Below are 57,671 nucleotides of genomic sequence, written 5' to 3'. Positions count from 1 at the left end.
CCCTGGTTGCGACCCTGATTCCGCCCTTTGCATTCCTTGCGGTTGCCTTTTGGGTATTGAAGCGGGCCGGGTAGCGGCAATTGCGACTTCGGCAGCGGTGGGGGAGAGAACAGAGCGGACGCTTTCAGCTACCAGTTGCTGGAAGCCGGTGACTGGTAGCCGGTAGCTGGCAGCTGGCAGCTGGCGACTGATAAGCCGCAAAGGTTTCCTGTCCTGAAACTGTCTGAACCGGTTGGTTTTCACCGACGCGCTACTTATGCTGTCGAGATGATGGACGAGTGTAACAAATCCGCAATTGCACGGCGGTTTCGTGGATTCCTGCCGGTGGTGGTGGATGTGGAAACGGGGGGGTTCGACCCCCAGCAACATGCCTTGCTGGAGATAGCGGCCAGTATCATTCACATGGACGACGATGGCCTGCTGGTACCTGCCCCGACCCTGTCCTGTCACGTGCTGCCGTTCATCGGTGCCGAGATAGATCCACGGGCGCTGGCCTTCAACGGTATCGACCCGGATCATCCGTTCCGCGACGCGGTTCCGGAGCGGGAGGCACTCACCCATATCCTCACCCCCATCCGCAATGCGGTGAAGGCATCCGGGTGTAATCGCGCTATCCTGGTCGGACACAATGCTGCCTTTGATCTGGGATTCATCAAGGCCGCCGTAGAGCGCACCAACTTCAAGCGCAGCCCGTTCCACGCCTTCAGCGTCTTCGATACCGTGTCCCTGGCAGGGCTTGCCTATGGGCAGACGGTCCTGGCCCAAGCCGCTCAGGCGGCGGGCCTGGGCTGGAAGAGCAGCGAGGCACACACGGCCATCTATGACGTGGAGCAGACGGCCAGGCTGTTCTGCGGGATCGTCAACCGGTGGCGGGAGCTGGCTCCGAATCGCCCGTGGGAGACGGCCCAGTCTCCCTGATTGACTGTAGGGTCCGCTGTGCGGACCGCTGGGATGTTGCGGCCATCCAGCCTGTGAAAACCGTTGGTCAGTGCAGATAACAACCAGAAAGAGAACCACGGATGAACACGGATCAACACGGATGGAGACCAATCCGTGTTGATCCGTGTCCATCCGTGGTTCGAGATAGCGAGGATCAGATAGTTTGTTTTCTCGGATTGTGCCGTGTGGCAGTATAATTTTCCTCGGCTCTTCGATGGATTCCGGACGCTTCCATTTACGCCCCGATGATGCACAAGCATGCGTCCCCGGCGTTTTTCGCCGTCTGGCCGCCCTGCTCTACGACCTGGTGCTCCTGCTCGGCGTGCTCATGATCGCGGTCACCTTCCTGATCGTCCCCTATTACTTCGCCGCGGGCGTGCCCTTCCCCCACGATGAGTACTTCCACCGTTTCGGGTTGCGCCTTTACCTGGTTACAATGATCGCCCTGTTTTTCATGTTCTTCTGGATCCGCGGCGGTCAGACGCTCGGTATGCGCACCTGGCACTTGCGACTCGTACGCGCAGACGGTTCCCCCCTTAAGCCCCGCGACGCCCTCATGCGACTGGTATGGGCAACGCTCTGCCTCGCGCCGGCCGGTGCCGGCCTGCTGTGGATGCTGTTCGATCGGGACCGCTTGACCTGTTACGACCGGCTCTCCCGTACCAGACCGATCAGGGTGCAGGACTGATCGGCCACGAGCCCGGCGGTTTGCTAGGGCCTGTTGATATATTCGAGATGCCCTTGAATCAGCTAGGGAAAAGCCTAATATGGCCCATATTACGACTCGATACTATTTTCAAGGTATATCCCAATGAGTGCAGAAACTGCTGTTGAGACTCCCCTGGAATTCACGTCTGCGGCGGCAGCTAAGGTCGCCCAGCTGGTCAAGGACGAGGGAAATCCCAATCTGATGTTGCGGGTTTACATCCAAGGAGGCGGTTGTTCCGGGTTCCAATACGGCTTCACCTTCGAAGAGCAGGTCCAGGATGGGGATACCGAAGTGACCACAGACGGCGTCAAGCTGCTGGTCGATCCCATGAGCATGCAGTACCTCACCGGTGCGGAGATCGACTATACGGAGGGTCTACAGGGCGCCCAGTTCGTCATTCGCAATCCAAACGCAACCACCACCTGCGGTTGTGGGTCTTCCTTCTCCGCTTGAACGCTCAAGCCCGAAAATCCATCAGCGCGTGGCTGCTGCCGGTGCTCGACCGCTGCCACGGATAGGTTACTGTAACCTTGGGCTTGCGATCTCGCTGGTGCAGCTGGCTCGCATCCTCCTTCTGGGATGGGGCCTGGTGGCGCTCGGGCCGGCATCCGCCCAGGGGCACGCCCCCCGGGAACCCGCCCAGGCCGCGCCGTCCTTCGAACAGTCCCTGACCCAGCTCCTCGACCCTTCCTTCAAGGTCAAATCCGCCGCCGTCGATGCCATCGCCGCTGGCGGTGATGAGCGGGCACCGCAAGCACTCGCGGCCCTGCTGAGCGGCAGGCTCTTCTACCGCAAATCCGACCGACGCGTCGTCTACGCCGAGCGGCGAACCAACGGCTATCGAATCACCGACGTGCTCAGCGGCGAGCCGCTGGGAGACGTCGGACGGCACCACATAAAGAAAACCGGCATCAACAACAAGCTGCGCCGGCAACTACGGGCCGCCATCGCGGGTCTGGCGCTGGACCATGTAGAGCCCAAAGTTCGCCTGGATGCGGTGCGGAGAATGATGTCCGATCCGGACCCGAACCTCGCGCCCCGGCTCCAAGCGCGTCTGGACCTGGAGCAGGACGCGGCAGTGCGCGAGGCCCTGGAACAGACGCTTGCCGTCACGGATCTCGCAAGCCCGGACGCGAAGGTGCGCCTGGCCGCGGTAGGGGCGCTTAGGGGCAACCTGGAGCCGGTCGTCCGCAACCGCCTCTCCACCCTGCGGGAACAGGACGAGTACCCGGAGATAAAATCGGCAGCGACCCAAGCCCTGGCGGACATCGAGCGCAAGCTCACGCTCTACGCTAGGGCCGAGACCCTGTTCTTCGGCCTGAGCCTGGGGTCCGTCCTGGTGCTGGCCGCCATCGGACTCGCCATCACCTTCGGGGTCATGGGCGTCATCAACATGGCCCACGGGGAGCTCATCATGCTTGGCGCCTATACCACCTATCTGGTGCAGCAGGCCATGCCTAACGCCGGCGAGTATTCCCTGCTCGTTGCCATTCCCGCGGCCTTTCTGGTCGCCGGGGCCTTCGGCGTAGTCATCGAGCAGCTAGTGATCCGGTTCCTCTACGGTCGGCCGCTGGAGACCCTGCTGGCCACCTTCGGCGTCAGCCTGATCCTGCAGCAACTGGTGCGTACCACCATCTCGGCCCAGAACGTGGCAGTGGAGAATCCGGTCTGGATGAGCGGGTCCCTCCAGATCAATCCCGCCCTGAGCCTGACCTACAATCGGATCTACGTCATCCTGTTTACCCTCCTGGTCTTCCTGGGTCTGCTGCTGATCCTGAAGCGCACGACCCTGGGGCTACAGGTGCGGGCGGTATCCCAGAACCGGGCCATGGCCCGCGCCATGGGGGTCCGCTCCGCGCGGGTGGACGCCTTGACCTTCGGATTAGGGGCCGGTGTCGCCGGGGTTGCCGGCGTCGCCCTGTCCCAGCTCACCAATGTGGGCCCCAATATGGGGCAGGCCTACATCATCGACGCCTTCATGGTCGTGGTGTTCGGTGGGGTCGGAAACCTGTGGGGAACCCTGATCGGCGGCCTGACCCTGGGGGTCGCCAACAAGCTCCTGGAGCCCTGGGCCGGCGCCGTGCTGGCCAAGATCCTGGTGCTGGTATTCATCATCCTGTTCATCCAGAAACGCCCGCGGGGGCTGTTCCCGCAGCGCGGTCGGGCAGCGGAGGCTTGATGAACTGTAAAGGCGCGATGGAGTAATCGCACATGAAGCCCCGCAGACGAGGCAGGACCATTTTTTTGACTGTCACCGGCACCCTTCTGGTAATGCTCGCCGCATTCTGGTGGTTCATCACCCTCATTTTCGACGAATCACGCGACATCCAACGCTGCTCACTTGCGTACTAGATCCTGGTACCGGACAGCATCCACCGCCTGCCGCTGGACTATTGCATCGGACCCGCCCGCTACCACTATAGTGCTGGCGATGGGCTCCAGTTCCCGAGGTTTGAGCGTTTCTGCCATACGTCCGATTCGGCTGCTGCCATTGCCCATTACCAGACTCTATTCCTGGCGTGGGGCTATCGGGGGCCAAAGCGACGAACTGGTTTTCATAATTGGGAATACCTCCTTTTCGATCAGGACGACCATGCACTCGAGCTTTCGACTAGGGCACCGGATCAATTCGAAATCATCTATCTGTGGTAGGAGTAACCGATGTCGAATCGTGATGATATAAAAAATGACCGCCTCATCTACACCTGCAACTGTGGTTGGATCGATCTGGGCCATCGGAGTAATCACACATGAAGCCCCGCAAACGAGGTAGAATCATTTTTCTAACCGCCGGTATCCTGGTAACTATCGTTGCAGCCGGGTGGCTCTTTCTGCTCGGTTTTGGCGATTCAGACAACATCCACCGTTACTCGCTAAGATACTGGCTCCTGGTGCCGGATAGCATGCGTCACCTACCGTTGGACCATTGCACCGCCCCCCCTCGCTACTACTATAGTATGGCCGAGGGGAATGCACCCCTTAGGGTGAGGCGTTACTGCCGTACGTCCGATCCAGCCACCGCCATCGCCCATTACCAAGCTTTGCTTCTGGAGCGAGGCTATCGGGGACCGGAGCGAGAAATCGGACCTTATGGTAGAGAACACCTTTATTTCCATCAGGACGATCATGTGCTCAAGCTTTTGACCAGAGCACCGGACGAATTCGCACTCATCTATGTGTGGTGGCCACCTTGAAAAATAGGTGTTTTCACCGATCAAATGACTTTAACCCATTGATTATTCATATGTGCCATTTACGAAAACCGTATTTTTCAATGTGCCCTGGTGGGAGTAACCGATGTCGAATCGTGATGACATTAAAGATGAACGCCTCATCTACACCTGCAACTGTGGTTGGATCGATCTGGATCACATGGAGGACAGCGCTAAATATGAATTCGTCGGTGCCAAGAATCTCTGGAAGCAGATCCGGGGCGGCGATCTTCCACCGGGGGTCGATCCCCGCAGGCTCTATGACCGCCCTGGTCCGGGCTGTTTCCCCTATGTGGACCCGCGGGAAAGGTGCGCCCGTTTTCACGACGGCGACCCGGGATACAAGGTCACCTACAGACAGGGCATGAGTCACAAACGTATCAAGCCCGTCAGGGCTGGTATTGAGCGCAGCTATCTGGTCCGCTACGGACTCACCCCGCAGGAAAAGCGCGTGGTAGCCTTGGCCATCTTCATGGAGGTTTCGGTAATGTTCGAGGGGTTCCAGGGCAGCTTTCCCTGGAGGGTCGCTACCAACAGCGGATTCAGCCAAGAGGACCTGGTCTCCAATCTGCTTAGCTTCTATATCGCAGTCGACGGCTACGACCTGGACCAGGTGGAGACTATCTGTAAGAAGGTCTCGACAGAGGTGGCCCTCGCTATCTGGGATCGGGAAGGCAGTGTGGAAGAGAACAAAAACCCGACCTTCGAGCCCGCCTTCGCCAAGGAGCCCGGCGCCGAGTGCACCGACAGCGAGCAGATCTTCCCCAAAGCATTCACCAAGATTCGGCCCGCCATCAAGGGCGGAAACTTCATCGATTTTCCGAGCCTGTTGAGCGTCCCTGGTTCGTGGTCCATCTGGCGGGACTGAGGCTTCCTTTACCGATCGTTTATCTCGCCTCGACCCGGCAGCCGGATGCCATCACCGCGTCCCGACAAGCATCCGAATTCGGAACCCAAGCCTCGTAGGGTCCGCTGTGCGGACCATGGGCAACCTCGGTGGCATTGAAGTCGAAGTGCGGACATCTCGTCCGCAGGGAATAGATGATTTGCTTTTCAAAATGAGCTTTTCGTTGAGTGAAGGTTGAAAAATGGGGTTTATCAGGGCATTGAAAGGCGACACCGGCGGGCAGATCATGCTGTTCCTGCTGGGTCTGGTCGCTATTGTGGTACCCATCCTGAACCTGGGGGTGCCGGCGTCGAGTCCCTGGTATCTGTCCACCTATACGGTCACTCTGCTAGGCAAGTACCTGACCTATGCCCTGCTGGCGGTGGCAGTGGATCTGGTCTGGGGCTATCTCGGGATCCTGAGCCTGGGCCATGGGGCCTTCTTCGCCCTCGGCGGCTATATGATGGGCATGTATTTGATGCGGCAGATCGGAGAGCGGGGCGTCTACGGCAATCCGGAGCTGCCGGACTTTATGGTCTTTCTCGACTGGTCGGAGCTGCCCTGGTTCTGGTACGGCTTCGACCAATTCTGGTTTGCCGCCCTGATGGTGGTGCTGGTGCCGGGGCTACTGGCCTTCGTCTTCGGTTGGCTGGCCTTTCGCTCCCGGGTCACAGGAGTCTATCTGTCCATTATCACCCAGGCCCTCACCTATGCCCTGATGCTGGCCTTCTTTCGCAACGAGATGGGTTTCGGCGGCAATAACGGCTTGACCGACTTCAAGGATATTCTAGGCTTCGACCTGCGTAGCGACGGCACCCGGATCGGTCTCTTCCTCGCCTCCGCCGCCGCCCTCGCCCTGGGCTACCTGGCCTGCCGCTTTGTCGTCAGCTCCCGCTTGGGCCGGGTGGCGGTCGCCATCCGCGACGCCGAGGCGCGCGTCCGCTTCCTCGGCTACCGGGTCGAACGAGTCAAGCTCTGGATCTTCGGCTTCTCCGCCGCATTGGCCGGCGTGGCTGGTGCCCTCTATGTGCCCCAGGTCGGCATCATCAATCCGGGGGAGTTCGCGCCGCTCAATTCCATCGAGCTGGTGATCTGGGTCGCCATCGGTGGGCGCTTCACCCTCTATGGCGCCGTGCTGGGGGCCATCCTGGTCAACTACGCCAAGACCTATTTCACCGGCGTCATGCCCGAGGCCTGGCTGTTTGCGCTGGGCGGCCTGTTCGTACTGGTGACCCTGCTCCTGCCTAAGGGGATCGTGGGCCTGTTCGCGCGCCGCAAGCGCTCCACCGCACAACCGGCGGATGTCACCCCATGAAGGCCCTGCGGCAAATTCAAAAGGCCATGCGCCGGGATCGCCAATTCGGCCTCATGCATTCGGCGCGGGACATGGCGCCGGACGTCAGCCATGGTGAGCTCCTGTATCTGGAAGACCTCAACCTCAGCTTCGATGGCTTCAAGGCCATCGACGACCTGAGCTTCTACCTGGAGGCCGGCGAGCTGCGCTGCGTTATCGGCCCCAACGGCGCCGGCAAGACCACCATGATGGACATCATCACCGGCAAGACCCGCCCGGACTCCGGCAGCGCCTCCTTCGGCCTCAACATCGACTTACTGGAGCTGTCCGAGTCCGAGATCGCCGAGATCGGCATCGGACGCAAGTTCCAAAAACCCACCGTATTCGAGTGCCACCGGGTGATCGAAAACCTGGAGCTGGCCATGGCCGGCGACAAGCGCGTGTTCCCCACTCTGTTCGCCAAGCTGACCGGCGAGCAGCGAGATCGTATCGACGACGTGCTTGGTATCATTGGGCTCACGGAGCATGCCTACCGGGACGCCGGCGCCCTCTCCCACGGCCAGAAACAGTGGTTAGAGATCGGCATGCTACTGATGCAGGACCCCCTCCTGCTGTTGGTGGACGAGCCCGTGGCCGGGATGACCCACCAGGAGATGGACCGTACCGCGGAGCTACTCCGGTCCTTGGCGGGCAACCACTCGGTGGTCGTCGTCGAGCACGACATGGAATTCGTCCGTGCCATCGCCAAGCGGGTGACCGTCCTGCACCGGGGCCGTGTGCTGGCGGAAGGGACCATGGACCAGATACAGAATGACCCCAAGGTGATCGAGGTCTACCTGGGCGAGTGAACGCCTTTTCCTGCACCAGTAGATTGAGTATGGGAAAAATGATCCGGGCTTCGATTTCTAACGCCGACCGCGGAGAGAGATGTGGAATTTGACACGGAATGTCAGGTCCCAGATAATTATACTTGTTAATCTGAGGTTAAACTCGCTAGATATCTATTCAGATATCTACTTACGGCAGTAGAGCTATCTATTGCATGTTGCGCAACAAAGACAATGTAGAGGTATATGATGAAAGACTCCAAGAAAGACAATATCGAGTCCAAGCACACATCTACGCTTGATACGGCGAATAGAATAGCAATGTGGGTGATCATACTTTCCTTTGGTTCTATCTTAATGTTAGGATTAGTGTTAGGATTGGCACCATTATATATAATGAGAAATACACGTATATTTCTTACATCAGATGTAAAAAATATAAAAGATTTAATGAGTACCTTTTTTGACTTCAGCTATTCCCTTTTACCAGTTATTGGTGCATGGATGGGGGCTGTTATAGCATATTATTTCTCCAGAGATAACTTCGAATCTGCTGCCAAAAGCACAGGAGAATTGGTTAGACAGCTAAAGCCTGAGGAAATATTACGAAAAACAGGGGTAACAGAAGCAATGGTGCCAATGGATCAGATCAAATTAACCGAGCAAAAGACTGATAGTAAGATTCAGGATGTAATTAAAGAAATGGATGAGAAAAATGCTAACAGGCTTCCGATATTCGGAAAGAATCGAGAGGCCAAATATATCCTCCACAAAAGCATACTTCATCAATTTATGATCGAATGCGATTCGCCGGAAAACCCCATGAAAGACTTGACTCTTCAAAGTCTTTTGGACAATCCAAAATATAAGCCAATTGCTGAGGCCTTTTGTGTGCTTCCTGAAAGTGCAACGCTGGCTGACGCAAAGCGTGTGATAGATCAGACCGAAAATTGCTCTGATGTATTTATCACAAAGACAGGCCAGAAAACCGATCCAGTCACTGGTTGGCTCACAAACGTTGGTGTGCTATCACATCTGCCTGCATCGTAATGCATAATCCCGCTTATTCAGCCGACGCAAAAAGTCGCGCGGCTGATTAGCGCGTCAGGTATACCCATCACCCATGGGTAGGGGTTAAGCTTTAAGTTGTGTGTTGGGCATGCCGCCGTCTAAAGATGCGGTTCGCCGCCGGGCGCGTCCCACGCCCGGCGGCTCACCACATCCTACCGGCTTTGTCCAACCTACGAGCTTCGCCCCGCTCCCACCGGAAGAGAGCCTGCGCCGAGCGCGGAATCAAAATGAGCCAAGTAGATACATCGATAACCCATATTACCGAAGCTAAGGGTAATGTTTTCGCACAAACTCGGACCCCATAAAGCGGCGCTCCTTTGTCGCACCGCTTTATGAGTACGGATCATGCCGGCAATACCTCAAGACACGCAGATCGGCGCCGAACCGGCGGATTTCTTCTTTGACGTGGAGGAGCTCCATGCCCTAGCCGACGGCGCCCTCATCAAGAAGGCCCTGCGTCATGCCCGCGACAACCGCGTGACTCAGGTCGCCTTTGTCAGTGGCGAGCTGGTCGCTACTGTGGAGGACGCGGATCGGGAAGAACAGTTGGACCTACGCCTGGGCTACGACGCCGACGGCAATCTGTGGTCGAGCTGCGATTGCGACGACTCCGGCATCTGCCTCCATGCGCTGGCGGCGCTCCTGGCCTATGGTACCGCCGGTGACCTGGACGGCCAGCTCAACGATGCCCTGACGGCAGCCATCGAGGAGCGCGCCAAGCGCGGCCGTACCGAGGTACGGGTCGAGCCCCTGTCTGGGGAGCCCTGGTTCGGTATCTGGCGGGCCCGCTCCATCGCCGCCGCCGGCAGTCATTTCCAGACTACCTACCAGGTTCAGATCCGCTCCTTGACCAAGCGTGCCAATCACTGTACCTGCCCCGACTTTGCGACCAATCAGCTGGGTACCTGCAAGCACATCGAGGCGGTCATCCACCGGATCGGCAAGCGCAAGGATTGCGCGGCCATCCGGCACCAGCCGCCGCCGCTGCCCTATATCTACCTGGATTGGGACAGTGAGGACGCGCCACGCATCCGACTCCACCGTGGCAATGAGCTCGCCGCCCACTTGAGTCCCCTGCTCGCCCGCCACTTCGATACCGGTGGTGCCTTCACCGGCCGCCTGCCCGACGACTTTCTGCGCTTCGCGGAACAGGCGGGCGGTGACGAGAACCTGCTGATCGGCGACGATGCGCTCGGCTTCGCCCGCCGCATCGCCGATGATGCCGCCCGCGAGCTGCGCGCCCGGGAGATCGGCCAGCGCATCCGCGAGAGTGGCGGCCGGTTGCCCGACATTCGGGCCCGCCTCTATCCGTATCAGGTCGACGGGGTCGCCTTCCTCGCCGGGCGCGGGCGGGCGCTGCTGGCGGACGATATGGGTCTAGGCAAGACCTTGCAGGCCATTGCCGCGGCCTACTGGCTGCACCGCCAGGATGCGGTCGAGAAGGTGTTGATCGTGTGTCCGGCGTCGCTCAAGTTTCAATGGGCACGGGAGATCGAGCGTTTCACCGGCGCGCAGGCCCATTTGGTCCAGGGACCCGTGGCTGCGCGGTCGGTTCAGTACCGCAAGGGCTCCGGGTTCTATGTCATCAACTACGAGTTGGTATTGCGGGATCTGAGCCCGATCAACGAAACCCTGGCCCCGGACCTGCTGATCCTGGACGAGGCACAACGGATCAAGAACTGGCGCACCAAGATCGCCGCCGCCATCAAGCGTATCCCATCGCGTTACGCCTTCGTACTCAGCGGCACACCGCTGGAGAACCGCCTCGAAGACCTCTACAGCCTGATGCAGGTAGTCGATGCGCGGGTGTTGGGGCCCTTGTGGCGCTATCTGGTGGACTTCCATATCACTGACGAGCGCGGCAAGGTGCTCGGCTACCGCAACCTCTCGGAGCTGCGCCGGCGCCTACAGCCGGTGATGCTGCGCCGAGATCGTGCCCTGGTAAGAGATCAGCTGCCGGACCGTATCGAGCAACGCCGGGACGTGGCCATGTCACCGCCCCAGATCGAGCTCCACGACGAGGCCCTGGCCACTGCGGCACGCCTGGCCCAAATCCTCAAACGTCGCCCCCTGACCCCGGTCGAGCAGAACCGCATGATGGCCGCCCTGCAGCGGGCACGCATGGCCTGCAACGCCGCCGGGCTGGTCGACAAGACCACGCCGGGATCGCCCAAGCTCGACGAGCTGGCCAGTATCTTGGAAGAGACCTGCCAACTGGCCGGGCTCAAGGCCGTGGTCTTCTCCCAGTGGGCCCAGATGGGGGAGCTAGTCGAGCTCCGGGTTAAGCGTATGGGCCTGGGCTGTGTGCGGCTGCACGGCGGTGTGCCCAGCGCCAAGCGCGGCGACCTGATGGACCGCTTCTGCGATGACGAGGCGTGCCAGGTCTTCATCTCTACCGACGCCGGCGGCACGGGTTTGAACCTGCAGAGCGCCTCGGTGCTGATCAACCTGGATATCCCCTGGAACCCGGCAATACTGGACCAGCGCGTCGCCCGCGTCCACCGCCTGGGACAATCAAGCAAGGTCCAGGTACTCCACCTGGTGGCACCGGATTCCTATGAGGAGCAGGTGCTGGGATTGATCCAAGGGAAACGCAATCTGTTCGACAATGTAATGGACTCGGACGCCACCGAAGACGTGGTAGGCGTCTCCAAGCGCCTCGCGGAGGTCCTGGCGGAGGACCTGGCCGGAACCCTGGAGGAACCTGAGGCGCTGCCACCCGCAGACCGGATACCAATCGTCGCGGAGGACACCGCGCCAACCCCGGCGGATCACCCACCACTGACTGCGAGCGGGCAATCGGCCTTATCCGGCGCAGCCGACGCTGGTACCGCCGAAGAGGTCAGGCGCTGTGTCCTCGAGCTTCAGCACGCGCTGGGCCCGGGTATCGAGCGCATCCTCGGCGCGCAGGGTGGCCTGCTGGTGGTCATGGATGCGGTCGACGATGATGCCGACGCGCGCGCGGCCGCTATCTCGCAACAGGTCCCCATCGCGCTCATCGACCGGCGCACCTTGCAGGGATTGCAGCGCCTGGGTATCGCATCGCCTGCGAACGGTGCGCAGAGCCTCTACCAGGCCCCGCAGCAGCCCGCCGCGGCCCAACCCGCGCTGGTGCGCCGGGCCCGCCAGAAGTTGGAAGCCGCCGAGGTGCTGCTACGCCAGGACTGCCCCGCCCCCGCTGGTGAGCTGCTGCTCGGCGCGTTACTCTGCGCCGCCGCCCTACGCTGTGAGGCCAAGGCACCGCCCGAGCCCCACACGGCCGGAGTCTGGCTGTATGCGAACGCCCTGCCCTCCGGTAAGCTCCAACCGGACGACGCGGCCCTGATCATGCGCGCCGTCGCCCTTGCCCAAGCCGAGGACCAGGCCCCGCCGGACCTGCTTGCGGCACTCGCTTCCGATGCGGCCCGGTTCGTTGAGGATACGGCCGATAACCAGACAGCTTCTGAATCCGGGGCCATTACAGGTTGCCGGAGCCAGCAGACATCAGGACAATATTCGCTTCGATGATCGGATCAGCAGCGTTTCGTATATGGAATATGCCTCACTGAGCAGACTGCTGGCCTCGGCGTCCTGGGTGGTGCCGTTGCGGATTTCGAACCTGTTTGTCAGCTCGGTCTGCGGTGGAATATCCAATAGCTTGCAAATGCCGCTCCAGACTTCGGACGACTGCTCGCATAAGCGTTCGTAGCATACAAAGACACAGTGTTTGTCATTCTCGGATACTTGTTCCATTAAAAATCGATATACGCCAACCCACTGTGCCAGCCAGTATTCCAATGCAGTTGGAACATGTTTTGTACCGCTTGCCGCGCCCCATTCGAACGGCCGGTGATCACGACCAAACTCATGGTGCACGAGCCATGTCATATACCTCTGTGCAAACCTGTCATAGCGGTTCCGATCGATGAATCTACGATGCTGCGTCAGCAAAGACCGTGCTTGCTTGATAGGGTCACGAAAGGGTACAAGTATTATCGCGTTGGGAAATATGCTCGGTAATCCAGCCAAGCGCAACACATTGTTGTTGTTCTTCGAGAGATAGCGCGTTTTGTTGTACCTTTGATTTATCAGATCGACATAAACACGAAAGGCTGCAACGGATTCATCCGCCAGTTGGACACTTACGAGCCTGTCCTCGCGTATGTAATCTCCCCCGAATACGCGCCAAAAAACCTCCTCCAAGGCTTCGGGACTGTCAAAGCCGATTTGAATTCCATCACCGTGGGCCCTCTCGATATCATCTCCGTGACGTTGAGAGCTCCTGGTAACCTTAGCCCAGGTATTGGGAGCCAGTACAAACGGCATATCCCGATAGGTCAAGGAGCTGAATTCCTTAGAATCGTAAAGTGCCTGCATGAGCATCGTTGTACCGGACCTTGCAAGGCCACTCACAAACACATGCTTCGCTTGGATGGACTCGATTGGTTTCTTGGAGAAGAGTTTTCGTTCTATATCAAAACTGGTTTCAAGGATTGCCGCATTACTCAGCGCCAACCGATGGAGGACCCGTGATGGAAAATCATACATTGAACCGACCAACTGTCCATTAGTTACATTGTGAATTCCAGTCTTCAACTTTGCGTGGAGAGAGTCGGGTAATGTTTATCAACCCGAGGTTTTTTCCCGGTCCAACCCTGTTCTCAAAGATAAACATCGGTTTGCCTGATAGATGGCCTACCACGACACGCCCATTGTCCTCATCTGCGAACACCAACAGGTTGTTATCGTCATCAAACTCAAAGTTTCCTTTCGCGCGCATTGTTACGCCCCAGGTTTTCAGATCGAACAAAACCGATCGAGAGTGATCCTTCACCCCGAGTGTGACGATCCGCGGGTTAGGCCCTGAGTTCGCAAATGGATTGTTATCAAAGACGGCAATATAGCCCCGCTGAAAGGTCGCATCATGTTGGCTTGACGTGAGGCCATAGCGATACCACAGGATCTTGGATGTTTTGGGTCTGAATACGAAAACCAGGTTCAGACGTCGCAAGCTGATCAACAGATCTCCTGCCTCGAAGTCATCGAAGCTATCCGCAAGGTCCCGGGACAAGACATCAACCTTATTAGGGTGAAATAACTCGGCCCGGGTAATGTGCAACGGATATTCACCCGCGGAGACAGGGGGCGCTTTAAATGCATCGAAAATAGCCAGGTCCTGGTCTCTTGCCCACCGAATAAGTTCCGCTAAGTGTATTCGCTCCATGATCTCTCCCGTGTTCCCGTCTACGGACACGATTTCCGGACCATAGAAGGTGTAAAATTTCCCTTCGTTATAGGTAATTTCATGGTGGTAATTACGATAGAAACTGGAAGGGAGCTTGCTCAGATCTAATGCTGATGGTTTTATCGGATCGGCCTCCCACTTCTTTTCACCGCACCAGCTGTAACTCGTCAGTACGCCATAGGTATTGGTTGCCAAATCTCCGGTCTTCGACAGTGCCAAACCGATACCACCATATATCTTTCTATATTGCCGGGGCTTTATGGACCAACCTCGTACTATTCGGCCTTCCGTAGAGATCAGAATGGCCCCCCAATGGGTATCCTCGAAGGTAAAGCTCCCGTAGATGAGAAAATACTCCTTCCGGCCGGCATCTGAATAATACCGAGCCTGATCGAGGGACTCTATGCTCGGTCCTCGGTAGGAAGAGGTATCTACAGATCTAAACTGGAGTTGCATGGGAAAGGGTGACGGACTCACGGCAAAGGCGAGAGGATCGAACATCAGCCCGTCCTTGAATCGCTGGGCAACTGACCTCTTATCGGCCGGGTGTCCCTTCCAGAACGCAATGATTTGCCTGAAGGAGGGCTTGAGAAGGCGAGATGGGAATATGTCGTAATAAACCATGGCAGCGCCCCAGATAAAGCAGACCAGGGCAACCAGCCAGATAATTCCAAAAACGGGAAGATACCTTTTCATGTGCAAGGTGGGTTGGATCGCAATGCCATTAAGTTAGCTGCTGACCGCTTGTCGTGGTCGATCAGGATGCGGAAAAGAAAACCACGAAGCGCGCGCATCGGCGCGAACAAGATCCCTCCCTTCGGTTCGGGATGACAATTTCGCGCGGATTCGCGTGATGCGTCGTTTCTCCTCTTGTTTGGCGACCGGTAATGCTTAACTTAATAGCATTGGTCTGCACCTCAATGCCATTAGTTAAGCGTCACCGGCCCGTTTGTGATTGGTTGATCCCTGTTTCGTTCGCCCTCTCCAACCCTCTCCGCCGGGAGGCATGCTTAACTTAATAGCATTGGTCTGCACCTAACCCGGGGCCGACATAGGTAAGGCCGATCGTCGGATAGACGATTAATGAGACAATAAGAACCCATTTCCGGATAACTAATTGCATCGTGAGCTCCACTCTTCAACTTTCCGTGGAGATATGCGGGTAATGTTTTTCAACCGGAGGTTCTTTCCCCGTCCAACCCTGTTCTCAAAGATAAACGCCGGTTTACCTGATAGATAGCCTACCACGGCACGCCCATTGTCGTCATCTGATACCATCAATAAACTACTACCATCATCAAGCTCGAAGTTTCCCCCCATACGTATCGTTATACCCCAGGTTCTCAGATCAAACAAAGTCGATCGCGTGTGATCCTTCACTCCGAGTGTGACGATCCGTGGACTAGGCCCTGAATTCGCAAACGGATTGTTATCAAAGACAGTGATATAGCCCCGCTGAAAGGTCGGATCGTGTTGAAGCGATGTGAGGCCACAGCGATACCATAGGATTTTGGAGGTCTTGGGTCTGAATACGAAAACCAAATTCATGTTTCGCATGCTGATCAACAGATCCCCTTCTTCAAAACCATCGAAGCTATCCGCGAGGTCCCGGGATAGAATGTCAACCTTATTGGGATGACCAGAATTAGCTAGTTTAACCTTTAACGAGTTGAAATTTCTCTTGTTCAGATCCTTATCTTTGAAGACGATACGCCTTGAGAAATGTACATCAAAAATAGCCAGGTCCTGGTCTCTTGCCCACCGAATAAGCTCCACGAGATCTATTCGCTCCATGACATCTCCCGTGTTTTCGTCCACAGATACGATTTCCGACCCGAAGAAGGTATAAAACCTCCCCGCGTGATAGGTGATATCATGGTGGTACACATTATAGTCGTAAGGGATCTCGCGCCCGGCCAACGCGAGTGATTTTGTCTGCTTGGCCTCCCACTTCTTTTCACCGCACCAGCTATAACTCGTCAATACACCATAGGTATTGGTTGCCAAGTCTCCGGTCTTTGACAGTGCCAACCCGATACCACCATCCAGCCATCTGGATTCCTGGGGCTTTATGGACCAACCCCGTACTATTCGGCCCTCCGTGGAGATCAAAATGGCCCCCCAATGTGTATCCTTGAAGGCAAAGCTCCCGTAGATGAGAAAATACTCCTTCCGGCTGGGATCCGAATAATACCGGGCCTGATCGAGGGACTCTATGCTTGGTCCTCGGTAGGAAGAGGTAGCGACAGGTTTAAACTGGAGTTGCATGGGAAAGGGTGACGGACTCACGGCGAAGGCGAAAGGATTGAACACCAGCCCGTCTTGGAGTCGTTGTACAAATGACCTATTATCGGCCGGGTGTCCCTTCCAAAACGCAATCACTTGTCTGAAAGGGGGCATAAATAGGTGGTGTGGAAATATATCATAATAAACCATGGCAGCGCCCCAGATAAAACAGGCCAGTGCAACCAGCCAGATAATTCCAAAAATGGGAAGGTACTTTTTCATGTATGAGGCGGGCTTGCATGGGTCTGTCCCGACCACGACAGGGTGGTGGAGCCGGGTTGCGGCTCAAGGCCATTAAGAAGCTGTCTGGTTAAAATGGATCCGAGCGTCGGGTTGCGTTACGCCAGGTTCGGCGCCGTGCCGGTCCGGGCGCGGTCCGGGGTTATTTGGCGTTGGTTGTAGGAAAAGATCCCTCCTGCGTCGGGACCAGTCCGGCGTGTTGGGTTACGGCGCGTTCAACCCTGTCACTGGGCTTCGGGATCGAACCGCGCGCCTAACCCAACCTACAACTTAACGCGAGGCCGCGCGGGCCGGCAGCGCGGGGGTAATCCGGGTATAGGTTGCGTTGAGACGCCGGTACGGGCCCGACCGTCGCTCAACGAGCTGTTGGGCGTCGCAACGCAACCCGTCAAACCCTGTCCCGACGCAGGAGGGATCTTTCTTGTCCCGACGCAGGAGGGATCTTTCTTGTCCCGACGCAGGAGGGATCTTTCTTGTCCCGACGCAGGAGGGATCTTTTCCCCCAAACCGCGCCGAATCATTCAGGATTGCTTTTAACCAGACAGCTTCTAAGTTAGCTGCTGACCGCTTGTCGTGATAGATCAGGATGCGGAATCGCCTTAGTGTCCATCGAGCCACTTGTGCAAGGCGCCGATCAATACCTGCGCTTGTGCCTTACCGGAGATGTTGAACGCGCGCATAAGTGCACGAAAATGAGTATTCAGAGACCAGGCTCCGCGATCGCCAGATTTAAGAAATCTCGGAGAAGAGATTTCTCAAGGTCCCCTCAACTCGCTGCTTCATTTCGTGTCGGCATCTTCTCCGGTCCGTTTTTGCTTCCAACGTTGCAACATACGTTTGAGCGGGTACCAGAAGATGGTGAATAAGGCCAGCAATACAGACCCGAGTATACCCAGTATCAACGCAAGGGCACCTACGCCCAACCCGGGGCCGACATAGGTAAGGCCGACCGTCGGATAGACGATTAATGAGGCAATAAGAACCCATTTCCAGATGATTAATTGCATCGTGCGCTCCATTCTTCAACTTGGTGTGGAGATACTCGGGTAATGTTTTTCAGCCGAAGGTTCTTTCCCGACTCAAGCCTGTTTTCGAAGATAAATATCGGCTTACCTGATAGATAGCCTACCACAGCACGCCCATTGTTGTCATCTGATACCACCAATAAGCTGCTATCATCATCAAACTCAAAGTTTCCATGTATGCGCATGCTTATACCCCAGATTCTCAGATCAAACAAAGTCGATCGCGTATGATCCTTCACTCCCAGTGTGACGATTCGTGAGCTAGGCCCTGAGTTTGCAAGTGGGTTGTTATCAAAGACGGCGATATAGCCCCGCTGAAAGGTCGGATCGTGTTGGTACGAGGTGAGGCCATAGCGATACCACAGGATCTTGGATGTCTTGGGTCTGAATACGAAAACCAAATTCAGATTTCGCAAGCTGATCAACAGATCTCCTGCTTCAAAGTCATCGAAGCTATCCGCAAGGTCCCGGGATAGAACATCAATCTTATTGGGATGAAAGGGATCCGGAACCACTATTTTATGCCAGTTGCTTTTGTTCATCCTATGAACATCATAGAAGAGTACCACATCCCTGAATCTCGGATCAAAGAGAGCCAGGTTCTGATCTCTTGCCGATCGAATAAGTTCCAATATGTGTATTCGCTCTATGATCTCTCCCGTGTTCTCGTCTACGGACACGATTTCCTGCCCATAGAAGGTGTAAAACCTTCCCTCGTGATAGGTGATATCATGATGGTATATCGTATCGGAGTAAGGGATCTCGCGCCCAGCTAACGCGGGTGATTTTGTCTGCTTGGCTTCCCACTTCTTTTCACCGCACCAGCTATGACTCATCAGTACACCATAGGTATTGGTTGCCAAATCTCCGGTCTTCGAAATTGCCAGACCGATACCACCATCTATCAGTCTATATTCCTGGGGCTTCATGGACCAACCTCGTAGTACTCGGCCTTCCGTAGAGATCAGAATGGCCCCCCAATGTGTATCCTCGGAGATAAAGCCTCCATAAATGAGAAAATACTCCTTCCGGCTGGTATCCGAATAATACCGAGCCTGATCGAGGTATCCTATGCTCGGCCCTCGATAGGAAGAGGTATCTACAGGTCTAAACTGGAGTTGCATGGGAAAGGGTAACGGGTTCATGGCGAAGGCGAAAGGATTCAATATCAGCTCATCCTGGAGTCGTTGTACCAATGACCTATTATCGGCCGGGTGTCCCTTCCAAAATTCAATTACTTGTCTAAAAGGAGGCATAAGTAGGCGGTATGGAAATATGTCATAGTAAACCATGGCAGCGCCCCAGATAAAACAGGCCAGTGCAACCAGCCAGATAATTCCAAAAACGGGAAGGTACTTTTTCATGTACGAGGTGGGCCTGCATGGGTCTGTCCCGACCACGACAGGGTGGTGGAGCCGGGTTGCGGCTCAAGGCCATCAAGAAGCTGTCTGGTTAAAATGGATCCGAGCGTCGGGTTGCGTTACGCCACGTTCGGCGCCGTGCCGGTCTCGGGCGCGGTCCTGGATTATTTGGCGTTGGGGTAGTGGTTAATGTCTAAGTTGGAACATGACCAACGGCACTGGCCGCCATGCCCCCTCTCCCCCCGGGAGAGGGTTGGGGAGAGGGGATCAAAAAGATGAATCGCTCTACTTTAACACTTATGAATTTACCACTACCGGCGTTGGTTGTGGGATCCGGCTGACCGCTTGTCGTGATAGATCAGGATGCGGAATCGCCTTAGTGCCCATCGAGCCACTTCTGCAAAGCTTCGATCAACGCCTGCGCCTGTGCCTTGCCGGAGATGTTGAACTTGGACTGCTGGCGGAACTCGCCGCCGCGCTTTTGATAGCGGCGGATGCTGTACTTCTCCGGGCCATAGACCTCCTTGGTGCGATCCCACTCCCGATAGCGGAAGAGCACCGTGGCCCAGCTACCTTTGGACAGGATCGCTTTGTCGAGCTCCTGGACGATCTCGGTTTCTCCTTCGCTGTAGCTGACTGTGAGCTCGTCTACCGTTTCCGCCATTCGGATATCCCCCTTGTCTTTCTCGTGTCCGGATTAGATGTCAGCGCGTGGATGTTGCCGGTTCGGCCCGGGCGCCGAAGCGCTCGAGCAGCTCGATGATCGGTTGGTTGCCGTCTTCGATCGCAACGGAGAGGGGCGTCCTTCCGTCGCCATCCGGGGCGTCTACATTTGCACCGAGATCGATCAGGCGTTTAGTCAACAACCGCTGCCCGTCGCCGACGGCGATGTGCAAAGGCGTGGCACCCGACTGGTCCTTGGCATCGACATCCGCGCCGCGCCGCGTCAAGAACGCCAGGGAGTCCCGGTCGTCTACGCCGTCTCGGACGAGGATGAACAACAGCGCCTGGGGGTCATCCGTTGCGTCTGCCTCGATGAGTATGGCGGCCAATTGGGTCCTACCCGCGACCAGGGCAACTTGCAGCGGGGTCTCTCCCGCCTGGTTCGTCGCGTTCGGGTCCGCGCCGTTCTTCAGCAGCTCGCGGACGATGATGAGACGCCCCCGCCGGACCGCCGCGTGCAGGGGCAGCTCACCCCGAGGATCGGCCCGGTCGATGTCCGTACCCCAGTAAATGTGGCGTTTGATCTGATCCAGATCGCCGCCTTGGATGGCGCGGTAGAGGTTGATGGTCGGTGGTGGAGGCTCGCCGCAGGCCGCGAGCAACAGGGCCACGAGCGCGAGGGCGGCGGGGACACGGACAGGGGACATTTGGTCTTGATTTCGGAGCTTGGGTTGGAACGCAGGCCTTGCATGGTAAGTCTTGGGGCAAGGCCGCCGCAACCATTCGACCCGAACAGCAAGGCGAGCGCGTATAAAGCTTGCCGAAAACACAACTACAGGGCCATGTTTTCAGGGATTCATACAGGTTCGCCCTCAATGCCATTAAGTTAAGCGTTACCGGTCGCCAAACAAGAGGAGAAACGACGAGTCACGCAAATCCGCGCGAAATTGTCATCCCGAACCGCAGGGAGGGATCTTGTTCGCGCCGATGCGCGCGCTCCGTCGTTTTCCCTTCCGCATCCTGATCGACCACCACACGCAGTCAGCAGCTAACTCAATGGCATTGGGTTCGCTCCGGGTCACGGGCCGGCCGCAACCCCATCATCGGGCTTGCGAAATATTGCGAATATGTTACATAGGGATACGGACTTCATCACCGGCCAACCTTTGGTTGCCCTTTTTGCATCGCTCCGAGCCCTCTTCCCATATGCCCCGCGAGCTCTTAATCCTTCGTCATGCCAAATCGGACTGGAGCGCGGGCGACGCCGGTGACTTCAAACGCCCTCTCGCCAAGCGGGGAAAGAAGGACGCGCCGCGCGTCGGCGCATGGCTCTACCGGGAGGGGCTAGTCCCCGACCTAGTGATCAGCTCACCGGCGCAACGGGCCCGTCAAACCGCAGAGAAGGTCTGCAAGTCGATGGACTATAAAAAAAAGAAGATCCAGTGGCACGATGAGGTGTACGGGGCGGATGTCCAGGACCTGGTGCACCTGCTGGGACGCTGCTCCCCCGCTGCGCGGATCGTCCTGCTGGTCGGGCATAACCCCGGGCTGGAGGAGCTGGTGCTCTATCTTGCCGGCGACGAGCTGGACCGGCAGGCAGACAGTAAGCTGCTCCCCACCGCCACCCTGGCGCGGCTGGAGATGCCGGACGACTGGAGCACCCTGACCTGGGGCTGCGCCCAGCTCCTCACCATTACCCGCCCGCGCAACCTCGTGGATTGACCCCAGGCATCCCGTCCGTTTGCTGATACCTGGTAGCCGTGAGTAAACCAAAAGGCTCTTTATGGATTCCGGACTGCTTTGGAGTGCGCCGGCAAAGCGGCGCGGCCACATCGAACCTCAGCCACGGGGGATACCAGCGGCGTTGGCCGGGAATCCGGGTACTTAGGTTCCACCCGCGCCGCGGCGACGGCGCTTTCCCCTGGCCGCAACACCTGTGTTGGGAACGGATACATCGCTAAATCCAAAGCGGCGGCAGGATCGTGCCACCTAGCCGATCCCCCGCTTATGCCGAGCGCTGTAGGTTCCGGTAAGCATCGGGGTGAGGTTGCCGCCGCACTCCAAAACGTCCGGTGGTACCCTTCCATGATCGTTGGCAGTCCGGAATCCATAAAGAGCCAACCAAAATTACCGCGGGTCTTAACCCGTGAAGATTTCGACAGTGACGAAGAGTTCGCGCGGTACCAATCGAGCGAGGCGGGAGAATGGGTTTCTACCCAAAACCGGGAAGAACAACGGCAAGGGTGGGAGGAATCGGCGTTACAGACGATTCATGAGAATCGATTACCTATCCGGAAGAACGGGCGGCGTCGGTTCCATCTCCTATTGATCAAGCCCTCCCACTATGATGACGCGGGTTACGTCATCCAGTGGTTGCGCTCTTCCCTGCCGTCGAACAGTCTGGCCGCCGTTTATGGCATCGCCAGGGACGCGGCCGCGAGAAAGGTCCTCGGCGAAGACATAGAGATCCGCATCCGGACTCTGGATGAGACTAACTCGCGCGTCGATGTAAAGAGGCTGGCACGCGCGGTCCGAAGGGATGGTGGTAAGGCCCTGGTCGGCTTGGTCGGAGTGCAATCGAACCAGTATCCGCGTGCCCTGGATCTGGGCCGGCGCTTTCGCGCCGCCGCGCTGCCCGTGGTGATCGGCGGCTTCCATGTCAGCGGCTGTTTGGCCATGCTCGAAGCCATGCCGGTGGAGCTCAGGGAGGCCCTGGACTTAGGGATCAGCCTGTTCGCCGGCGAGTTGGAGGGCCGGTTGGACGACCTGTTGCGCGACGCCGCACGGGGCCAGCTCCGGCCCGTCTACGATTTTCTGAGCGACCTTCCCGACCTGCGCGGCACGCCCGCGCCCTATCTGCCTCCGGATCGGGTGCGTTTGACCATGGGCAAGCGCGCGAGCTTCGATGCCGGTCGCGGTTGCCCGTATCTTTGCAGCTTCTGTACCATCATCAATGTCCAAGGCCGCAAGTCCCGGCACCGTACAGCGGACGATGTGGAGCGGCTGGTGCGTACCGGCGCGCAGGACGGGATCACCAACTTCTTCATCACCGACGACAACTTCGCCCGCAACCGCAATTGGGAGGCGATCTTCGACCGGCTGATCGCACTGCGCGCGTCAGGTATGGAGCTCCGGCTCGTGACCCAGGTGGATACTCAATCTCATCGGATACCGGGCTTCATCGAGAAGGCAGGGAAGGCAGGGGTCACCCGTACCTTCATCGGCATGGAGAGCATCAACCCGGATGCCCTGAAGGGCGCCCGCAAAGGCCAGAACAAGATCACCGACTACCGGGCCCTGCTGCAGGCCTGGCATCGCGCGGGCGTGCTGACATACGCAGGCTATATCCTCGGCTTCCCGAACGATACCCCACAGTCCATTCGCCGGGATATCGAGATCATCAAGCGCGAGCTGCCCGTTGACATCCTGGAATTCTTCGTTCTGACACCCCTTCCGGGCTCCCAGGACCATCAGCGCCTGGTAGAGCAGGGGGTTCCTTTAGATCCCGACCTGAACAACTACGATACCCAGCACGTGACCATGGACCACCCACGGATGTCCAAGGCGGAGTGGGAGGGTATCTACCGCGAGGCCTGGGATCTGTATTACACCGAAGCGCATGTCGCCACGGTGCTGCGGCGCGCACGCGCCTGGGGCTATGATCCCGAGAACATGATGGCCAAGCTGTTCGCCTTCCACGCCCCGGTGGTCCATGAGGGTATGCACCCTTTGGAGGGCGGACTGATCCGGCGCAAGGTGCGGCGGGACCGCCGCCCGGGATTCCCGATCGAAAACCCGCTGGTCTTCTATCCCAAGCTTGCCTGGGAACACCTGAATAAATTCACCGGCGCCTTCCGTATGCATCGGCGTTATCGGCGGATCCTGGCCAGGGTCTTAGCGGACCCCGACCCGGAGGCCTATACGGATATCGCCATGGCGCCCGTCGGGCAGAGCGGGGAAGACAGGTTGGCGCTCTTCACGGCCACTGACTCGGCCCAGGAATTCGTGAACAAGCAGCGCGCGTTTGCAGCCAAGCGTGTTAAGACGGGGGCCTGAGTTGGTATATAATCACACGGAATGTGACATGCAGCGAAGATCAGGTAATTACTTTTCAACTGAGGGGTCTGATGATGGCAATCGGTAATGGAAATGGGAATGGGAACAGTGTCGTAAATACCGACCCGAACGGTCGTCCCATATCGCCCGGTGCTCAGCTGATCGCTGATAAATTGACACGGGGATTCGATCGGCTGAAGAATGAGATGGACGATCACGAGAAATTAATCCAAAGGAAAATGGAGCGGAGAGAGAAGGCATTGATGGGGGCGATTTTTATTTTGGTTATCTTCTCCGCTGTTGCCTTACCCTTCATAGCCAAATTCATGTATGATTTAAATCAGGCAATGAAAGAAATGACCTCTTACATGAAGACAATGAACGATAGCATGTGGGTCATGAAGGACAGCATGACAGGGATGGGTGACGACATGGCCAGCATGCGCAAGAATATGTTCACTATGGATAAAAGCATGACGGTGATGAGTAATAACATAGATGGTATGCGGGAGAATATGTCCAATATGGATGGCAGCATGACTACTATGAACCAGACCATGCAAGCGATGACTAGTCATGTGTCCATGATGGATCTCGGCATGCGCAACATGAACTACTCGGTGCACGAAATGGACCACACCATGAGGCATCCCATGCAAAGCATCAGCAACATGGTCATTCCCTGGCGCTGGTGATCCCGGTAAAAAAAGTGTTCGGATAAAGAACAGAGATTGGAAAGGTGGGCAATATTGGGACGCGCACAAAAGAGATAAAGGATACCCCCCGGGATCCGATCCCTTGGTTAGCGGTCGCCTTGGCTGTTTTGGCCTACTTCCCATTTCTCTTCTCCACTCAATGCCTCTATCCGCTCAGCATCCACGGGTGGGAATTCATAAGTAAGTGGCATGGAAAGATTCCCGATATGGGGTATTGGGAGCTTCAGGCCTACTGGTATAAAACACACACGGGGCGTTACACTGCCGTGGCTTTGGAAACCGCCTGGCCGTATTGGCATAATCTGACGCTTTTTCGGCTCCTTGCCCTGATCGATCTGCTACTGATTCCCGTCAGCACCTGGTGGTTATTTCGGGGCATGATGCCCGGCCGATCCGCCACCCTGATCACCGCACTGGTACTCGTGCTCTATCTGCACCAACTGAGCAATACGTACGACAGCCTATTAAGGTTCGACGCCATAATCCCCTATCATACAGGTCTGATTGCCACACTGCTATTTACGGGCCTTCTGATCAGGCAACTGAAATTACCCAAGCCTAATTGGTTCGCATGGTTTGGAACCGTCGTTCTCGGCGTCTTCACTATCGGAACCAACGAGATCAGCATGATACAATTGCTGGGGATTACTACCGCAGCCATACTGATTTATCATCTTTACTCCAGGCGCCCGTCTATCTATCTTTGGATACTATTCGCCTGCTTACTCGCCTCTTTCATTATCGAGGTGCTTGCCCCTGGCAACTTCGTACGTATGGGTGCATATGGAACCGAAGGGAGGATTCTGCCTGCGCTATGGCAATCACTGGGGGTCAGCGTCTACCTTTGGACCAGCTGGCTGGCGGACAGCCTGCTCCTTCCCGCCGGGCTGCTATGGGTGCTCTTACTGGCAAGTAAACGGCAAGTACTCGGGAACGTCTTTACCTTTGGTGCGCCGCTTTACTGGCTTGCAGGTCTTTTATTGATCACTCCCGTCTCATTATTTCCTCTCCTATATGGTACCGGAGGCCATAGTTTAGCGGAAAGGGTCGTGGATCTGATATTCTTCACGGTGACCATCCTTTGGTTCGGTACGATCGCCGCGTTATTCGAATCATACGGGCAACGACTGCAATTGCAGGCCAACACTTATAGATTGATTGCGATTCCATTGAGTGCTTTTCTCGTACTCCATCTTTTTGCTGACGGCCTGGGAGTAAACCGGCAGACCCCAAGGGCGAAGACCGACTTTTGGGACTTAATACAGGTAGATTCCAATATCGGAAAAGGGTGGTTGCAGGTCATAGAGGGTACAGCCCTAAGGTATGCCAGGGAAATGGAGAGAACCGGAGAGATGGTCAAGCAATGCAGTACGGATACCTGTGTGGTGACTCCCCCTACTGCCGTGAATTTTATCGGCTATGACCCACTCTATGACCAGCTATGGAACCGGGGAGACATCTGGATGGGCAAGGCCTTGGGAAACCCCCGCGTCAAGCGGGTTGTCTATGAGAAATAATGCAAAGAGGCATGATCGGGGTGGCTCTTTATGGATTCCGGACTGCTTTGGAGTCAATGCCATTAAGTTAAGCCTCAAAGCCCCTCTCCCCGCGGGAGAGGGGTTGGGGAGAGGGCGAAAAAAACAGCGCACGATCAATCGCAAACCGCGTCGGTGACGCTTAACTTAATGGCATTGGCTTTGGAGTGCGCCGGCAAAGCGGCGCGGCCGCATCGAACCCCAGCCACGGGGGATACCAGCGGCGTTGGCCGGGAATCCGGGCCCTTAGGTTCCACCCGCGCCGCGGCGACGGCGCTTTCCCCTGGCCGCAACACCTGTGTTGGGAACGGATACATCGCTAAATCCAAAGCGGCGGCAGGATCGTGCCACTTGCCGACCCCCTGCTCATGCCTGGCGCTGTCGATTCCGGTAAGCATCGGGGTGAGGTTGCCGCCGCACTCCAAAACGTCCGGTGGAACCCTTCTTATGATCGTTGGCAGTCCGGAATCCATAAAGGGCCATCGGGGCTTTGCCTTGATCGAGGCCCTGGTGACGGCCTTTGTGTTGGCGCTCGGCCTCATGGGACTGGCGGCACTGCAGATGACCGGCACTAAAAGCACATACAGCGCGGAAAAAGGCTCCCAGGCCAGCATGCTCGCCGACGAAATGATTGAGCGCATGCGCGCGAACCGTACCGTCGCCCACAATGGGGGCTATGACATTGGCCTCGATTCCACGCCCCGAACCTGTGACCAAGCACCGTGTCCATCCACCCCGATCGAGAACAGCGACCTGTGTCAGTGGAAGCAACGCCTGCGCTGCTCGCTGCCGTCCGGGGATGGAGCGATCGGCAGCAGCGGAAATAGCGTCACCGTCACCATCCAATGGGACGACAGCCTTGGGCTTTCCGAGCGCTCGAGTCAGCAATTCGTATCCGCAACCAGATTGTGAGCCCTTCGCTCCAGCGCAGCGCCGGCTTCACGCTGGTCGAGCTGCTCGTAGGGATCGCGCTCGGGGTGCTGACGGTATCCGCGGTGCTGCTCTTCTTCGTCTCCAACAAGCAGCATTTCCTGGTTCAACTCGAAGCCAGCCGTTTGCAGGAGAACCAACGCTTTGTGGTGCAATTCCTCACCCGTGACATCCGGGGTGCCGGCTACCGCGGCTGCGCCGGAGGCGACGGACTCTTCTTCAACACCTTGAACAACCCGAGTGCCCCGGAGAATAATTTCCAGACCGGTCTCGAGGGCTTCGACGAAGTGTCGGAGATACTGCCGGAACCCTTGGCGAGTACCTTTGCAGGTTCGCGCCGGGTTCCGATCGCGGGCACCGACGTGCTGCTGGTGCGGGGACCTGAAGGCGATGCCTCCGGCGTGCGCAGGGAAAACTCCGGCCAGCAGGTCTTCGCGGTTGTAAGGTCTCGGGAGACCAAGGCCTGTACCGGCGGCACCAACCGCATCAACGGGATCTGCCCCGGCGATTATCTGTTGATCAGCGATTGTCAAAAGGCCCGGATCTTTCAGGTCGGTTCGATCGACGATTCCGGTGCCATCACCCACCCCACCGGCGGCCTCGTTCCGGGCAACTCCGACGGGACATGGGGTGGTACCGCCGCGCCGCCGGACGAGCGGTTCGGCATCGACTCGGAAATTATCCGCTACGGCACCTTCATCTACTACATCGCGCACAACCCCGGTGGGGAACCGGCGCTTTATCGGAAGGCGAGCAGGGGCCGCACGGAGGAGCTCGTCGAAGGCGTGGAGGATATGCAGATCCTCTACGGAGAGAACACCGATGCGGATGCCGATGGAACACCGGACCGTTTCGTTGCCGCGGCGGGTGTAACCGACTGGAACGACGTGACCGCGGTAAGGATCTGGGCATTGCTACGGGGTTTCCGGGACCACATGGCGGAGGCGGAACAGCATTACCCGGCGCTCGACGGAACCCTGGTCACCGCCCCCGACAAGCGGCTGCGCAGGACCCTCTTGTTGACCATCGGCCTACGTAATCGGCTGCCCTAGGGTGGGCTGTGCCCCAATGCCATTAAGTTAAGTTTTGTAGGTCGGGTTAGGCGCGCCTTGCGATGCAGGCGTGGACAACCGAGGCTGAACGCGCCGTAACCCGACATCCTAGGCTGGCTCCCATCATCGTCTGTCGGGTTACGGCGCGCCCCAATCCTGTGATCCAACCGAACACCGAAGCTCGCGTCGGGCGGGAAAGCGCAGCGCATCCCGCCAAAAGCCTCCGCGGCGCGTGGGAACCAGGGAAAAGCCTGCCGGCGGGATGCGACCGTCCCTGGTCTTTCCCGCCCTACGGTCCTTCCACGTCCCCGCGCGGCGCGGCGGACGGTCATTGGTTTTTCTCAAGCACCTCGGCCAGCTCGGGACACTCCCCGGATTCGGCCCTGGCCCGGAGTGCCTGTTTCAATGCCTGATCACCCTCGTCCAATGCCAACGCCGGATCACCATCGAGCGGTTGTGGATTACCCTCGGCCTGCCGCCGCATCCCTTCAGCGATGTAGCGGTCGTTGCAGGCGAGTCCGGCGCGGTAGTCCGCGCGCGCTGGCTCGAATTCGGCCGCATCCGGCGGCGCCGGCCAGTCCGCGAACAGGCCCCGCCAATCGTGCATCACCTCGAATCCCTGGAGCGGTGAGATCGCCGTCGGTTGCACAGGCAGGTCGAAGGCGACGGACCAGAAGCGATCGATGGCCCGCTCGACCCGTTCCCGCCCATCCTGGGACCAGTGTTCACTTGCCTGCTCCAGCTTGGCCTCCAGTTTCTCGATCTCCGAGAACACGGAGCGCAGCCCTTCCCATTCGTCGCGCGGCCAGCGCAGCTCCCGTAGATCGGCGAGCGAGAGCTCCGCGTCTTGGAACCTGGTCCCGTAGACCACCACCTTTCGGAGCTTCGCGCCCTGGAGCTGCGCCCCCCAGAGCTTCGCGCCTTCGAGCTGCGCCCAGGAGAGATCCGCGCCCTCGAGCTGCGCCTCCCTGAGATCCGCGCCCTGGAGCTGCGCCTCCCTGAGATCCGTGCCCTGGAGCTGCGCCTCTATGAGAACCGCGCCCTGAAGCTGCGCCTCCCGGAGATCCGCGCCCTGGAGCTGCGCCCAGGAGAGATCCGCGCCCTCGAGCTGCGCCTCCCTGAGATCCGCGATCTGGAGCTGCGCCCAGGAGAGATCCGCGATCTGGAGCTGCGCCCGGGAGAGATCCGCGCCCTGGAGCTGCGCCCCTATGAGATCCGCGCCCTGGAGCTGCGCCCAGGAGAGATCCGCGCCCTGGAGCTGCGCCCAGGAGAGATCCGCGATCTGGAGCTGCGCCCACCGGAGATCCGCGCCCTGGAGCTGCGCCCACCGGAGATCCGCGCCCTGGAGCTGCGCCCACCGGAGATCCACGCCCTGGAGCTGAGCCCTTGTGAGATCCGCGATCTGGAGGTCTGCGCCGCGGAGATCCGCATCCCACAGCCTGCTTTTAGTGAAATCGGCATAGCGCAGATCCCGTCCGCGCAGCTCCAGTGCCTCACCGGCCTCTTGCCGGACCCACTTCTCCGCTTCGGCATTCCCACGGGCCTTGAACAAGAGCTCGGCCGGGGGCTCCTTGCGCATCAGAGTCCGTTCGGGCAGCTCCAGATTGCGATGAATCATCCTGTTTAACCACTCCTGGTAACCGACCAGCCGTTCGATGCAACCATCGGGTGGAACCAACAGGATCCAGGCATAGAACAGCAAGACCGTGGATGCCAGCACACCCCACTTGGGCCGGCGCACGTGCCAGCGCCCGGAGCGGGAAGACAAGAGCGGCCAGAAGACCCAGAGCAGCACCAGATCGAGGGTGAGCACCAGTTGGTGCTCGAAGCCGATCCATTCGCTGTGATAGGGCAGGAACTTCCATTGGATAACCAGCAGCAGAACAATGGGGGTCAGCAGGACAGTGACGATAACCGCTATCCTGAATGCCCAGCGGATCAGCCGCGGATGGTGCCTACCGACAATCAGGTGGCTGAAGACCAGAGGAAAAGGCAGCTCCCGTTGGGTGGATTGCAGCTCCGGCGGGAGGGATCCCAGCTTACGGTCGAGGTTGAACAGCTTGCGGGACAGCAGGAAGAACTGATTGAGCAGATGGGCATGGAAGATCAGCACCAGCAAGGGAGAAATCACATAAAACTCGACCAGGGGCAGATCGATATCGAGCAACGGCAGCTTGGTACCGGTTCCCTTCAGGAGCTGTTCGTCGGTAGTCGAAAGGGCGATGACCGCCACATAGAAGGCGAACAGGAGAAAGGTGAAATAGAGCACGCGCACATGACGCGCGGCTTCGTCCGCCGCGGTGCGCAGGACCGCGAGCTCGGCGAGGCGATCCGTCTCTTCGAGCGCCCAGAGATCTTTGTCCCGGCTAGTATCCATCCCGATCTATCCCTCCGGAAATCCGATACGACCCGTAACCCGCGTCGGGCAGGAAAGCGCAGCGCATCCCGCCTTCGGGATCTGCCAATCTGCGAAGTTTAAACCACAGAGGACACCGAGAACGCAGAGAATTGGCCGGTGCCTTTCTCTGTGTCCTCTGTGTCCTCTGGGGCGGGATGCGACCGTCCCTGGTCTACGGGCTCTGTGGTTCGAAAGGACGTTTGCGACATCTTCCTACGGGGAGGAACCGATTTTCCTATAGGAAAACCCGGCTCAAACAAGGAACCGGGTGGCGGAAAGCTCCACCCCTGCATCTATCTTCCCCGTCGCATTGCCGACCCGCGCGGCCCTCGTCTTGAGTGTAGGATGTGGTGAGCCGCCAGGCGCGTCCCGCGCCCGGCGGCGAACCGCATCAGCCCGTAGGATGCGGTGAGCGCGGTATACCGCTTCATGGATGGCATTGACAGCCGGCGCGAACCGCATCGCCGGATGGCCCGGGCCCGACATCGCGCACGCGCTTTCGGGATTCGATTACGGGCACCTTTTTCGTCAACGGTATGCTTGAATAAGCAACGGGTTAGAATCGCCTGATCGTCGAAAATACCTATTTTTCAAGGTGCCTTTATGGGGGTTGATGCGGTTCGCGACGGGCATCCATCGATGCGGTTCGCGCCTCCTGGTGGTGCCATCCTGTAAGACCTACCGCGCTCACCGCATCCTACGGCCCTCTGTGGTTCGAAAGGACGTTTGCGACATCTTCCTACGGGGAGGGACCGATTTTCCTATAGGAAAACTCGGCTCAAACAAGGAACCGGGTGGCGGAAAGCTCTACCCCTGCGCCTATCTTCCCCGCCGCACTGCCGACCCGCGCGGCCCTCGTCTTGAGTGTAGGATGTGGTGAGCCGCCGGGCGTGGGACGCGCCCGGCGGCGAACCGTATCAGCCCGTAGGATGCGGTGAGCGCGGTATACCGCTTCATGGATGGCATTGACGGCCGGCGCGAACCGCATCAGTGGCGTAGTGAGCGCAGCAAACCGCATCCTCTAATCAGGTGGTAAGCGTGCATTGCCGGTTTCCAGCCACCAGCCACCGGAAGCCGGCGGCTGGTCAGACCCAGGCGAGGCGCCGCAGATTGCGTTCCACTTCGTCCTGATCGCTGTAGTAGGTCTTGCAGCCGTCGCGGTCGATGTAGCGTTCGTGGCCCTTGCCGGCGATCAGCCCCACCCAGGGCTCGTCGGCTGGGCGCTCGGCCAGCAGGTCGAACAGACGGGCGACGGCCTGCGGGCGCTCGACCACGACCTCTCGGCCCGTGCCGGGCAGGCCCGTGAGGATGTCGCCGATGATCCGCTCCGGGTCCTCGCTGCGGGGGTTGTCCGAGGTCAGGATCACATAATCGGAGTGACGCGCCGCCGCGGCGCCCATGAGGGGGCGTTTCCCGCGATCGCGATCGCCGCCGCAGCCGAACAGGGTCAGGACACCGGCGTCCGGGAAGGCATGCCGGATGGCGGTCAGGAGGGTCTCCAGGGCGGCCGGAGTATGGGCGAAATCCACGATCAGGGTGCGGTTACCAATGACTCGGCACTCGAAGCGTCCGTCTACCACCTCCAGATACCGCCAGTATGGGCGTTCCCCTGGGCCGAGCAGGGTGTCAGCCAGGGCCGCGGCCAGGGCATAGTTCTCCCGGTTGTGCATCAGGGCCAGAAAGGGCTTGGCCGCGACTGCCTCCGGCCCCAAATTCGCCGCGTTCAAAGGCTGTATCGGGACCGGCGGTGTTCCCGGTTCCAACAGGCGCGAAATAACCTCCGGGCTGGTGCAGAAGAGCCGACCACCGTCCCGGATCAGATCCAGGATACGGGCCTTGGCGGCGAAGTAGGCGGCCTCGTCCCGGTGATAGTCCAGGTGATCTTGGGAGAAGTTGGTCCAACCCGCGTTTCGGAGCGGAATGCCGTGGAGCCGTCCCTGGTCCAGGGCGTGGCTGCTGGTCTCCAGCACGACCACATCGTAGCGGCCTCGGTGGACGTGCAACAGGCGGCGTAGCTCGATCTGGGGCGGGGAGGTGAAGCCGGTCCGGGCCAGCGGCTCGCCGTTGAGCGAGACGCCGAGCGTCCCGACCGTGAGGACCCGCTGCTCATAGGCGCGGAGTATGGATTCCAGATACTTGACGGTGGTGGTCTTGCCGTTGGTCCCGGTGATGCCCATGAAACCGCCGGCGATCTCCGGGAGGGGGTAGCGGAGGTCGCAAAAGCGCCCCACCGTCCGCGGCCAGTCAGCGGGACGGGTCACGAAGATCCCCTTGCCGGGCAGGGCCTCGAAACAATCGAGCATGCGGTTGGTGACCAGCACGGAAAAGCTGCCGTCGGCCAGGTAGCGCCGGTAGAGCTCCGCATCGTCGCGACCGTCGTCGAGGCGCTGGAAGAACAGGATCGAACCCGGCCCGCAGGCGTCGGCGCGCCACTGGATATCGGTGAGCGGGACAGGGGATACCGGCTCCCGCCGCCAGGCAAATGCCGTGGTCGCGAGCAGCTTGGTGAGCGGGTCGGAAGGCATGGGTTCTTTGGTTCTCCACCGAGGGGATTCCGGTGGCACTCTACCAGCTGCCAACTACCAGCTGCTAGGGCGTGTTGATATTTAAAAGGTCCGCACAGCGGACCCTACAGTCAATCAGATGGTTAGCGTAGGGTCCGCTGTGCGGACCGCCGGAATGTTGCAGTCATTCAACAGGTGAAAACAGTCGATTAGCGTTAAATGTCAATAGGATCTGGGGGGCGTTCTCAATTGAGCTGAATCCTCATGAAAATCAAGCACATCAGACCCATGCAGCAGTGGCTACGAATTTCCGAGACACTCCGCGGCGCGGAGCTTCCGCGTTCCCACGCGGCGCGTGGGAACGAGAGAAAATGATGAGTTAGCTCAATTGAGAACGCCCCCTAGTACCCCGTTTCAGCAAAATTTTTCGGTAAAACCAGTCTCTGTCATCTCGACCGCAGGGAGAGATCTTGGGTGATGAGACAATCACAAGGTCACAAGATCCCTCCTTCGTCGGGACAAGGATTTCTCGCTACGCTCGAAATGACAACCAGCAAAATTGGATGAAACTGGGTACTAGTACAGCTGCGTACAAAAACCGGAAACAAGAACCACGAATGGACACGAATTAACCCGAATGCTTCCGGACCGGCACAACAAGCCCCTCTCCCACCGGGAGAGAGCCTGCCCCGAGCGCAGCGAAGGGGCCGGGGAGAGGGGATCGAATGGTTACAGGCAATGTTTCCGTTAATTACGCGCAGGTGTACCAGCTACCAGTTACCAGTCAGGTAGGCGGCGCGCCCAACCCACTTGTCCTTGCCCGGTTTATGGTTTGAGCCGGATTTTCCGATAGGAAAAAATCGGCTCATCACCCTGGGCAAGGAGATAGGTTTGAACCGCAAAGGCGCAAAGGGATTGTTAGGGTGGGCTGTGCCCACCGCTCTGGCTGGTAGCTGGTAGCTGGTAGCTGGTAGCTGGTGACTGGTAGCTGGTAGCTCTCCCCCTATCGCGCACCGCTTGGCGGTTGATTTTCAACGGTCGAAAAGCTATGGTTACGCCCTTTTTAGAGGAGGTGATTATGCGTCAGCCTTTGGTCGCAGGTAACTGGAAGATGAACGGGTCTGTGGGGAGCGTGCGTGAGCTGCTCGCCGGGATCAAGGCCGGGATCGGCGCTATCGATAAGTGTGAGGTCGCGGTCTGTCCTCCTTACATCTTTATTCCCCAGGCGCAGACCGAGCTGGCGGGTACGCCGATTCCCTGGGGCGGTCAGAACCTATCCACAGAGACGTCCGGCGCCTTCACCGGCGAGGTGGCCGCCTCCATGCTGCTCGATTTCGGCTGTACCTATGTGATCGTGGGTCACTCGGAGCGCCGGACTCTGTATGGTGAGGACGATGCCCTGGTGGCGAAGAAGTTCGCCGTGGCGCGGGCCGCCGGTCTCAAGCCCATTTTGTGTGTGGGCGAGACCCTGGATGAGCGTGAGAAGGGCGTGACGGAGGAGGTCGTCGCCCGCCAGCTGGATGCGGTGATCAAGCTGGAGGGCATCAAGGCGCTCGCCGACGGCGTCATCGCCTACGAGCCGGTGTGGGCCATCGGGACCGGTAAGACCGCCACGCCGGAACAGGCCCAGGAGGTGCACGCCTTCATCCGCGGTCGGATCAAGACGCGGGACGCGGGGGTCGCCGAAAAGCTGCGGATTCAATACGGCGGCAGCATGAAGCCCGACAATGCCGCCGAGCTGATGGCCAAGCCGGACATCGACGGTGGCCTGATCGGGGGCGCCTCTCTGAAGGCCAAGGATTTTCTGGGTATCTGCAAGGCCGCCAACGACAGCGTCTGATGCCGCTGGCACACCTGAGCACAACAGCCGGGAACAAGAACCACGAATGCACACGAATGGACACGAATCGTTGCATCGGCCCCTAAAACCCCTCTCCCCAGGGAGGGTGTCGCAAAAGCCCCTCTCCCGCCGGGAGAGGGGTTGAGGAGAGGGGATCAAATTAGGCGAGAGAGGGTTAAAACAGGGGTAGCGGTAAAGCCTTAGAGACTGTTCGGCTGGCTCCCCAGGCTCCAGCGTGGGAGCAGACCTGGTCCCGACGGAGGAGGGATCTGACGCTCCAGCGTCGATTAAGTGCCTCGGTAGGCTAACCGCCAACGCCGATCAGTACAGAGGAGCTAAGTCCGCTGGAGCGGACAAGACAGCGTTCCCACGCTGGAGCCTGGGAACGAGCGCAAATTTACAGATTTTATGACCTAAAATCAGTATCTTAATTTTTAGACAGCCTCTTACAGAGACTATGCAAATCGTCCTCAATATCTTTCATCTCTTTTTAGCCATTGGCCTGGTGGGGTTGGTCCTGATTCAGCACGGCAAGGGGGCCGACGCCGGGGCAGCATTCGGCAGCGGTGCGTCCGCGACCGTGTTCGGCGCTCGTGGCTCCGGGAACTTTCTCTCCCGCTCCACCGCCGTTCTGGCCGCCCTATTCTTTCTCACCAGCATGGCACTGGCCTATTTCGCGAGCCAGGTAGAGGGGCCCAAGGGCCTGATGGAAGGCGTCGAGATACCGGCGAGTCCCGTGCCTGTACCCGTCGAGACGCGGCAGGATGTGCCGATGGTTCCGGGTACCGGCGGTGATCCGAACCAGAACGACGTGCCGGTGGTCCCGCAAGCTGCGGCACCTGCCGCCGGCGTGCCACAGGCTCCAGTCCTGGAGGTGGCCCAACCGAAGGAGGTCGTGCCCACCTCGGTACCGGATGTGCCGACGCCGGTGGATGGTGGAGTTCGGTAAGGGGCGGAAGAATAATCTACTCCTCCTGTCAGGACGGTGCAATGCACTCAGGGTCTAAATATCGTTCATGCATGCTGAAGCATGAGGGGAATTGACAATGCCAAGAGAAAAAAGGCAAGAGACTTGTAGATGGTGCGGTGAACTCGGTCTGAGAGAATACACAACAACAGAGTTCGACGATGGGAGCAAAATTTTTAACGAGTACTGCAAGATGTGTAAGGGTTTTCATGAAACGCACTACGACCGGAATGGAAATGTTATACGAGATACGACGCGAGGATAAAGGTATGCCTACATTCAAGGTTGTGTATCCAGATGGTTCTGTGGCTAAGAATACCAAGGTAAATGTTTCTTTTGACGGAGGGGGTATGAAATCTGGCATTACTGACACAAGAGGTTACGTAACCATTTCAGGTTCATCAACACATGGGAAAATCTATGTGCGTGGGCGCGAAGTACATCACGGAAGTCTCAATATTGGTGAAGTAACAGCCTAAGACAAGTATTCAATGGGCACGCCAAAGAGCGGTTCACGAAGGATTTGGGGGTTTCGGGTTCTGGACTGCTCTTGGTGAATAGCCCGTAGGTTGGGGTACAATGCCATTAAGTTAGCTGCTGAGCGCTTGTCGTGGTCGGTCAGGATGCGGAAGAGAAAACGACGAAGCGCGCGATCCATTCGCGCCGATTCGCGTGATTCGTCATTTTTCCTCTTTTTCGCTGACGGGTAACGTTTAACTTAATGGCATTGGATTGGGGTGAGCTTGCGAACCCCAACGAATTACTGCCTCGGATGCGGATTTAAAGATGACTAAAAACATTGCATTAATAATAATATTATCACCCTTTCTGGTGGGATGTGATATCAGCTCTTTTAGTGATGCCTACGAATCAGGGGCAAAACTTATTGGATATGAAACGGATAAAGCTAGGAATGAGAGGCTAGAAAATCAAAGGAAGATAGAAGAAAAACGGGAGCAGGAAAGAAAAAAGCGGGAGCAAAAAAGAAGAGAAAAAATGAAAAAGGAAGAAATTGCAAAACTACGGAATGCAAGAAATTCAGAAAGAAAGAATTATATTTCACTTATTACACAGCAAATTGAACCATACTCACAAGGCGTTGAGTTAAAAATCAAAGTCAGAAACAAACTTCTTTATACTGATTTAAGAATTACAATCCATTATTCTTTCAAAACTAAGAGTATAGCACATGGAAAGGTCGGCATGGGTGTGAATGACCAGAAAACAACATGGAGCGGAAAATCATATTCTGGAACTATTGAAGAAGTAGTTTCTTCGGGGGATTATGAATACTTCAAGAGAAAAATAAATACAGTACAAAAAACATCTAGAACTACGTGGCTGGGTCCGCTTTTCTTGCCTCTTACCACCCAGGATTACGATGATCCCATGACACTTCCATATGAGGTAAATAGCTTAAGCGTCTCAATTAAATCCATAAAAGTATTAAAATAGAAAAAGCCCGTGGTTGGTGTGAGCTTGCGAACCCCAACGAATTGTTACTTCGGAGCAAGCGTTGGGGTTCGTACCTTACCCCCCCAGTCTATATGTTTTCCCTGTTGGGCGCTCAAAAAGGAGTTGGGAGAATGAAAATATGGGAAGAATCGTTACAACCCTGGATATTCAAAACCTGGCCGCATCGGGAGCGTCGAAAAAACTTGATGCCTTTGTCGACACGGGGGTAAGTTATCTAACCCTACCTTCAGCTTGGAAAGAACAATTCGGATCATTTAGCACGGAGGAAGTGGTTGAGTTGCAGACTGCTACGCAACAAGTTGTCGAAGGCACTGTATGCGGACCAGTCACAATAAAAGTAGAAGGATTCAGATCAGTTTATAATGAAGTGCTTTTTGCGGATATGGAACCGAACGGCGGCGAATATGAACCTTTGCTTGGCTACATTGTTCTTGAGCAGTGTGGAGCTGCGGTGGATATGATCGGACATCGATTGATCCCGGTAAAATACATGGATCTCAAAAGTTGTCTAACAAGGCATTCTCGCAGACGTTTCTGATGTTGTTCCGAAAGCGGGCCCAACCGGAAGAGACCGCACCCGTGTCAGCACCGATTTTAATACAAATGAGGGGGAGAAATGAGTAAAGAACTTGTAACTATGGATGATGAAAAAATAAAACCAGCAACAACAATAACCACTGTCGTTTATGCGCTTCAAGCTGCCTCGTTTTTGCTCGGAATCACCTTTATCGTTGCCGTCATAATCAACTATATAAAAAGAGGTGACGTACAAGAAACATGGCTTGATTCTCACTTCCGTTGGCAGATCAGGACATTTTGGTTCAGCCTGTTATGGCTGATTCTAGGCTTGGTTACGTACTTTATTGGGGTAGGGTATGTCATTCTCATTGTAAATATGATTTGGATTATATACCGGATTGTGAGAGGCTGGCTACGTTTGCTTGACGGCAAGGAAATGTACACATAAGGATTATCACATAGTCAGTGTTGGTTAGGTGTCACTGTCACCATTTTTGGAAAAATAATGGGAAGAATCGTCACAACCGTAGATATTCAGAATTTGGCCGCATCGGGATTGTCAAAGAAAATCGGGTAGTGTTCTAATTTTGTTGTTACCGAGTAGACGATACGCGTACAGCAGCGCCGAAATCCGTAAGAGCGGTTTCGAAAGCCGTCTGAAAGACGGCGGTCCCAGCCTGACTCGCAGCCCTGGAGCGCCGACATCCTGTCGGCTTGGGATGTTGGGACCAATGCTTGGAACGGCAGGTTGGCCCTTCCCGACCAAAACAGGATATTAAGGTGAAACCGGATGCAACTCGGAAACAACAAAGTTAGAACACCACCGAACAGATAGTTTATCAAATCCGTGGCCCATAAAATAACAAGAGGTAATTGAAACGATGGAATCAACCAAAAAGCGGGTTGCGACTACGACTACTGTGATTTCGGGTAAAAGGGTTAAAGTTGCTACACTAGGCGAGGTAAAATCTGCTACGAAAAAAATCAAAGATCAATATGCCCGAGCTTTAGATAACTTGAAAAAAAGATGACCGAATTGGATGATTTAATACACCTGTCCGGGCATGAAATCAAGGCCATCCATGATTCGGTAGTTGAAAGCGGTTCAGGCTTGAAAGGATCGAGACCTGATTTGTCCGTAGAAGCGTTAGTCGGGCGTATTCACTCAAACCTGATCTATAATGTAGATACTCAAAACTTAGCTTTATCGGGATTGTCGAAAAAAATTGATGCCTTTGCCGACGTGGTGGAATTGGTAGACACGCTATCTTGAGGGGGTAGTGGCGCAAGCCGTGCCGGTTCGACTCCGGCCGTCGGCACCAATTTACAAGTTGCCGGTCGTCCAGCCACCGGCTTCCAGCCGTGCATTCCCCCCACCCCCACCTGCAGACACTCCAAGCATGGTACGCCCAGCAGCCCCAGCTTTTTAAAAAAAAATTCCATGCAATCATCCGGGACTTGACATACTAGACTCTATCCGCAGATTACGCAGATTTTTATGGATTGTTTGGTTTTTCATCTGTGGAAATCTGCGCAATCTGCGGATTAAAAAGTTGCCCTTTATGCGATCATCCGGGACTGACGATTCTATCCGCATACGCGCAGATTTCGTTTCATTTGTGGAAATCTGCAATCTGAGGATTAAAAGTTGGTTTCTTTATGGACTCTGACTGTTTTGAGTGTGCCGGTAAGCGGCCCGAGTTAACCTCAGCCACGGGGATACCAGCGGCGTTGGTCGGCAATCCGGCCCTTAGGGTTCCACATGCCGCGGCGACGGCGCTTCCCCTGGCCGCAACACCCTTATACATTGCCAAATCCAAAGCGGCGGCAGGATGGTGCCACTTGCCGACCCGGCTTATGCTCAGGGCTGGAGGTTCCGGTAAGCATCGAGGCGAGGTTACTGCTCGCCTGGCGGCAGACAGGCTGCACTCCAAAACGTCCGCTGGTACTCCTCCCATGATCCTTGGCAGTCCGAATCCTTAAAAAAGTCCTTGTCGGGTCACGGCGCGATGGACGTAGAACTTATCGAAATCCGCGATTTTCTCGCCAGTCATCATCCCTTCGATCTGCTTCCCGACGAGGTGCTGGGGCAACTCCCCAGACGGCTCTCGGTGCGTTACTTCCGTCGGGGCACTCCCTGTCCGCCGGATGACGTGGATCAATCCTATCTGTATATCGTGCGCCGCGGTGCCATCGACCTGCGCGACGAGCACGGTGAGCTGGTCGGCAAGCTCGCCGAAGGCGACCTGTTCCCGTGGCGCTGCCGCCCGCAGGACCACTCTGAGCCCCTCTTCTCCTGCAGTGCCGCCGAGGATACCCTGGCTTATCTGATCTCCTGCGCGGACTTAGATCACCTACGCGAGCAGCACAGGGCCTTTTCCGACCACTTCGAGTACAGGGTCGCCGAACGCCTTCGCAACGCCTTACACCGGATCCAGGAAGGATCGGCCACCGGCGTAGGAGGGATGACCGTCCGCGTCTCGGATCTGCTCAGTCATCCCCTGGTTGCTGCCACGCCCGACACCAGCATCCGGGATGCCGCGCGGATCATGACCGAGCAGCGCGCCTCATCGCTGATTCTCATGGAGGGGGAGCGTCTCGCCGGCATGATCACGGATCGCGACCTGCGCAGCCGGTGCATCGCCGCCGGCCTGTCCTATAGGACCCCGGTGCGCGAGATCATGACGGAGAACCTTCACACCACCGAGGCAGACAGCCTGGGCTTTCAGGTCCTGATTGCCATGACCCGGCTCAACGTACACCATCTGCCCGTGCTGGACGATGGCCAGGTGGTCGGCGTCGTGTCCACTTCCGACCTGGTGCGCTTCCAAAGTGCCAATGCGGTCTATCTGGTGGGAGATATCTATAAGGCACAGGACCTCGCAACCCTGGTCCAGATCAGCACCAAGGTCCCGGAGCTGCAAGTCAACCTCGTCACCGGCGGTGCCTCCGCGGATCAGGTCGGCCAAGCGGTCAGTGCCGTGACCGATGCCTTCACCACTCGCCTGCTGGAATTGGCGGAGGCGGAGCTCGGCCCGCCCCCGGTACCCTATACCTGGCTGGCGGGTGGCTCCCAGGCGCGCCGCGAGCAATCATCCCACTCCGATCAAGACAACGCCCTGCTGATCGCCGATCAGGCCGGACTTGAGGATGACGAGTACTTTGCTGCCCTGGCCGAGCGTGTGAATGCGGGGCTCGCTGCCTGTGGTTACGACCATTGCCCAGGCGACGTAATGGCCCGTAATCCGAAGTGGCGTCAACCCTTGCATATCTGGCGCAGGTACTTCACGGACTGGATCGAACGCCCCGAGCCGAGGGCGCTCATGCTGGCCAATGTCTTCTTCGACCTGCGCCCGGTGCAGGATCCGGGGGGGCTGTTCGGAGAGCTGCACCAGCATGTGCTGGAACACTCCCGTGCCAACCGCATCTTCATCGCATACCTGGCCGCTAACGCCCTCAAGCACCGGCCGCCGCTCGGTTTCTTCCGCAATTTCGTGCTCATCCGCGGCGGCGAGCACGACCATACCCTGGACCTTAAATACCGCGGAACGGTGCCGGTGGTGGATCTGGCACGGGTACATGCGCTCTCTGCCGGAATCCCGGAGATCAACACCATCGAACGCCTGCAGGCGGGGGGAGAGGTCCAGGCCTTGAGTCACGACGGTGCGGCCAATCTGATCGACGCCTTGGAGCTCATCGGCACCCTGCGCATGCGGCACCAGGCACGCCAAATCCGCGCCGGCCAAAAGGCGGATAACTACTTGTCTCCGGATGAGCTCTCGTCCCCGGAACGCGGCCACCTCAAGGATGCCTTTTCCCTGATCAATACCATGCAGGAGGCCCTGGGACAACGCCATCAGGCAGCGCGTTTTGCCTGATATTCTATCGATCCCGATCGACGATGTAACGTGCGATCCAGCGCAGGGGATCGGCGCGCTCGTCGAAGTCCTGCAGGTTTGTCAACGCCTCGGTAACCAGCATGCGGGCCTGCGCGCGGGCCTCGGCAAGGCCCAACAGTGCCGGGTAGGTGGCCTTGCCTTGGGCCTGGTCCTTGCCCCTAGTCTTGCCGATTACAGCCGTCTCTCCCTCCACATCCAGGATGTCGTCGTGGATCTGAAAGGCTAGACCTAGGCACTTGGCGTAGCGGTCGAGGTGGTCCGTGGACTCAGGATCCAACTCAGGGCGCGCGAGGGTAGCCATGCGCACGCTGGCCCGAATCAGGGCCCCGGTCTTGTGGATGTGGATGTTCTCCAGCGCAACCAGGTCAAGCTCCCGACCGGACGTGAAAGCATTTAACTCCAGGGCCTGTCCACCGGCCATGCCGCGGGAGCCGGCGGCCCGGGCGAGGGTATCCACCATGGCGGTTCGGGCCTGTGCTCCTCCCGGCACGGTATCATCCGAGGCCAGGATCTGAAACGCCAGGGTCTGCAGCGCATCCCCCGCCAGAATGGCCGTGGCTTCGCCGAATACCTTATGGCAGGTCGGTCGACCACGGCGCAGATCGTCGTCGTCCATGGCCGGCAGGTCGTCGTGGATCAGCGAGTAGGCGTGGGTCAGCTCCAGGGCGCAGGCGGGGGCATTCAAGGTCTCCGGGGCCAGCCCGATGGCGAGCCCGGCACCATAGGTCAGCGCCGGGCGGATGTATTTGCCCGTTCCGAGGACCGCGTAGCGCATGGCTCGGTGTAGGGGCTCGGGCTGTATCTCCGGTGCCGGGAGCTGGGCCTCGAGGGCTGAGGTTACGCGCTCCCGGCATGCGGCCAGAAAGGCCTGCAGGCGTGGATCACTCATGGTCCTGGAAGGGCTCCGGCGACTCATTGGTGAGGATGCGGACCTTCTGCTCAGCCGCGTCCAGGGCCTTCCGGCAGGTGCGGGTCAGCTCGATGCCGCGCTCAAAGTAGGCCAGCGATTGCTCCAGGGTCAGCTCGCCCTGTTCCAGGGTATCGACCAGGGATTCCAGCTCTGTGAGGACAGCTTCAAAGCCTTGGGGTTGGGTGTCTGCCGCGTGGGTCATTGGGTGGCCGCCGAAGGTTGTTACGGATGCCCATTCCGGTTCGGATCAATCACGGAAAACTCATTTGCCTTTTCGGATCGATCACGGAAAATTCATCGGCGAAAATCGTGATCAAAACAAACTTTTCGTTTTTTCCATCATAGTTGTCGTAGTCCATGGCCAGCTTGATTCCCTGTCTGGCCGTCGACGATGTCGATTCCTTCACTTCAGTCGCATCGAGAATTCCAGCGTCACCGCTGGAAAAGCCGTTGAATCCCTCGTTCAATTCATCGATCAGGGTACAGCCATCGAAGATCAGAATGAGCTGTCTGAAATCGTCCGTATCTTTCGTATCATCAGCTAGATTTATATTCACTTCGAGCTCGAGTACCAGGCGATCCGATGCCGCCCAGTTCCAACCGGTTATCGAAGAATCATGTAACCAATACTCTTGCAGGAATTCTGAAATCAACATGCACTGTCTCCGCTATCATCTACTTGGTTCTATGTGTGATGCATCCGAGCCTCTCGGTATGGGGTTTCCGTTCTTGTCCAGATAGCGGTCCCGGTTACCTGTTTTATTCGGATTTATCCTGTGCCAATGGTCTTTTCCTTTCCAGGCGGATTTATTCGGCCTCCCTTTATGGAATTCGACTTCATCACCCGTTTTCGGATTACGAAATTTCCTGATATGCTCCGGTGTTCCTGGGTGTGTAATTTCTTCATATCCATCTTCCAGCAAATCATCCGGGTTCTTTGGAAGCTCTCTGAATTTGTCTTTACCTTCTGCCGGACTCATCTTGTCAGAGCAACTTTCCTCGGGGCAACTTTGGATACCGGTGGGTTCGTCATCGGCAAAGATGTCGTCTGCGTCTTCATCTGCCTTCATGATCTCGGCCGCGGACACGATTGCCGTGGCGGCGACTAAAACCCCGAGTACCACCCACCCCGGCGGTCCGGCGGCCACCAAGGGCGGCGCAGCGGCTATTGCGGTCACAATGAACGCCTCGCTGGTCTTTTCAACCAACAGTCAACTTGGTGGCTACGGCCATGGATTTCATATTATCGATTCCAGGAGTACAGCATCCGGTTTGTCGCATTTTTCCGGCAACTGCTTCTTGAGGAAAACTAATATCTTATGTGGGAAAAGGTTTTCCGCCAGTAGGTGTTGTTGCTCTCTTCTTATGAGCATCTCGGTTTTCCAAAGTTTGAAACCAGCTAAGGAGCTACGGTAACTTAACTACGGTTAGGCGGTCAATGCGTCCAGCAGGCAGTGCAACCCTGATAAATCGATTCGATTTGGAGTGCGGCGGCAACCTACCCCGATCCTGCCGGAATTCGCGGTGCCCGAGGTAAGCGCAGGGTTGGCCGGGGGGTATCTGCCCGCCGCCGCTTTGGATTTGATTTGGTGACGCCTGGGGAAAGCGCCGTCGCCGCGGCGCCGGTGGAACTCACCGCTCGGATCTCCGGCCAGGGCTGGCGATATCCCCTAGCGTTGAGATTCGATGCGGCCGCGCCGCTTAGCCGGCGCACTCCAAAGGGGGGTGTTCTTTCTCGTTCCCACGCGCTGAGACTGTGAAAGTATTCGCTTTTCCCGAAAGCGGTGGGATGAAGTTACCATATTCCACGCTGAATTCCATATCACGTGGGACTGAGGAGAAAGATTTCCGGCTTGACTATGGAAATTATGTTGCTCTATCCCTGATGCTCTGAAAATCCGGTAATACTTTCACAGTCTCGCTGCGTGGGAAGGTGGAAGCTCCGCGCCGCGGAGAGCATCGGGCCTGTGTCCAGCATTCGTATACACGGGAATCAAACCTGCCGGCTGTCCGGCGTTGTTATCCGGTTCGGCCCGGAGGGCGTCTGCTCTGAGCGTTGCCGACAGCTGGTCATGGAGTCCGTAAGCCGTCTGAAAGACGGCGGTCCCAGCCGGCCCGGGACCGCCGACATCCTGTCGGCCCCTGGAACCGCCGACATGTTGTCGGCTCTTCTGGTTACCGGCTAGAACCTGAATGCCGAGTTGCCGGTCCAAATGGTCATCAGTCAGGCTTAGTTTTCTCGTTCCCAGGCGCTGCCTGGGAACCAGAGACCGGGAGCGGGGCTTTTGCGACACCCTCCCGGCGGGAGGGTGTCGCAAAAACGGTGGCGTCAGCTGCCGGTCTGTGAAGTTTAAACCACAGAGGACACCGAGAACGCAGAGCATTGGCCGCTTCCTTTCTCCATGTTCTCGGTGTTCTCTGTGGTTCGAAATGACTGTTGCGACACCCTCGACGGGAGAGGGGGTCAGCGCCTAGAGTGGGCCATGCCCACCAGCCAGGCAATTGGTGGGCACAGCCCACCCGACGGGCTGGGTTCTCGTTCCCACGCGCCGCGTGGGAACGCAGACGCTCCGCGCCGCGGAGAAAGGGCTGGTAGGCACAGCCCACCCTACGCTGGGCGGCAGCCCACTAGTCTCCCCGGCGTGCCTGTCAGGCCGGTCGGTGGGCCCAGCCCACCCGACGGTTACTGTGGTACGCTGCAAGCGCCTGAGCTGGGTTCAGCCTGCCATAAGCCGCTATGAGCATATTCAAAGATTTTCCAACCATCCTTCCCCGGCTGTGGGATTGGTTGCGTGAGCACAAACCCTGGGCCTGGGTGTTCTCAGGAATCGGGGTTGCCGTGCCCATTGCGCTTGTTGGTTGGCTAGTTATCGACTCATCCAAACATTCCCCGGACATCACCGCCTCGGCCTCTGGAAATGGCGTCGCAGTCGTTGCAACTGACGGCAGCAACGTCACTATCCAGACCGACCCATCGGTCGCTAAGACTATCGACAAGGCCGTTGAAGCCCTGAGCCGAGAGCTGGAGAGGAAAGAACAAGCCCTAGCTGATACCCGGCAAAGAGAGCTAGTGGCCCAGGAGCGAGAACGATCACTGCAAGCGGAGTTGGCGGCTCTGAAAGAAGCCATCGCCGCTATTCCTAAGCAAACCGAAATTCCAGACGCCCAGGCCCGCATCAAAGAAGCCCTCGCAGCGGCGGCCGAGGGAAACACCACACTGGCGGAGGCCATCTTCTCCGAGGTCGAGGCACGCAAGATCGCGGAAGGAGAAGCGGCCAAGAAATCGGCTTACAAAGAAGCCGCGGAGGCGGCGCGGCATCGTGGGGCCCTCGCCTTTCTGCATGATACGAACAAGGCGATTGCCGCCTACCGGCGCGCCACCGAGCTCGACCCGGAGAACGCCGACGGCTGGAATCAGCTCGGACGCCTCCTGCGGCGAACGGGGGCGCTGGATAACGCCGAAGCGGCCTATCGTAAGGTCGCATCACTCGGCAATGCCGAAGACGATCAGGAGTTTTTGGCTGTCGCCTACGGCAACCCGGGCAATGTCTATCGAATCCGCGGCGATCTGGATCAGGCTGAGGCGATGTACAACAAGGCCCCTAGCTATTGATGTAAAATTGGGGCGCAAGGAAGGCATGGCGAGTGACTACGGCAACCTGGGTGCCCTTTACCAGATCCGATATTTTGTATGTGGTTTCCATGTTCATTCTCTCGCTTCCGAGGTCAGGTCGGAGATGGCTGAACGGTTACGATCCTGAATTCAGCTTTGCCTTTTCGGATCAATCACGGAAAACTCATCGAAGAAAATCTTGACCAGCACAAACCTTCGGTATTTTTCATCATAGTTATTGTAATTCATGGCCAGCTCGACTCCCTGCCTTGTTGTTGGCGATGTGGATTCCTTCACTTCAGTCGCGTCAAGAATTGTAGCGTCACCGGTTGAAAAGCCGTTGAATCCCTCGTTCAATCCATCAATCAGGGTACAGCCATCGAAGATCAGAATGATTTGCCTGAAATCGTCACCCTCCGTATCACCTTCTTGATTCATATTCACTTCGATCTCGAGCACCAGGCGATCCGAATCCGCCCAGTTCCAGCCGTCGAGCGAAGCATCATGCAACCCATAATACTCTTCCAGGACTTCTGAAATCGACATCATCTCTCTCCGCTGTTATTTGCCAGGTTCTATGTGCGATTCGTCCGATCCTTTAGGTACGGGGTTTCCGTTCTTGTCCAGATAGAGGTCACGTTTTCCGGTTGTATTCGGATTATATCTGTGCCAATGGTCTTTTGCCTTCCAACCGGTTTCATTTGGCCTTCTTTTATGGAATTCGACTTCATCACCCGTCTTCGGATTATGAAATGTCCTGATGCCCTTCTTTTGTGCTTTCGGATGTGTGGTTTCTTCATACCCATCATCGAGCAGATCGTCCGGGTTCTCCGGAAGCTCTCTGTATTTGTCTTTACCTTCCGCCGGACTCGTCTTGTCAGAGCAACTTTCCTCGGGGCAACTTTGGATACCGGTGGGCTCGTCATCGGCAAAGATGTCGTCTGCGTCTTCATCTGCCTTCATGATCTCAGCCGCGGACACGATTGCCGTGGCAGCGACTAAAACCCCGAGTACCACCCACCCCGGCGGTCCGGCGGCCACCAAGGGCGGCGCAGCAGCTATTGCGACCACAATGAACGCCTCGCTGGTCTTTTCAACCAACAGTCAACTTGGTGGCTACGGCCATGGATTTCATAAGCCGATCCATCTTTTCGCTTTGAGAGGGATGCGGTTGCTTCAGGTAGTCTCCTACACCCTGGATGTCGGGCAGCTTGCCGTCGGTCAGGAGAGAGAGATAGGACCACTTTGCCAGTGCCCGTTCGGTTCTTATATCCTGTTCTCTTGCCGTCTCGATGTAACCTCTTATTGATTCCAGGAGTACGGCATCCGGTTTGTCGCATTTTTCCGGCAACTGCTCCTTGAGGAAAGCCAATATCTTATGTGGGAAAAGGTTTTCCGCCAGTAAGCGTTGTTGCTCTCTGCTTATTACGAGCATGTCGGTTTTCCAGAGTTTGAAACCAGCCAAGAAGCTAAGGTAACTTACCGCGGTCAGGCGGTCAATTCATGCCGGCAGACCAGCCGGCTCCCAGCGATCAGCGACCCAGCGGTCAGCGGCAACCTCAGAAGGAAACCCAAACCCGGCCATGAGCGGCAGCTACGATGCCTCTGCCATCGAGGTCCTGAGCGGGCTCGACCCGGTGCGCAGGCGTCCGGGTATGTATACGGATACCACCCGGCCCAACCATCTGGCCCAGGAGGTGATCGACAACAGTGTGGACGAGGCCATCGCCGGCTTTGCCCGCAGGCTCGAGGTGGTGCTCTTCGCCGACGGCTCCCTTGAGGTCAGGGACGATGGTCGCGGCATGCCGGTGGATCTGCACCCCCAGCAGGGCCTGCCCGGCGTCGAGGTGATCCTCACCAAGCTGCATGCCGGGGGCAAGTTCTCTACCGCCAGCTACCGGTTTTCCGGGGGCCTGCACGGCGTCGGGGTCTCGGTGGTGAACGCCCTGTCCAGGCGCCTGGAGGTCCGGATCCGGCGCGACGGTAAGGAATACCAGATGGCCTTCGCCCAGGGTGACAAGGTCTCGGAGCTCGCGGTGATCGGCAACGTCGGACGCTCTGACACCGGCACCAGTCTGCGCTTCTGGCCGGACGAAGGGTATTTCGACAGCCCCAAATTCTCCCGGCCGCCGCTGAAGCATCTGTTGCGGGCGAAGGCGGTGCTCTGTCCCGGACTCAAGATCGGTTTCCGTGACGAGACCAACGGTGAGGAGCAGACCTGGTGCTACCAGGATGGTCTCAAGGATTACTTGAGCCAGTCCCTCGCCGGTCTCGCAACCATCCCCGCCGATCCCTTTGTCGGCAACCTGGAGGGGACCAATGAGGCCGCGAGCTGGGCCTTGGTCTGGCTGCCGGAGGGTGGCGATCCGGTCACCGAGAGCTATGTGAATCTGATCCCGACGGTCCAGGGCGGCACCCATGTCAATGGTCTGCGGACCGGGCTCACGGAGGCGGTGCGGGAGTTTTGCGAGTTTCGCAACCTGCTCCCGCGGGGGGTCAAGCTGACCCCGGAAGATGTCTGGGCGCGCTGCAGCTATATCCTGTCGATAAAGCTGCTGGACCCCCAGTTCTCCGGCCAGACCAAGGAGCGGCTCTCGTCTCGGGAATGTGCCGCCTTTGTCTCCGGCGTGGTGAAAGACGCCTTCAGCCTGTGGCTCAATCGGAATGTGGCCGAGGCGGAGCGGATCGCCGAGCTCGCGATCGGCGCCGCCCAGGCCAGACTGCGGGCCGGGCGCAAGGTGACGCGCAAGAAGGTCTCCCAGGGGCCGGCCCTGCCTGGCAAGCTGGCGGATTGTACCTCCACCGATCCCGAGCAAAGCGAGCTCTTTCTGGTGGAAGGCGACTCCGCCGGGGGCTCAGCTAAGCAGGCCCGGGATCGGGAGTTTCAGGCCATCATGCCCCTGCGCGGTAAGATCCTGAATACCTGGGAGGTCGATCCCGCCGAGGTCTTGGGCTCCCAAGAGGTCCATGACATCGCCGTTGCCATCGGCGTGGACCCGGGCAGCAGTGATCTCTCACGGCTGCGGTTCGGCAAGATTTGTGTCCTGGCCGACGCGGACTCGGATGGTGCCCATATCGCGACCCTCTTGTGCGCCCTGTTTCTAAAGCATTTTCCGAGCCTGGTAGAAAAGGGACATCTCTATGTGGCGATGCCGCCGCTGTACCGTATCGACGTCGGCAAACAGGTCTTTTATGCCCTGGACGATGCCGAGCAGCAGGGCGTGCTGGATCGCATCGAGGCGGAGAAGCTCAGGGGCAAGGTCAGCGTGCAGCGCTTCAAGGGGCTCGGCGAGATGAATCCCGTGCAGCTGCGGGAGACCACCATCCATCCCGATACCCGGCGCCTGGTCCAGCTTACGGTGGAGGAGCGGGAAGCCAGCAATTCCTTGATGGACATGCTGCTGGTCAAGAAACGGGCGGCAGACCGGCGCGGCTGGTTGCAGGAGAAGGGGGACTTGGCCGAGGTTTGAGCGGGCTTGCGTGCGAGATGGGCGATTCTATTTGAATTCAGGCCATATTCCACCCTTTCAGGCGATGAAGAACTGGTACCAAAAACAGCCAAATCTGTTCAAAAAAAGGTCTATAACCCTGCGGGATTTGACACCCCAGTAAGGAGCTATTCCCTGTTCCAAGCCAGAAATGAGCGATTCTATGCAGATTGTCATTCCGATGTCAGGCTTTGGTGAGAGATTTCGCCGTGCAGGATATTCCGTTCCAAAGCCGCTCATCGAAATCGAGGACAAGCCAGTTATTGCGCATATTATTGATATGTTTCCTGGTGAAAGTAACTTCATCTTTGTCTGTAATCAGGAGCATCTGAATAAACCTGCATACCGCATGGCAGCAATCCTAAAAGAGTACTGCTCAAGTGGGCGTATAGTCGGCATTCCACCGCACAAGCTCGGTCCGGTTTATGCCGTTCGCCAGATTGAAGATATGCTTGATCAAACTCGACCAGTGATCGTGAATTACTGCGATTTCACATGTTATTGGGACTGGGGACATTTTAAGCAATTCGTGCGTGATGTCGGGTGTGTCGGCGCAATTCCGGCGTACCAGGGTTTTCACCCGCATTCCTTTGGCAACACGAACTACGCCTACATGAGAGAAACAGGCGGCTGGGTTCAAGATATTCAGGAAAAGCAGCCATATACAAGTAATCGGATGCAGGAGTATGCATCCAGTGGAACCTACTACTTCGCGACCGCACGGATCATGAGCGAGGCATTTCGTTCGGCAATGGAGCAGGATTTGAATGTAGGGGGGGAGTACTACGTCAGTCTCGCGTATAGGCCGCTGCTTGCCAACAAACAACCTGTGGCCGTTTATCCGCTTCAGCACTTCATGCAGTGGGGAACGCCGGAAGACGTTGCCGAGTACAACATGTGGTCCAGAGCTTTCCGGCAGTTGGTGGCTACCACTGTGGTTAAGTCTCAAACCATGGGTACTGTGATCGTACCAATGGCCGGTCTCGGTCAGCGTTTTGCCGCTGGGGGCTACTCGCTAACCAAACCCCTGATACCTGTTTCCGGACAACCCATGGTCGCTCAGGCAACACATGACTTGCCACCTGCCGAACAGCATGTCTTTGTGCTAAGGTCCGATATGCAAGGCCATCGGGAAGTAACGACTGAACTGACACGACTCTATCCCAAAGCGATCATCAAAACGACCGATCAGGTAACTGAGGGTCAGGCATGCACGGCCTTGATCGGTTTGGATGCCATAGCCGAGGAACTGGGGGACGTACCGGGCCCGATCACGATTGGGGCCTGTGACAATGGTGCCTTGTATGACCTTACGGCCTTCCGAAGTTTAGTCGGCGACCCGGATGTAGACGTCATCGTATGGGGAGTCCGTGGCTACCCCAATGCGATACGTCACCCGAAGATGTACGGATGGATCAATGCCAAAGCTGGAGTGATCCGCTCCATCTCAGTCAAAACCCCTCTCGATAGCCCGACTTCCGATCCGATTGTCCTTGGGACATTCACATTTCGTCGTGCAGAAGATTTGCGCCGAGTAGTGGAACGGCTCATCGACCGTGACGGACGCATTAACGGTGAGTTTTATATCGATTCATGTATCAACGATGCGATCGCGCTCGGGATGAATTGTCGTTTGTTTGAAGTCGACAGTTACTTGTGCTGGGGTACTCCCAATGACCTACTCACTTTCGAATATTGGCAGTCATGTTTTCACAAATGGGAATGCCATCCTTATGGACTGGAAAAGGATGCACGAGTATCCCAGAATACTATCGATTTTCTCAAGTTTAGATATAGAGCTACATGTCCGGCTCTGCCGGCATTAATGAAGTAATGAAATTGACTTCTGGGTTTTTTCGCTACCTGTTTGTCGGGATTGGCTCAAATATAATCAACTTTTTTGTGTACCTGCTATTGCAGCATTTCGATATTTCATTCTTGTATAGTTGGAAAAAATAAGGGCTCACATAGGAGATTGTCGTGATGACAAATAAGTTTGGCTTTCTTTCGAAGCTTGATTTTATGCAAGACCTAGCCTCGGTATTTATCGCCGGCATCAATCCGGGGATCATTCATAATCTGGAAAAATACTATGCCTTAAAGAAAGTCCACTACCTTTCTGCAATTGAAGATATAGAGGGGGATTATCTTGAGTTCGGTGTTTTTACTGGCAGCTCGTTTTGTCACTCTATTAGATGCTGTAAAAAATTAGCCAAGATAGCTCCAAAGATTTCAAGCACGAAATTTTACGGATTTGATTCGTTTGCCGGGTTCGGTGACCTGACGGAAGAGGACAAACACCCCTTCTACACCGATGAAAATTTTTCCACAAGTTTATCCAATGTCAATCGCAGAGTTCGGCGGGTTGCCGCAGGACTTGATTTCAAACTGATTCCGGGTTTCTTTAGTGAATCATTGAAAAATGGTGCGTCTCATTTGGACATCACTAAGTCACGCGTGATCTTTATTGATAGTGACACATACTCCAGCGCATATGACGCCCTTACTTTTTGTATTCCAACTATACAAGCAGGCACCTTCATTATTCTTGATGATTATTATTCCTATCGGGGCGCTGAGTCACGCGGCGTTGCACGGGCTTTTAATGAATTTGTTTCCAAATCCGGAGTAAAAATACGGCAGGTATTTACCTACGGTATGGGCGGCGTGGTTTTCGTGGTATCCGAGGTAGTCCGATGAAACTTTCCCTTGTCATCCCCTGCTACAACGAATCGGCAAACTTACCTTTGCTGCTTGACCGCTGCATGGCCTTAGACTCCGGCAGCGATATTGAAGTGATATTGGTCGACAATGGTTCGACAGACAAATCATTGGAAGTATTGTCAAAACTACTTCCAAGATATTCGAACTGTCGGACCGTTCGCGTCGAGACGAACCAAGGCTATGGATTTGGAATTCTGTCAGGTCTAAGGGCTGCCAGAGGTGATATTATGGGTTGGACACATGCTGACATGCAGACCGACCCTCAAGATGCGCGAAAAGGTCTGGAGCTTTTTGATCGGCACGGGGATGGCATCTTTGTGAAAGGGCGACGCTATGGTCGGCCCATCATGGATGTAGTGTTCACTGTCGGCATGAGTGCATTTGAGACACTCTTGTTGGCACGGTCCATGTGGGATATCAATGCCCAGCCGACGATGTTTTCTCGTAGGTTTTTTGAGACCTGGCAATCCCCGCCGCACGACTTTTCGCTGGATTTGTACGCCTACTATCAGGCCAAAATACACGGACTTAAAGTGCATCGTTTTCCGGTCAGGTTCGGTGAGCGAGCCCATGGCGTTTCACACTGGAATGTCAACTGGGCGGCCAAGTGGAAGTTCATTCGCAGAACAGTGGACTTCAGTCTTCAATTGAAAAAGAGCATGATGGTGGTTAATATTTAACTGTATCCGTATGCGCCGGCTCACGCTGCGGCACACAGGGCGGTGTGTCAGAAGGTCACTGCTACATTATCGATCCCACAGATTAAGATCGCGCCGGAGAAGATGCATCCAAAGGGAGACTGTATTTGGATGATAGGGGATAATCCCGTAACTGATATACGCGGAGGGCGGGAAAAGATCAGCGCGGTTACTTGCAGAAGATTCATGAAGGCACCCCTCTTGGTGTCGACGAGAAGGCTCCAGATGCCTCATTCCGCGAATTTGGAAAGCTCGGATGGTTAATTTCCAAATTAGGGGTGAGCCATGGTTGATTTCAAATCATCGGTCACGGAGTATTGCTCTGATATCGGTCGCAATCCTCTAGAAGCTTAGCCCGCTTTCTATCGATCAAGTAGCTGCCCTTTTGGACTGGAATGCTGAAAAATATCGCATTCGCTGTGTAAAATAATCTCAGTAAATAATTAGAGTGATACTGATGCGAATAATATCGTTTGCTCACCGTTTTCGCAATTGGCTCTTTCCGAATGATGAGTCTTTTCCTACGGTTGATTCCGCCGACTACAACCGACCGACAGTACTCTTTATTACGTCCATCGTATTTTATTGTATTTACCTGCTGGCCATGCAACCGGAATGGGTTTTGGGCGGAGAGATGTGGGCGGAGATGGCTACAAATTACTATCCGAATTCAACCGCTTCCTCGATCGCGGTAAAGTTTTTCTCAACTGATGCCGGATACATTCCACTGCCGCAAAGGATACTGGCCTTTATCGGCAGCTCATTAAATTTGCCAGCAACTTCCATTCCCTACTTTTATACGTGGTCTGCCATATTGACCACAGGGATTATGGTTGGTGCATTCTGTCTCAGGCCTTTTCGGGTCCTTGTAAAGAGCGACTTTTTGAGATTCTGGGCTGCTATTGCAGTACTCATGCTTGCTGATTTCGGGACCCGAACATTTATAAATTTCACCTATTTCTCTGCTTTTTTGGTTGCTGTTGTTACCGCTCTTGCGCTTGTTGAGAGGTCTCATGAGGTCCCACGGTGGAGCTGGTTCGTTCCCATTTTTATGCTTTCAAAGCCTGCTGTTTTGTCTGTGCTGCCTGCCATGATCTTAGTTGCTTTTGTCGGCAAAACAAGATTCAGGCTCATTACCATTGTTAGCTCGATCCTCGGCCTGGCACAGCTCATAAGGATGGCATTCAGTCATTCTGCTGGCACCATGCATTGGGTTTCCAAGAGTGACTTTACTCTTATCGATAAACTAATCGCTTCAATTAAGTATTTTGTTGGCTTGCTCGGTGCTTTCTTCGCAGGCAGGTTACCGGTTGAGCTCTATCAACCCATGTGGTTTGGTTTGTTGTTGTTGGTTGTTTGTGTCTATATTCTAATGAGGCGCCGTACCCATTCTGGTGCTCTAATTTTAGTTGGATTAAGTATTTTATTTTTCAGTGTTCTTCTAAATGTCTTTGCTTTGAGTAATTTCTGGAGCCCCAACATGGAGAGGCTTGTCAGTCCGCCGGAGGTAACGCCTAGTCTCGGTTTTCGGATGTATCGGCATAGTATGGTCGGATATTGTGGTGTTATTTTAGTTGTAGTTGGTATGATCTCTGCTGTCGTTAATCAAAACCAGGGGCGCTTCTATTCCGCGATACCCGGAGTGGCCCCTACTTTATTTTTAGTGTGGTTTTATATTTCCGGTTGGTTTTCCTTTGCTGGTACCTTAAACCGTACGCCGGACTTCCCAAGGTTGAATAATTCGCAATGGCAGAATATGGCCTCTGTCATTGATTCAGGTGCTGCAGTTTGTGTGCCTACCGAGCCTATTACATGGCTTTTTCGAAGGAATTGTTCTCGGCTAACTCCTATTGGACCTTCGCATAATCTGTATGTTGATGACTTTAACCAGAGCCATTATTTTCAGCCTTTGCCGGTAAGTGGTATGTCCAGCAGTGTTGATTTGCCTGTACAGGAGGTTTCCGATAATCGGGCATTGCTTGCATTAGCTGTTTTTGTCAAACCGATTACCGCTCAAGCGATGGACGCCAATGCCCAGGCCGATATTGTAATGAAAGACGGCAGCACCAAATATCTGCTTGGTTCGCGTGAGCTACCTTCAGAGGGAGGTCTGCTTATGCTCTCGTCCAAGGTACCTATCTCAATTAATGAGATCAGGGAGATTACTCTGAGCATTGATCGCCCTGTCGAATTGGCATATCTCTCAAATGATCCGATAGTCATGTGGATGGGAAACTAGGAGCCATTGACATTTAACTCTAACCGACTGTTTTCATATGCGCGGACCTCCTAAAGGTCAACGCACTCTGGCGCATAACCAGGCGAGCGCGTGTCATTCGGACAGCGAAGGGGGACAGAATAAACAACTAGGGATAGAATTCGTACCCGGTTGCCTGATCCTGGACCCACCATATATGCGGGCTTAAGGCCAATGCCATTAACTTAAATCATCGTAATTGTTCAACCACCCGATTGTTTTTGCCATCCATGGCACCTGGATTCCGGCAATACTTACCGGAATGACGCGGTGGGAGCCAAACGAACCGATCTCATAATCCTTAAGTCAATGGCATTGGGCTCAAGGCTCTGGATACGATCCGCCAAGGCCATATGCCCTGTCAAGCCCCTGGAGAACGCAGAGATGACAGGTTTCTCATTCGGACATGCAGCCGGCGCTGATTGGCGCGAGGCGGCGGATCAGTGCCTCGCCACACTTGGGCCAGTTCCCGAGGCGGGTAATCTGGGGATTCTCTATGTTACGGATGCGCTCGCGGGACACATGGGCGAGGTGCTCGACCGCTTCCGCGCGTCCACCGGGGTAACGCATTGGGTGGGTACCGTCGGCATAGGGATCTGCGCCACCGGGGTCGAGTACTATGAACAACCTGCAGTGGCGGCGATGATCGGGGAGTTCCCTGACGACTCCTTCCGCATTTTTCCCTCCATCCTCAAGGACCTGGACGACTTTACGAGGCGCAACAATGACTGGATCAAAACCCACCAGCCCTTCCTCGGGCTGGTCCACGCCGATCCTTCCAATCCCCTTACCGAGGCCCTGGTCAAGCAGCTAGCCGAGCGCACGGTCTCCGGCTTCCTGGTCGGTGGTCTGGCCAGCTCCCAGGAAAGCATCTATCTGTATGCGGACGAGCTCACCCAAGGCGGAGTCGCGGGGGTGTTCTTCTCCCAAGAAGTGGGCGTAGTCACCCGCCTGAGTCAGGGCTGTGTCCCGATCGGTCCGCACCGGGTCATCACCGAGGCCCAGCGCAACATCATGATTCAGCTCGATGGGCGCCCGGCCCTGGATGTGTTGAAGGAGGATATCGGGGAGATCCTGTCCCGGGATCTAGCCCGCATCGGCGGCTATATCTTCGTCGGTCTCCCCATCATCGGCTCGGATACCGGCGACTATCTGGTACGCAGCCTAGTCGGCATCGATCCGCAAAATGGCCTCGTCGCCATCGGCGACCTGGTCGAGCAGGGCGGACGTGTGATGTTTTGCCGGCGTGACGCCAATACTGCGCGAGAGGATCTTTTACGCATGCTGACAGCGATCAAAAAGACCCTCGACGGATCGCCGCGGGGCGGCATCTACGTTTCCTGCCTGGGACGTGGCCGTAACCTATTCGGTGAGGATTCCGACGAGCTCAAGCTCATCGCCTCGGAGCTGGGGGATTTCCCCCTGGTCGGCTTCTACGCAAACGGCGAGATATTCCAGGACCGACTCTATGGCTATACAGGCGTGCTGACGCTTTTTACCTGATGGTAAGCTTCTCTACACTACAGAGTATGGCTGTCAATTACCAAAATATCTTTTGTTTGAGAAGGTAGGTGATAAATTTGGATTTCATCTTCCATTATCAATTTATATGCATCTTCTATGTTCTCTTCTAATTCTTCTATCGTCTCACCTTGACTAAACACTCCAGGAATTTCTTTAATTTTTCCAACATACCATCCATCGTCTTGCCAATATTCAAGTGTAAATGTGTGTTTCATTTTTACCTCTAAGATTGTTGATTGATTCATTTTTTTGAACATAACGCCAAAAATCAGCTGACCCAAAACGCAATGCCATTAAGTTAGCTGCTAACCGCTTGTCGTGGTAGATCAGGATGCAAAGAGAAAACTACGAATCGCGCGAATGCGAAAACTACTCGTTGTGTGAGAAATCATAGTGTATCAGGATCAAGCATTTCTGTTTTTCCCTTTCTGTGCTGTTCAAGTGCTTCATCGGCAAGAACGCCTAATATACCTCGGAATCCGCAAACATACTATCCCACTTCTTTTCAGAAGCAAGTTCATCTAGTAGCCATTGAGCAACTAAGTTCTGCTCCAAATCCGAAAGTCTGGATGCCTCAGTAAATGCCCGACTAAGAAGATCTGTCATATGCCTTTACCTCTGTTTATCAATTTGCTTTGATACGCCTAACGGTTTGGCTCAGGCGCCCAATGCCGCGTGGCACTGAGCTTGAAACTTGCTGAGGAGCCGGACTGCGGCATTGGGTCGCTTGCAGCCAAATGTTAGGCGAATAATCTGTGAAAAACGACCCATCAATTGAGCCTGGTCTCTTTTCCCCCTTTCTTGGAGGTGAAGAAATGTGGTCTGCCC

Annotated in this window: 50 protein-coding genes and 1 tRNA gene (1 of these 51 running past the window's edge); 34 read left to right on the top strand and 17 right to left on the bottom strand. The window is 56.4% G+C overall.

Features of this window, described 5'->3' with window-relative positions; translation table 11 throughout:
• The 10 genes from lptG to E1958_RS10930 all read left to right on the top strand — a co-directional run.
• Positions 1-74, top strand: the 3' portion of a protein-coding gene (gene lptG / locus E1958_RS10975) for an LPS export ABC transporter permease LptG (RefSeq protein WP_133511912.1). Its footprint begins 991 nt before the window's first position; only the last 74 of its 1,065 coding nucleotides appear in the window; its start codon lies off the left edge, out of view; it ends in the stop codon at positions 72-74.
• 196 nt (positions 75-270) lie between these two features.
• A complete protein-coding gene (gene rnt, locus E1958_RS10970; protein ID WP_133511951.1) occupies positions 271-918 on the top strand; it encodes a ribonuclease T in 648 nt (215 codons plus the stop codon).
• A 235-nt stretch (positions 919-1,153) separates the two neighbouring features.
• Positions 1,154-1,627, top strand: coding sequence for an RDD family protein (locus E1958_RS10965; RefSeq protein ID WP_133511911.1), 474 nt, complete (start codon positions 1,154-1,156; stop codon positions 1,625-1,627).
• A gap of 123 nt (positions 1,628-1,750) precedes the next feature.
• Positions 1,751-2,101, top strand: coding sequence for an iron-sulfur cluster insertion protein ErpA (gene erpA, locus E1958_RS10960; protein WP_089725876.1), 351 nt, complete (start codon positions 1,751-1,753; stop codon positions 2,099-2,101).
• A 97-nt stretch (positions 2,102-2,198) separates the two neighbouring features.
• The gene (urtB, locus tag E1958_RS10955; protein WP_243725259.1) at positions 2,199-3,827 is read left to right on the top strand and encodes an urea ABC transporter permease subunit UrtB; all 1,629 of its coding nucleotides are present in this window, start codon (positions 2,199-2,201) and stop codon (positions 3,825-3,827) included.
• Between the two features lie 1,118 nt (positions 3,828-4,945).
• Positions 4,946-5,728: a hypothetical protein gene (locus tag E1958_RS10950; RefSeq protein ID WP_133511910.1), complete on the top strand. Its 783-nt coding sequence runs from the start codon at positions 4,946-4,948 to the stop codon at positions 5,726-5,728.
• A 220-nt stretch (positions 5,729-5,948) separates the two neighbouring features.
• Positions 5,949-7,061 (top strand): urea ABC transporter permease subunit UrtC, encoded by a 1,113-nt coding sequence (gene urtC, locus E1958_RS10945; protein ID WP_133511909.1) that lies wholly within the window; start codon positions 5,949-5,951, stop codon positions 7,059-7,061.
• Positions 7,058-7,888 (top strand): urea ABC transporter ATP-binding protein UrtD, encoded by an 831-nt coding sequence (urtD, locus tag E1958_RS10940; RefSeq protein WP_089725880.1) that lies wholly within the window; start codon positions 7,058-7,060, stop codon positions 7,886-7,888. The genes urtC and urtD overlap by 4 nt, the downstream gene beginning before the upstream one ends.
• Positions 7,889-8,113: 225 nt before the next feature.
• Positions 8,114-8,917 (top strand): hypothetical protein, encoded by an 804-nt coding sequence (locus E1958_RS10935; RefSeq protein WP_165741783.1) that lies wholly within the window; start codon positions 8,114-8,116, stop codon positions 8,915-8,917.
• 366 nt (positions 8,918-9,283) lie between these two features.
• Positions 9,284-12,445, top strand: a complete 3,162-nt coding sequence (locus E1958_RS10930; RefSeq protein ID WP_133511907.1) for a DEAD/DEAH box helicase — start codon at positions 9,284-9,286, stop codon at positions 12,443-12,445.
• Here the strand turns inward: E1958_RS10930 and E1958_RS10925 are convergent.
• The 7 genes from E1958_RS10925 to E1958_RS10895 form a co-directional block, all read right to left on the bottom strand.
• Positions 12,422-13,465, bottom strand: coding sequence for a sulfotransferase (locus E1958_RS10925; RefSeq protein ID WP_133511906.1), 1,044 nt, complete (start codon positions 13,463-13,465; stop codon positions 12,422-12,424). The genes E1958_RS10930 and E1958_RS10925 overlap by 24 nt on opposite strands.
• 19 nt (positions 13,466-13,484) lie before the next feature.
• The gene (locus E1958_RS10920; protein WP_133511905.1) at positions 13,485-14,858 is read right to left on the bottom strand and encodes an arylsulfotransferase family protein; all 1,374 of its coding nucleotides are present in this window, start codon (positions 14,856-14,858) and stop codon (positions 13,485-13,487) included.
• Between the two features lie 417 nt (positions 14,859-15,275).
• Positions 15,276-16,670: an arylsulfotransferase family protein gene (locus tag E1958_RS10915; RefSeq protein WP_133511904.1), complete on the bottom strand. Its 1,395-nt coding sequence runs from the start codon at positions 16,668-16,670 to the stop codon at positions 15,276-15,278.
• Positions 16,671-17,467: 797 nt separating this feature from the next.
• Positions 17,468-17,695 (bottom strand): hypothetical protein, encoded by a 228-nt coding sequence (locus tag E1958_RS10910; protein WP_207787957.1) that lies wholly within the window; start codon positions 17,693-17,695, stop codon positions 17,468-17,470.
• Positions 17,686-18,642, bottom strand: coding sequence for an arylsulfotransferase family protein (locus tag E1958_RS10905; protein ID WP_208108592.1), 957 nt, complete (start codon positions 18,640-18,642; stop codon positions 17,686-17,688). Before E1958_RS10905 ends, E1958_RS10910 begins: the two co-directional genes overlap by 10 nt.
• Before the next feature lie 808 nt (positions 18,643-19,450).
• Positions 19,451-19,738: a hypothetical protein gene (locus E1958_RS10900; RefSeq protein WP_089730015.1), complete on the bottom strand. Its 288-nt coding sequence runs from the start codon at positions 19,736-19,738 to the stop codon at positions 19,451-19,453.
• Positions 19,739-19,778: 40 nt separating this feature from the next.
• Positions 19,779-20,444 carry an ankyrin repeat domain-containing protein gene (locus tag E1958_RS10895; protein ID WP_133511902.1) on the bottom strand — a complete coding sequence of 222 codons (666 nt, stop codon included), beginning with the start codon at positions 20,442-20,444 and terminating at the stop codon, positions 19,779-19,781.
• Between the two features lie 499 nt (positions 20,445-20,943).
• Here E1958_RS10895 and E1958_RS10890 point away from each other — a divergent pair, with 499 nt between their 5' ends.
• From E1958_RS10890 to E1958_RS10865, 6 genes are all read left to right on the top strand, one after another.
• Positions 20,944-21,459, top strand: a complete 516-nt coding sequence (locus E1958_RS10890) for a SixA phosphatase family protein (protein WP_133511901.1) — start codon at positions 20,944-20,946, stop codon at positions 21,457-21,459.
• 363 nt (positions 21,460-21,822) lie between these two features.
• Positions 21,823-23,793 (top strand): B12-binding domain-containing radical SAM protein, encoded by a 1,971-nt coding sequence (locus tag E1958_RS10885; RefSeq protein WP_133511900.1) that lies wholly within the window; start codon positions 21,823-21,825, stop codon positions 23,791-23,793.
• Positions 23,794-23,864: 71 nt separating this feature from the next.
• Positions 23,865-24,488, top strand: a complete 624-nt coding sequence (locus tag E1958_RS10880) for a hypothetical protein (RefSeq protein WP_133511899.1) — start codon at positions 23,865-23,867, stop codon at positions 24,486-24,488.
• A gap of 44 nt (positions 24,489-24,532) precedes the next feature.
• Positions 24,533-26,026 carry a hypothetical protein gene (locus E1958_RS10875; RefSeq protein WP_133511898.1) on the top strand — a complete coding sequence of 498 codons (1,494 nt, stop codon included), beginning with the start codon at positions 24,533-24,535 and terminating at the stop codon, positions 26,024-26,026.
• Positions 26,027-26,491: 465 nt separating this feature from the next.
• Positions 26,492-26,956 (top strand): type IV pilus modification protein PilV, encoded by a 465-nt coding sequence (gene pilV, locus E1958_RS20275; protein ID WP_089728430.1) that lies wholly within the window; start codon positions 26,492-26,494, stop codon positions 26,954-26,956.
• Positions 26,953-28,026, top strand: a complete 1,074-nt coding sequence (locus tag E1958_RS10865; protein ID WP_165742316.1) for a PilW family protein — start codon at positions 26,953-26,955, stop codon at positions 28,024-28,026. Before pilV ends, E1958_RS10865 begins: the two co-directional genes overlap by 4 nt.
• Before the next feature lie 328 nt (positions 28,027-28,354).
• On the opposite strand, the gene E1958_RS10860 is transcribed toward E1958_RS10865, so the two are convergent.
• Together E1958_RS10860 and E1958_RS10855 are read right to left on the bottom strand one after the other, a co-directional pair.
• Positions 28,355-30,403, bottom strand: a complete 2,049-nt coding sequence (locus E1958_RS10860; RefSeq protein WP_133511895.1) for a pentapeptide repeat-containing protein — start codon at positions 30,401-30,403, stop codon at positions 28,355-28,357.
• Between the two features lie 1,106 nt (positions 30,404-31,509).
• Complete coding sequence (locus E1958_RS10855) at positions 31,510-32,949, bottom strand: Mur ligase family protein (protein ID WP_133511894.1); 1,440 nt, start codon at positions 32,947-32,949, stop codon at positions 31,510-31,512.
• Positions 32,950-34,006: 1,057 nt separating this feature from the next.
• On the opposite strand from E1958_RS10855, the gene tpiA reads away from it, so the two are divergent.
• The 9 genes from tpiA to E1958_RS10810 all read left to right on the top strand — a co-directional run bounded on the left by tpiA (position 34,007) and on the right by E1958_RS10810 (position 41,608).
• Positions 34,007-34,768: a triose-phosphate isomerase gene (tpiA, locus tag E1958_RS10850; RefSeq protein ID WP_133511893.1), complete on the top strand. Its 762-nt coding sequence runs from the start codon at positions 34,007-34,009 to the stop codon at positions 34,766-34,768.
• A 457-nt stretch (positions 34,769-35,225) separates the two neighbouring features.
• Positions 35,226-35,717 (top strand): preprotein translocase subunit SecG, encoded by a 492-nt coding sequence (gene secG, locus E1958_RS10845; RefSeq protein WP_133511892.1) that lies wholly within the window; start codon positions 35,226-35,228, stop codon positions 35,715-35,717.
• Positions 35,718-36,004: 287 nt separating this feature from the next.
• The gene (locus tag E1958_RS10840; RefSeq protein WP_133511891.1) at positions 36,005-36,214 is read left to right on the top strand and encodes a hypothetical protein; all 210 of its coding nucleotides are present in this window, start codon (positions 36,005-36,007) and stop codon (positions 36,212-36,214) included.
• 307 nt (positions 36,215-36,521) lie between these two features.
• On the top strand, positions 36,522-37,190 hold the full coding sequence (locus E1958_RS10835) for a WVD2 family protein (RefSeq protein WP_133511890.1): 669 nt from the start codon (positions 36,522-36,524) through the stop codon (positions 37,188-37,190).
• Between the two features lie 139 nt (positions 37,191-37,329).
• Positions 37,330-37,749 (top strand): hypothetical protein, encoded by a 420-nt coding sequence (locus E1958_RS10830; protein WP_133511889.1) that lies wholly within the window; start codon positions 37,330-37,332, stop codon positions 37,747-37,749.
• Between the two features lie 78 nt (positions 37,750-37,827).
• Entirely contained in the window at positions 37,828-38,178 is a 351-nt protein-coding gene (locus E1958_RS10825) for a DUF4870 family protein (protein ID WP_133511888.1), read from the top strand.
• A gap of 579 nt (positions 38,179-38,757) precedes the next feature.
• Entirely contained in the window at positions 38,758-39,003 is a 246-nt protein-coding gene (locus E1958_RS10820; RefSeq protein WP_133511887.1) for a hypothetical protein, read from the top strand.
• Positions 38,968-39,052, top strand: a tRNA-Leu gene (locus E1958_RS10815). The genes E1958_RS10820 and E1958_RS10815 overlap by 36 nt, the downstream gene beginning before the upstream one ends.
• A 687-nt stretch (positions 39,053-39,739) precedes the next feature.
• The gene (locus E1958_RS10810; RefSeq protein ID WP_133511886.1) at positions 39,740-41,608 is read left to right on the top strand and encodes a DUF294 nucleotidyltransferase-like domain-containing protein; all 1,869 of its coding nucleotides are present in this window, start codon (positions 39,740-39,742) and stop codon (positions 41,606-41,608) included.
• Positions 41,609-41,612: 4 nt separating this feature from the next.
• Here the strand turns inward: E1958_RS10810 and ispA are convergent, their stop codons facing one another.
• Genes ispA through E1958_RS10790 form a run of 4 tightly spaced genes read right to left on the bottom strand, consistent with a single transcriptional unit; the run spans position 41,613 to position 43,747 of the window.
• Positions 41,613-42,518 carry a (2E,6E)-farnesyl diphosphate synthase gene (ispA, locus tag E1958_RS10805; protein ID WP_133511885.1) on the bottom strand — a complete coding sequence of 302 codons (906 nt, stop codon included), beginning with the start codon at positions 42,516-42,518 and terminating at the stop codon, positions 41,613-41,615.
• Positions 42,511-42,741 (bottom strand): exodeoxyribonuclease VII small subunit, encoded by a 231-nt coding sequence (locus tag E1958_RS10800; protein WP_133511884.1) that lies wholly within the window; start codon positions 42,739-42,741, stop codon positions 42,511-42,513. Before E1958_RS10800 ends, ispA begins: the two co-directional genes overlap by 8 nt.
• A 49-nt stretch (positions 42,742-42,790) precedes the next feature.
• Complete coding sequence (locus E1958_RS10795) at positions 42,791-43,195, bottom strand: hypothetical protein (protein ID WP_133511883.1); 405 nt, start codon at positions 43,193-43,195, stop codon at positions 42,791-42,793.
• 15 nt (positions 43,196-43,210) lie between these two features.
• Positions 43,211-43,747, bottom strand: a complete 537-nt coding sequence (locus E1958_RS10790; protein ID WP_133511882.1) for a hypothetical protein — start codon at positions 43,745-43,747, stop codon at positions 43,211-43,213.
• Positions 43,748-44,506: 759 nt separating this feature from the next.
• On the opposite strand from E1958_RS10790, the gene E1958_RS20875 reads away from it, so the two are divergent.
• Both E1958_RS20875 and E1958_RS10785 read left to right on the top strand, forming a co-directional pair.
• Positions 44,507-44,725, top strand: a complete 219-nt coding sequence (locus E1958_RS20875; RefSeq protein WP_165742052.1) for a hypothetical protein — start codon at positions 44,507-44,509, stop codon at positions 44,723-44,725.
• Positions 44,726-45,276: 551 nt separating this feature from the next.
• Positions 45,277-46,152, top strand: a complete 876-nt coding sequence (locus E1958_RS10785; RefSeq protein WP_133511881.1) for a tetratricopeptide repeat protein — start codon at positions 45,277-45,279, stop codon at positions 46,150-46,152.
• A 150-nt stretch (positions 46,153-46,302) separates the two neighbouring features.
• Here the strand turns inward: E1958_RS10785 and E1958_RS10780 are convergent, their stop codons facing one another.
• From E1958_RS10780 to E1958_RS10770, 3 genes are read right to left on the bottom strand one after another with little or no spacing between them, the layout of a single operon-like run.
• Positions 46,303-46,701 carry a hypothetical protein gene (locus E1958_RS10780; RefSeq protein WP_165742050.1) on the bottom strand — a complete coding sequence of 133 codons (399 nt, stop codon included), beginning with the start codon at positions 46,699-46,701 and terminating at the stop codon, positions 46,303-46,305.
• Positions 46,702-46,713: 12 nt separating this feature from the next.
• Positions 46,714-47,253, bottom strand: coding sequence for a hypothetical protein (locus E1958_RS10775; RefSeq protein ID WP_133511879.1), 540 nt, complete (start codon positions 47,251-47,253; stop codon positions 46,714-46,716).
• A complete protein-coding gene (locus E1958_RS10770; protein ID WP_133511878.1) occupies positions 47,246-47,587 on the bottom strand; it encodes a hypothetical protein in 342 nt (113 codons plus the stop codon). The genes E1958_RS10775 and E1958_RS10770 overlap by 8 nt, the downstream gene beginning before the upstream one ends.
• Before the next feature lie 148 nt (positions 47,588-47,735).
• On the opposite strand from E1958_RS10770, the gene parE reads away from it, so the two are divergent.
• The 7 genes from parE to E1958_RS10735 all read left to right on the top strand — a co-directional run bounded on the left by parE (position 47,736) and on the right by E1958_RS10735 (position 56,822).
• On the top strand, positions 47,736-49,622 hold the full coding sequence (gene parE / locus E1958_RS10765) for a DNA topoisomerase IV subunit B (protein ID WP_133511877.1): 1,887 nt from the start codon (positions 47,736-47,738) through the stop codon (positions 49,620-49,622).
• Positions 49,623-49,803: 181 nt separating this feature from the next.
• Positions 49,804-51,474 (top strand): sugar phosphate nucleotidyltransferase, encoded by a 1,671-nt coding sequence (locus tag E1958_RS10760; RefSeq protein WP_133511876.1) that lies wholly within the window; start codon positions 49,804-49,806, stop codon positions 51,472-51,474.
• 149 nt (positions 51,475-51,623) lie between these two features.
• Positions 51,624-52,340 carry a TylF/MycF/NovP-related O-methyltransferase gene (locus E1958_RS10755; RefSeq protein ID WP_133511875.1) on the top strand — a complete coding sequence of 239 codons (717 nt, stop codon included), beginning with the start codon at positions 51,624-51,626 and terminating at the stop codon, positions 52,338-52,340.
• Positions 52,337-53,044: a glycosyltransferase family 2 protein gene (locus tag E1958_RS10750; protein ID WP_133511874.1), complete on the top strand. Its 708-nt coding sequence runs from the start codon at positions 52,337-52,339 to the stop codon at positions 53,042-53,044. Before E1958_RS10755 ends, E1958_RS10750 begins: the two co-directional genes overlap by 4 nt.
• A gap of 42 nt (positions 53,045-53,086) precedes the next feature.
• The gene (locus E1958_RS22010; protein ID WP_207787834.1) at positions 53,087-53,326 is read left to right on the top strand and encodes an HAD hydrolase-like protein; all 240 of its coding nucleotides are present in this window, start codon (positions 53,087-53,089) and stop codon (positions 53,324-53,326) included.
• Between the two features lie 193 nt (positions 53,327-53,519).
• Positions 53,520-55,301 carry a hypothetical protein gene (locus E1958_RS10740; protein ID WP_133511873.1) on the top strand — a complete coding sequence of 594 codons (1,782 nt, stop codon included), beginning with the start codon at positions 53,520-53,522 and terminating at the stop codon, positions 55,299-55,301.
• A 402-nt stretch (positions 55,302-55,703) separates the two neighbouring features.
• Positions 55,704-56,822, top strand: coding sequence for an FIST signal transduction protein (locus E1958_RS10735; RefSeq protein ID WP_133511872.1), 1,119 nt, complete (start codon positions 55,704-55,706; stop codon positions 56,820-56,822).
• 17 nt (positions 56,823-56,839) lie between these two features.
• Here E1958_RS10735 and E1958_RS10730 read toward each other — a convergent pair whose 3' ends face one another.
• Positions 56,840-57,124 carry a type II toxin-antitoxin system HicB family antitoxin gene (locus E1958_RS10730; protein WP_243448465.1) on the bottom strand — a complete coding sequence of 95 codons (285 nt, stop codon included), beginning with the start codon at positions 57,122-57,124 and terminating at the stop codon, positions 56,840-56,842.
• Positions 57,125-57,671: the final 547 nt, after the last annotated feature.

The sequence above is a fragment of the Candidatus Thiosymbion oneisti genome, assembly GCF_004359955.1.
GTDB lineage: Bacteria > Pseudomonadota > Gammaproteobacteria > Chromatiales > Chromatiaceae > Thiosymbion > Thiosymbion oneisti.
The sequence above is the reverse complement of the archived record's forward strand: the minus strand, read 5'-3'. Positions and strand labels throughout refer to the sequence as shown.

Excerpts from the sequence above, each read along its gene's own strand:
- rnt (WP_133511951.1), top strand. The coding sequence starts at position 271 with ATGGACGAGTGTAACAAATCCGCAATTGCACGGCGGTTTCGTGGATTC.
- E1958_RS10965 (WP_133511911.1), top strand. The coding sequence starts at position 1,154 with ATGGATTCCGGACGCTTCCATTTACGCCCCGATGATGCACAAGCATGC.
- erpA (WP_089725876.1), top strand. The coding sequence starts at position 1,751 with ATGAGTGCAGAAACTGCTGTTGAGACTCCCCTGGAATTCACGTCTGCG.
- E1958_RS10950 (WP_133511910.1), top strand. The coding sequence starts at position 4,946 with ATGTCGAATCGTGATGACATTAAAGATGAACGCCTCATCTACACCTGC.
- urtC (WP_133511909.1), top strand. The coding sequence starts at position 5,949 with ATGGGGTTTATCAGGGCATTGAAAGGCGACACCGGCGGGCAGATCATG.
- urtD (WP_089725880.1), top strand. The coding sequence starts at position 7,058 with ATGAAGGCCCTGCGGCAAATTCAAAAGGCCATGCGCCGGGATCGCCAA.
- E1958_RS10935 (WP_165741783.1), top strand. The coding sequence starts at position 8,114 with ATGATGAAAGACTCCAAGAAAGACAATATCGAGTCCAAGCACACATCT.
- E1958_RS10930 (WP_133511907.1), top strand. The coding sequence starts at position 9,284 with ATGCCGGCAATACCTCAAGACACGCAGATCGGCGCCGAACCGGCGGAT.
- E1958_RS10925 (WP_133511906.1), bottom strand. The coding sequence starts at position 13,465 with ATGTATGATTTTCCATCACGGGTCCTCCATCGGTTGGCGCTGAGTAAT.
- E1958_RS10920 (WP_133511905.1), bottom strand. The coding sequence starts at position 14,858 with ATGAAAAGGTATCTTCCCGTTTTTGGAATTATCTGGCTGGTTGCCCTG.
- E1958_RS10915 (WP_133511904.1), bottom strand. The coding sequence starts at position 16,670 with ATGAAAAAGTACCTTCCCATTTTTGGAATTATCTGGCTGGTTGCACTG.
- E1958_RS10910 (WP_207787957.1), bottom strand. The coding sequence starts at position 17,695 with ATGCAATTAATCATCTGGAAATGGGTTCTTATTGCCTCATTAATCGTC.
- E1958_RS10905 (WP_208108592.1), bottom strand. The coding sequence starts at position 18,642 with ATGAAGCCCCAGGAATATAGACTGATAGATGGTGGTATCGGTCTGGCA.
- E1958_RS10900 (WP_089730015.1), bottom strand. The coding sequence starts at position 19,738 with ATGGCGGAAACGGTAGACGAGCTCACAGTCAGCTACAGCGAAGGAGAA.
- E1958_RS10895 (WP_133511902.1), bottom strand. The coding sequence starts at position 20,444 with ATGTCCCCTGTCCGTGTCCCCGCCGCCCTCGCGCTCGTGGCCCTGTTG.
- E1958_RS10890 (WP_133511901.1), top strand. The coding sequence starts at position 20,944 with ATGCCCCGCGAGCTCTTAATCCTTCGTCATGCCAAATCGGACTGGAGC.
- E1958_RS10885 (WP_133511900.1), top strand. The coding sequence starts at position 21,823 with ATGATCGTTGGCAGTCCGGAATCCATAAAGAGCCAACCAAAATTACCG.
- E1958_RS10880 (WP_133511899.1), top strand. The coding sequence starts at position 23,865 with ATGATGGCAATCGGTAATGGAAATGGGAATGGGAACAGTGTCGTAAAT.
- pilV (WP_089728430.1), top strand. The coding sequence starts at position 26,492 with ATGATCGTTGGCAGTCCGGAATCCATAAAGGGCCATCGGGGCTTTGCC.
- E1958_RS10860 (WP_133511895.1), bottom strand. The coding sequence starts at position 30,403 with ATGGATACTAGCCGGGACAAAGATCTCTGGGCGCTCGAAGAGACGGAT.
- E1958_RS10855 (WP_133511894.1), bottom strand. The coding sequence starts at position 32,949 with ATGCCTTCCGACCCGCTCACCAAGCTGCTCGCGACCACGGCATTTGCC.
- tpiA (WP_133511893.1), top strand. The coding sequence starts at position 34,007 with ATGCGTCAGCCTTTGGTCGCAGGTAACTGGAAGATGAACGGGTCTGTG.
- secG (WP_133511892.1), top strand. The coding sequence starts at position 35,226 with ATGCAAATCGTCCTCAATATCTTTCATCTCTTTTTAGCCATTGGCCTG.
- E1958_RS10840 (WP_133511891.1), top strand. The coding sequence starts at position 36,005 with ATGCCTACATTCAAGGTTGTGTATCCAGATGGTTCTGTGGCTAAGAAT.
- E1958_RS10835 (WP_133511890.1), top strand. The coding sequence starts at position 36,522 with ATGACTAAAAACATTGCATTAATAATAATATTATCACCCTTTCTGGTG.
- E1958_RS10830 (WP_133511889.1), top strand. The coding sequence starts at position 37,330 with ATGGGAAGAATCGTTACAACCCTGGATATTCAAAACCTGGCCGCATCG.
- E1958_RS10825 (WP_133511888.1), top strand. The coding sequence starts at position 37,828 with ATGAGTAAAGAACTTGTAACTATGGATGATGAAAAAATAAAACCAGCA.
- E1958_RS10820 (WP_133511887.1), top strand. The coding sequence starts at position 38,758 with ATGACCGAATTGGATGATTTAATACACCTGTCCGGGCATGAAATCAAG.
- E1958_RS10810 (WP_133511886.1), top strand. The coding sequence starts at position 39,740 with ATGGACGTAGAACTTATCGAAATCCGCGATTTTCTCGCCAGTCATCAT.
- ispA (WP_133511885.1), bottom strand. The coding sequence starts at position 42,518 with ATGAGTGATCCACGCCTGCAGGCCTTTCTGGCCGCATGCCGGGAGCGC.
- E1958_RS10800 (WP_133511884.1), bottom strand. The coding sequence starts at position 42,741 with ATGACCCACGCGGCAGACACCCAACCCCAAGGCTTTGAAGCTGTCCTC.
- E1958_RS10795 (WP_133511883.1), bottom strand. The coding sequence starts at position 43,195 with ATGTTGATTTCAGAATTCCTGCAAGAGTATTGGTTACATGATTCTTCG.
- E1958_RS10785 (WP_133511881.1), top strand. The coding sequence starts at position 45,277 with ATGAGCATATTCAAAGATTTTCCAACCATCCTTCCCCGGCTGTGGGAT.
- E1958_RS10780 (WP_165742050.1), bottom strand. The coding sequence starts at position 46,701 with ATGATGTCGATTTCAGAAGTCCTGGAAGAGTATTATGGGTTGCATGAT.
- E1958_RS10770 (WP_133511878.1), bottom strand. The coding sequence starts at position 47,587 with ATGCTCGTAATAAGCAGAGAGCAACAACGCTTACTGGCGGAAAACCTT.
- parE (WP_133511877.1), top strand. The coding sequence starts at position 47,736 with ATGAGCGGCAGCTACGATGCCTCTGCCATCGAGGTCCTGAGCGGGCTC.
- E1958_RS10760 (WP_133511876.1), top strand. The coding sequence starts at position 49,804 with ATGCAGATTGTCATTCCGATGTCAGGCTTTGGTGAGAGATTTCGCCGT.
- E1958_RS10755 (WP_133511875.1), top strand. The coding sequence starts at position 51,624 with ATGACAAATAAGTTTGGCTTTCTTTCGAAGCTTGATTTTATGCAAGAC.
- E1958_RS10750 (WP_133511874.1), top strand. The coding sequence starts at position 52,337 with ATGAAACTTTCCCTTGTCATCCCCTGCTACAACGAATCGGCAAACTTA.
- E1958_RS10740 (WP_133511873.1), top strand. The coding sequence starts at position 53,520 with ATGCGAATAATATCGTTTGCTCACCGTTTTCGCAATTGGCTCTTTCCG.
- E1958_RS10735 (WP_133511872.1), top strand. The coding sequence starts at position 55,704 with ATGACAGGTTTCTCATTCGGACATGCAGCCGGCGCTGATTGGCGCGAG.